This is a genomic window from Mesobacillus persicus, assembly GCF_900109925.1.
GTDB lineage: Bacteria > Bacillota > Bacilli > Bacillales > Cytobacillaceae > Mesobacillus_B > Mesobacillus_B persicus.
In genome coordinates, this window is sequence record NZ_FOBW01000008.1 from 115344 (window position 1) to 173014 (window position 57671).

General features: G+C 41.3%; 56 protein-coding genes (2 of these 56 cut by a window edge). 10 read left to right on the forward strand and 46 right to left on the reverse strand.

What is annotated here, in order from left to right; translation table 11 throughout:
- The 12 genes from BMX30_RS12540 to BMX30_RS12595 form a co-directional block, all read right to left on the reverse strand.
- Positions 1–673: the 5' portion of an ABC transporter ATP-binding protein gene (locus tag BMX30_RS12540; RefSeq protein WP_090745961.1), read on the reverse strand. Its footprint begins 359 nt before the window's first position; 673 of the gene's 1032 nt are visible here — the first part of the coding sequence; its start codon is at positions 671–673; the stop codon falls past the left edge of the window.
- Between the two features lie 18 nt (positions 674–691).
- Positions 692–1531 carry an ABC transporter permease gene (locus BMX30_RS12545; protein ID WP_090745965.1) on the reverse strand — a complete coding sequence of 280 codons (840 nt, stop codon included), beginning with the start codon at positions 1529–1531 and terminating at the stop codon, positions 692–694.
- A 14-nt stretch (positions 1532–1545) separates the two neighbouring features.
- A complete protein-coding gene (locus BMX30_RS12550) occupies positions 1546–2490 on the reverse strand; it encodes an ABC transporter permease (protein WP_090745970.1) in 945 nt (314 codons plus the stop codon).
- A 119-nt stretch (positions 2491–2609) separates the two neighbouring features.
- On the reverse strand, positions 2610–4187 hold the full coding sequence (locus tag BMX30_RS12555) for an ABC transporter substrate-binding protein (protein ID WP_090746272.1): 1578 nt from the start codon (positions 4185–4187) through the stop codon (positions 2610–2612).
- Positions 4188–4268: 81 nt separating this feature from the next.
- Entirely contained in the window at positions 4269–5702 is a 1434-nt protein-coding gene (locus BMX30_RS12560) for an NAD-dependent succinate-semialdehyde dehydrogenase (RefSeq protein WP_090745973.1), read from the reverse strand.
- 28 nt (positions 5703–5730) lie between these two features.
- Positions 5731–6501: an SDR family NAD(P)-dependent oxidoreductase gene (locus BMX30_RS12565; protein ID WP_170843872.1), complete on the reverse strand. Its 771-nt coding sequence runs from the start codon at positions 6499–6501 to the stop codon at positions 5731–5733.
- A 77-nt stretch (positions 6502–6578) separates the two neighbouring features.
- Positions 6579–7514, reverse strand: coding sequence for an alpha/beta hydrolase (locus tag BMX30_RS12570; RefSeq protein WP_244532593.1), 936 nt, complete (start codon positions 7512–7514; stop codon positions 6579–6581).
- A gap of 59 nt (positions 7515–7573) precedes the next feature.
- The gene (locus BMX30_RS12575; RefSeq protein ID WP_090745977.1) at positions 7574–9229 is read right to left on the reverse strand and encodes a flavin-containing monooxygenase; all 1656 of its coding nucleotides are present in this window, start codon (positions 9227–9229) and stop codon (positions 7574–7576) included.
- A 737-nt stretch (positions 9230–9966) separates the two neighbouring features.
- Positions 9967–10674, reverse strand: a complete 708-nt coding sequence (locus BMX30_RS12580; RefSeq protein ID WP_090745980.1) for a FadR/GntR family transcriptional regulator — start codon at positions 10672–10674, stop codon at positions 9967–9969.
- A gap of 678 nt (positions 10675–11352) precedes the next feature.
- On the reverse strand, positions 11353–12654 hold the full coding sequence (locus tag BMX30_RS12585) for a (Fe-S)-binding protein (protein WP_090745983.1): 1302 nt from the start codon (positions 12652–12654) through the stop codon (positions 11353–11355).
- Positions 12651–14063: an FAD-binding oxidoreductase gene (locus tag BMX30_RS12590; protein WP_090745985.1), complete on the reverse strand. Its 1413-nt coding sequence runs from the start codon at positions 14061–14063 to the stop codon at positions 12651–12653. The genes BMX30_RS12585 and BMX30_RS12590 overlap by 4 nt, the downstream gene beginning before the upstream one ends.
- Positions 14064–14105: 42 nt before the next feature.
- On the reverse strand, positions 14106–14798 hold the full coding sequence (locus tag BMX30_RS12595) for a FadR/GntR family transcriptional regulator (protein WP_090745987.1): 693 nt from the start codon (positions 14796–14798) through the stop codon (positions 14106–14108).
- A 446-nt stretch (positions 14799–15244) separates the two neighbouring features.
- On the opposite strand from BMX30_RS12595, the gene BMX30_RS12600 reads away from it, so the two are divergent.
- The 3 genes from BMX30_RS12600 to BMX30_RS12610 are packed head-to-tail and all read left to right on the forward strand — an operon-like array spanning position 15245 to position 17209.
- A complete protein-coding gene (locus BMX30_RS12600) occupies positions 15245–16000 on the forward strand; it encodes an SDR family NAD(P)-dependent oxidoreductase (RefSeq protein ID WP_090745989.1) in 756 nt (251 codons plus the stop codon).
- A gap of 21 nt (positions 16001–16021) precedes the next feature.
- The gene (locus BMX30_RS12605; protein ID WP_090745992.1) at positions 16022–16453 is read left to right on the forward strand and encodes a MarR family winged helix-turn-helix transcriptional regulator; all 432 of its coding nucleotides are present in this window, start codon (positions 16022–16024) and stop codon (positions 16451–16453) included.
- A 21-nt stretch (positions 16454–16474) separates the two neighbouring features.
- Positions 16475–17209 (forward strand): glucose 1-dehydrogenase, encoded by a 735-nt coding sequence (locus BMX30_RS12610; RefSeq protein ID WP_090745994.1) that lies wholly within the window; start codon positions 16475–16477, stop codon positions 17207–17209.
- Positions 17210–17319: 110 nt separating this feature from the next.
- Here BMX30_RS12610 and BMX30_RS12615 read toward each other — a convergent pair whose 3' ends face one another.
- The 4 genes from BMX30_RS12615 to BMX30_RS12630 form a co-directional block, all read right to left on the reverse strand.
- Positions 17320–18075 carry an SDR family NAD(P)-dependent oxidoreductase gene (locus tag BMX30_RS12615; RefSeq protein WP_170843873.1) on the reverse strand — a complete coding sequence of 252 codons (756 nt, stop codon included), beginning with the start codon at positions 18073–18075 and terminating at the stop codon, positions 17320–17322.
- A 54-nt stretch (positions 18076–18129) separates the two neighbouring features.
- Complete coding sequence (locus tag BMX30_RS12620) at positions 18130–19605, reverse strand: aldehyde dehydrogenase family protein (RefSeq protein WP_211482072.1); 1476 nt, start codon at positions 19603–19605, stop codon at positions 18130–18132.
- Between the two features lie 115 nt (positions 19606–19720).
- Entirely contained in the window at positions 19721–20686 is a 966-nt protein-coding gene (locus BMX30_RS12625; protein WP_090746004.1) for an MBL fold metallo-hydrolase, read from the reverse strand.
- 39 nt (positions 20687–20725) lie between these two features.
- Positions 20726–21478: an SDR family NAD(P)-dependent oxidoreductase gene (locus tag BMX30_RS12630; RefSeq protein WP_090746006.1), complete on the reverse strand. Its 753-nt coding sequence runs from the start codon at positions 21476–21478 to the stop codon at positions 20726–20728.
- Positions 21479–21569: 91 nt separating this feature from the next.
- Here BMX30_RS12630 and BMX30_RS12635 point away from each other — a divergent pair, with 91 nt between their 5' ends.
- Positions 21570–23126 (forward strand): amidohydrolase, encoded by a 1557-nt coding sequence (locus BMX30_RS12635; protein WP_090746008.1) that lies wholly within the window; start codon positions 21570–21572, stop codon positions 23124–23126.
- Between the two features lie 130 nt (positions 23127–23256).
- A complete protein-coding gene (locus tag BMX30_RS12640) occupies positions 23257–24030 on the forward strand; it encodes an IclR family transcriptional regulator (RefSeq protein WP_090746012.1) in 774 nt (257 codons plus the stop codon).
- Here the strand turns inward: BMX30_RS12640 and BMX30_RS12645 are convergent, their stop codons facing one another.
- The 13 genes from BMX30_RS12645 to BMX30_RS12700 all read right to left on the reverse strand — a co-directional run bounded on the left by BMX30_RS12645 (position 24031) and on the right by BMX30_RS12700 (position 36985).
- A complete protein-coding gene (locus BMX30_RS12645; RefSeq protein ID WP_090746015.1) occupies positions 24031–24756 on the reverse strand; it encodes an enoyl-CoA hydratase/isomerase family protein in 726 nt (241 codons plus the stop codon).
- Positions 24757–24768: 12 nt separating this feature from the next.
- Complete coding sequence (locus tag BMX30_RS12650) at positions 24769–25545, reverse strand: enoyl-CoA hydratase/isomerase family protein (protein ID WP_170843874.1); 777 nt, start codon at positions 25543–25545, stop codon at positions 24769–24771.
- Positions 25514–27376, reverse strand: coding sequence for a CaiB/BaiF CoA-transferase family protein (locus BMX30_RS12655; protein ID WP_090746021.1), 1863 nt, complete (start codon positions 27374–27376; stop codon positions 25514–25516). The genes BMX30_RS12650 and BMX30_RS12655 overlap by 32 nt, the downstream gene beginning before the upstream one ends.
- Before the next feature lie 113 nt (positions 27377–27489).
- Positions 27490–27633, reverse strand: a complete 144-nt coding sequence (locus tag BMX30_RS23220; protein ID WP_139195396.1) for a hypothetical protein — start codon at positions 27631–27633, stop codon at positions 27490–27492.
- Positions 27634–27833: 200 nt separating this feature from the next.
- Positions 27834–29069, reverse strand: coding sequence for a CaiB/BaiF CoA transferase family protein (locus BMX30_RS12660; RefSeq protein ID WP_090746024.1), 1236 nt, complete (start codon positions 29067–29069; stop codon positions 27834–27836).
- Between the two features lie 29 nt (positions 29070–29098).
- Positions 29099–30301 carry a CaiB/BaiF CoA transferase family protein gene (locus tag BMX30_RS12665; protein ID WP_090746027.1) on the reverse strand — a complete coding sequence of 401 codons (1203 nt, stop codon included), beginning with the start codon at positions 30299–30301 and terminating at the stop codon, positions 29099–29101.
- 136 nt (positions 30302–30437) lie between these two features.
- Positions 30438–31577, reverse strand: a complete 1140-nt coding sequence (locus BMX30_RS12670) for an acyl-CoA dehydrogenase family protein (protein ID WP_090746029.1) — start codon at positions 31575–31577, stop codon at positions 30438–30440.
- 18 nt (positions 31578–31595) lie between these two features.
- On the reverse strand, positions 31596–32018 hold the full coding sequence (locus BMX30_RS12675) for a Zn-ribbon domain-containing OB-fold protein (protein WP_090746032.1): 423 nt from the start codon (positions 32016–32018) through the stop codon (positions 31596–31598).
- Between the two features lie 6 nt (positions 32019–32024).
- Positions 32025–33197 (reverse strand): thiolase C-terminal domain-containing protein, encoded by a 1173-nt coding sequence (locus tag BMX30_RS12680; RefSeq protein WP_090746035.1) that lies wholly within the window; start codon positions 33195–33197, stop codon positions 32025–32027.
- Positions 33197–33646: a MaoC/PaaZ C-terminal domain-containing protein gene (locus BMX30_RS12685; protein ID WP_090746038.1), complete on the reverse strand. Its 450-nt coding sequence runs from the start codon at positions 33644–33646 to the stop codon at positions 33197–33199. Before BMX30_RS12685 ends, BMX30_RS12680 begins: the two co-directional genes overlap by 1 nt.
- Positions 33647–33657: 11 nt before the next feature.
- Entirely contained in the window at positions 33658–34173 is a 516-nt protein-coding gene (locus BMX30_RS12690; RefSeq protein ID WP_090746041.1) for an FAS1-like dehydratase domain-containing protein, read from the reverse strand.
- 57 nt (positions 34174–34230) lie between these two features.
- The gene (locus tag BMX30_RS12695; protein ID WP_170843875.1) at positions 34231–35394 is read right to left on the reverse strand and encodes an acyl-CoA dehydrogenase family protein; all 1164 of its coding nucleotides are present in this window, start codon (positions 35392–35394) and stop codon (positions 34231–34233) included.
- A 16-nt stretch (positions 35395–35410) separates the two neighbouring features.
- Positions 35411–36985 (reverse strand): class I adenylate-forming enzyme family protein, encoded by a 1575-nt coding sequence (locus BMX30_RS12700; RefSeq protein ID WP_170843876.1) that lies wholly within the window; start codon positions 36983–36985, stop codon positions 35411–35413.
- 274 nt (positions 36986–37259) lie between these two features.
- Here BMX30_RS12700 and BMX30_RS12705 point away from each other — a divergent pair, with 274 nt between their 5' ends.
- The gene (locus BMX30_RS12705) at positions 37260–38870 is read left to right on the forward strand and encodes an MFS transporter (protein ID WP_090746050.1); all 1611 of its coding nucleotides are present in this window, start codon (positions 37260–37262) and stop codon (positions 38868–38870) included.
- Positions 38871–39276: 406 nt separating this feature from the next.
- Here the strand turns inward: BMX30_RS12705 and BMX30_RS12710 are convergent, their stop codons facing one another.
- The 7 genes from BMX30_RS12710 to BMX30_RS12740 are packed head-to-tail and all read right to left on the reverse strand — an operon-like array spanning position 39277 to position 45763.
- A complete protein-coding gene (locus tag BMX30_RS12710; RefSeq protein ID WP_090746053.1) occupies positions 39277–40842 on the reverse strand; it encodes a class I adenylate-forming enzyme family protein in 1566 nt (521 codons plus the stop codon).
- Between the two features lie 49 nt (positions 40843–40891).
- Positions 40892–42028 (reverse strand): acyl-CoA dehydrogenase family protein, encoded by a 1137-nt coding sequence (locus BMX30_RS12715; protein WP_090746056.1) that lies wholly within the window; start codon positions 42026–42028, stop codon positions 40892–40894.
- A gap of 20 nt (positions 42029–42048) precedes the next feature.
- Complete coding sequence (locus BMX30_RS12720) at positions 42049–43245, reverse strand: acyl-CoA dehydrogenase family protein (RefSeq protein WP_090746059.1); 1197 nt, start codon at positions 43243–43245, stop codon at positions 42049–42051.
- Positions 43246–43271: 26 nt separating this feature from the next.
- Positions 43272–43688 carry a Zn-ribbon domain-containing OB-fold protein gene (locus tag BMX30_RS12725; protein ID WP_090746062.1) on the reverse strand — a complete coding sequence of 139 codons (417 nt, stop codon included), beginning with the start codon at positions 43686–43688 and terminating at the stop codon, positions 43272–43274.
- A 12-nt stretch (positions 43689–43700) separates the two neighbouring features.
- On the reverse strand, positions 43701–44864 hold the full coding sequence (locus BMX30_RS12730; protein WP_090746065.1) for a thiolase C-terminal domain-containing protein: 1164 nt from the start codon (positions 44862–44864) through the stop codon (positions 43701–43703).
- 25 nt (positions 44865–44889) lie between these two features.
- Entirely contained in the window at positions 44890–45306 is a 417-nt protein-coding gene (locus BMX30_RS12735) for a MaoC/PaaZ C-terminal domain-containing protein (RefSeq protein WP_090746068.1), read from the reverse strand.
- A gap of 13 nt (positions 45307–45319) precedes the next feature.
- Positions 45320–45763, reverse strand: a complete 444-nt coding sequence (locus BMX30_RS12740; RefSeq protein ID WP_090746070.1) for a MaoC family dehydratase N-terminal domain-containing protein — start codon at positions 45761–45763, stop codon at positions 45320–45322.
- 215 nt (positions 45764–45978) lie between these two features.
- On the opposite strand from BMX30_RS12740, the gene BMX30_RS12745 reads away from it, so the two are divergent.
- Complete coding sequence (locus BMX30_RS12745; protein ID WP_090746071.1) at positions 45979–46776, forward strand: SDR family NAD(P)-dependent oxidoreductase; 798 nt, start codon at positions 45979–45981, stop codon at positions 46774–46776.
- A 38-nt stretch (positions 46777–46814) separates the two neighbouring features.
- Here BMX30_RS12745 and BMX30_RS12750 read toward each other — a convergent pair whose 3' ends face one another.
- From BMX30_RS12750 to BMX30_RS24285, 5 genes are all read right to left on the reverse strand, one after another.
- A complete protein-coding gene (locus tag BMX30_RS12750; protein WP_090746074.1) occupies positions 46815–48899 on the reverse strand; it encodes a helix-turn-helix domain-containing protein in 2085 nt (694 codons plus the stop codon).
- A gap of 260 nt (positions 48900–49159) precedes the next feature.
- Positions 49160–49600, reverse strand: coding sequence for a DUF3231 family protein (locus tag BMX30_RS12755; protein ID WP_090746077.1), 441 nt, complete (start codon positions 49598–49600; stop codon positions 49160–49162).
- Complete coding sequence (locus BMX30_RS23560; RefSeq protein WP_170843866.1) at positions 49512–49802, reverse strand: hypothetical protein; 291 nt, start codon at positions 49800–49802, stop codon at positions 49512–49514. Before BMX30_RS23560 ends, BMX30_RS12755 begins: the two co-directional genes overlap by 89 nt.
- Positions 49803–49850: 48 nt before the next feature.
- Entirely contained in the window at positions 49851–50039 is a 189-nt protein-coding gene (locus BMX30_RS24280) for a DUF3231 family protein (protein WP_090746080.1), read from the reverse strand.
- Positions 50036–50290 (reverse strand): DUF3231 family protein, encoded by a 255-nt coding sequence (locus tag BMX30_RS24285; RefSeq protein WP_090746083.1) that lies wholly within the window; start codon positions 50288–50290, stop codon positions 50036–50038. Before BMX30_RS24285 ends, BMX30_RS24280 begins: the two co-directional genes overlap by 4 nt.
- A 137-nt stretch (positions 50291–50427) precedes the next feature.
- On the opposite strand from BMX30_RS24285, the gene BMX30_RS12770 reads away from it, so the two are divergent.
- Positions 50428–51324 (forward strand): 3-hydroxyacyl-CoA dehydrogenase, encoded by an 897-nt coding sequence (locus BMX30_RS12770; RefSeq protein ID WP_090746086.1) that lies wholly within the window; start codon positions 50428–50430, stop codon positions 51322–51324.
- Positions 51325–51585: 261 nt separating this feature from the next.
- The gene (locus tag BMX30_RS12780) at positions 51586–51825 is read left to right on the forward strand and encodes a DUF2536 family protein (protein ID WP_090746093.1); all 240 of its coding nucleotides are present in this window, start codon (positions 51586–51588) and stop codon (positions 51823–51825) included.
- 328 nt (positions 51826–52153) lie between these two features.
- On the opposite strand, the gene BMX30_RS12785 is transcribed toward BMX30_RS12780, so the two are convergent.
- Positions 52154–52375, reverse strand: coding sequence for a helix-turn-helix domain-containing protein (locus tag BMX30_RS12785; protein ID WP_090746095.1), 222 nt, complete (start codon positions 52373–52375; stop codon positions 52154–52156).
- Positions 52376–52385: 10 nt separating this feature from the next.
- A complete protein-coding gene (locus BMX30_RS12790) occupies positions 52386–52877 on the reverse strand; it encodes a DUF2975 domain-containing protein (protein ID WP_090746098.1) in 492 nt (163 codons plus the stop codon).
- Between the two features lie 276 nt (positions 52878–53153).
- Between BMX30_RS12790 and BMX30_RS12795 the strand changes: the two genes are divergently transcribed.
- Positions 53154–53693, forward strand: coding sequence for a hemerythrin domain-containing protein (locus BMX30_RS12795; protein ID WP_090746101.1), 540 nt, complete (start codon positions 53154–53156; stop codon positions 53691–53693).
- A gap of 153 nt (positions 53694–53846) precedes the next feature.
- Here the strand turns inward: BMX30_RS12795 and BMX30_RS12800 are convergent, their stop codons facing one another.
- The 3 genes from BMX30_RS12800 to BMX30_RS12810 form a co-directional block, all read right to left on the reverse strand.
- Positions 53847–56129, reverse strand: coding sequence for a helicase C-terminal domain-containing protein (locus tag BMX30_RS12800; RefSeq protein WP_090746104.1), 2283 nt, complete (start codon positions 56127–56129; stop codon positions 53847–53849).
- Between the two features lie 586 nt (positions 56130–56715).
- Entirely contained in the window at positions 56716–57222 is a 507-nt protein-coding gene (locus BMX30_RS12805) for a GNAT family N-acetyltransferase (protein WP_342028072.1), read from the reverse strand.
- 18 nt (positions 57223–57240) lie between these two features.
- Positions 57241–57671, reverse strand: partial view of a glutathione S-transferase family protein gene (locus tag BMX30_RS12810; protein ID WP_090746107.1) — the end only. The gene runs 586 nt beyond the window's last position; the window shows 431 of its 1017 coding nt (coding positions 587–1017); the start codon falls outside the window, past its right edge; the stop codon is at positions 57241–57243.

Genomic DNA, 57671 nt, shown 5'->3' on the forward strand with positions numbered 1-57671 from the left:
CTGCTACAACACCGAGGTCATGGGTAATGAGGAGAATGGCAATGCCGCTTTCCTGTTGTAGTTTGCGCAACAGATTCAAAATTTGCGCTTGAATCGTCACATCAAGTGCCGTTGTCGGTTCATCGGCAATAATGAGCTGTGGATCACAAGCAAGTGCCATCGCAATCATCACTCTTTGCCTCATTCCACCAGACAATTGATGAGGATAGTCATTAAGGCGTCGCTTCGCATCGGGTATACCGACTTTATTTAATAAATCAAGTGCCGTTACTAAGGCTTCTTTGTATTTTACTTTTTTATGCAAAACGATTGATTCAGCAATTTGCCTGCCAATGGGATGGACAGGGTTGAGTGAAAACATCGGATCTTGGAAAATCATGGCGACCTCGTTGCCGCGAATTTTCCTCATTTCTTTTTCTTTTAATTTCAATAAATCTTTCCCTTTAAATGCAATGCTACTATCTTTACTATATTGAATCGCACTTGCGTTAAGTCCCATAATTGAGAGGGAGGAAACGCTTTTCCCACTTCCTGACTCGCCCACTAATGCGACTATTTCACCTTTATTAATAGAGAATGAAACACCGTTAACAGGTTTAATTTCTCCTTTCGATGTCGGAATGAATGTTTCAAGATCCTTCACCTCAAGCAATGGTTCTTCTTTCTCACTCATGCTGTTGACCTCCTTTATTTAGGTTTTTCTATACTTTGGATCAAGCGCTAGCCGTAAACCATCTCCAAGGAAGTTTCCAGCTAGTACGGTCAGGATAATGGCGAGACCAGGATAAACAATCATCCATGCATTCATATTAATCATGCTGTATGCTTGTTGAATCATATTTCCCCAACTAATTTGCGGAGACTGCGCTCCCATTCCAAGGAAACTAAGAGATGCTTCAACTAGAATCGCAAAGCTTAAATTAAATGAAGCTTGAACAACGATTGGTGGAGCTATGTTCGGGATAATATGCTTCAGCATGATCCAGCCCGCCCCCGCACCTGAGATTTTCGCAGCTTCAACATAAGGCTCTGAACGTATTTGCAAGGTTTGCCCCCTTGCGAGCCTTGCAAATTGAGGCGTGAAAACGATACCAATTGCAATCATCGCGTTCCATAAGCTGATGCCTAGTGCACCCGTAATTCCTAGCGCGAGCAAAATTGCAGGAATCGCAATAATCCCGTCAACAATACGCATAAAGATATCATCAACAACCCCGCCTAAGTAACCTGACAAAATCCCCATCGGAACACCGATACAAAGTGGAATTAAAATCGCAAACAAACCAGCTTGAATTGCCGACTTCGTTCCCATTAATAGCCGGCTGAAAATATCACGGCCAAGTTCATCCGTTCCTAACCAGTGTTGGGCACTCGGGCTAGCCATGACTTTCATTAAGTCCTGTTCGATCGGATCGTAAGGAACAATGAAAGGGGCAATAATGGAAATAATGACGAGCACCATTAAAAAGATAAAGCTAAAAAATGCGAGCCGTTCTGCCATTAAACGCTTGAAAACTGTTCCAATACTCATATTCCTTCCCCTTTCTAATATTCAATCCGCGGATCTAAGATGGCATACATGATATCGGTAATAAAGTTAATGATGATAACCATGACAATCATAACGAGAACAACACCTTGAAGCATCGTGAAGTCACGTTGTAAAATCGAATTTACTGCAAGCTGTCCCATGCCTGGTATGGCAAAAACCGTTTCAATCACCACAGTAGCCCCTAATAAATTTCCGAACAAAATACCGATAGTCGTCACAACTGGCAGCATCGCATTTTGTAATCCGTGATTAAAAATAGCTCTCCACCGTTTTACACCTTTAGAGTAGGCAGTTCGTACATAGTCCGCACTCATCACTTCCATTAACGAAGAGCGTAAGTGTCTTGTAATCTGTGCTGTCCCAACTGCACCAAGCGAAATAGCCGGTAGCAAAATCCCTTTAAAAAAATCAATTGGGTTATCATTAATACTCGTAAATCCAGTCGCTGGTACCCAGCCAAGCTTCAAGCTAAAGAATAAAACGAGCAGCATCGCGAGCCAAAAGTTCGGAATCGCTGAGCCCATCGTTCCAAAAAAGCGGGCAACATAGTCCATCCAACTATTCGGAAAATAGATAGACGTTATGGCAAAAAACATGCCACCTACAACAGAAATGATCATTGCAACAAAAACAAGTTGAAATGTAACGGCTAAACGGCCGAACACCGCATCATGCACATATTGACCCGTAAAGATGGATCGACCTAAATCTCCTTGCAGGGCATTTTTCAGCCAATCGAAATACTGCGTAATAATCGGTTGATCAAGACCCAAATCCCGTCGCACTTGGGCTATTTTTTCAGGAGTCGCATTTTCACCAAGCAATGCTAAGACAGGGTCGCCTGGAATAAGTAAAATAAAAGAGAACACGATGAGGGTTGTAATGAATAGCATCGGGATCACATACAGTAAGCGACGTGCTAAATATTTTAAAAACATCCTTCCCATCTCCTTCCGTTTAAAAATTAAAAAGTACTAATATCCCATTAATAAATAGTGGAGTAGGCACAATGTGTTACTACTCCACTATTAACTAGTTATGGAACACGTACTTTACATCACTCTTCGACCCAAATCGATGAGAAAATCGCTTTACCCATTAAATTTGGCTCAAATCCTTTTACCTTTTGAGTCATCGCTGATGTCATCGGCTCATAAACTAGCGGAATTCCGATTGCTTCTTCTAAAAGTGCTTTTCTACTAATTTCTTTGTATAATTCAGCACGTTCCTCATTATCATAGATTGAAGCGGCTTTTGAAATAAGTGACTCAATTTCAGGTGTAGAGTGCTTACCTGGATTGAGGTAACTATTTGAAGAAAATAATAGTTGTACGGCTATTTGCGGGTCTTGACGCCCTGTCCAAGTCGTACTAAATGCAGGTGCTGTCTGTTCAGAAAAGAAACTAGTAGTCGCCTTAGTTACTTCCATTGGTTCGAGATTTACGTCAATCCCTATTTCTTTTAGTTGATCCTTTATTATTTCAGCTCCTCTTGTATAGTTGGCAATTGCTAAGTGAATCATTGAGAAGGAGATATTGTTAAGTCCTGAGTCTTTTACTAATTGTTTTGCTTTCTCAGGGTCATAGTCGATCTTCATGTCAGGATCAGCTGCCCAATAATCTGCCGGAAAGGCGGAATTAGCCGGTGCACCCAGTCCAAAATTAAGTCCCTGAACAATCGCTTCACGGTTAATCCCATGCAGTACCGCTAATCGTACATTTTTATTATCAAACGGCGGCATTGATTGATTTAAAAAGATCATGTTAAATCGAAGCGGCAAAATATCTTTTAAAACAATATTGGAGTCGTTTTTAAGACTCTGAACATTCGCTGGAGAAATGATGTCAGCAAAATCGATTTCACCCGATTTAAGTGCATTAATTCTTGTATTTTCATCCGCCATGACTTTAACCGTCATTTTATCAAGGTAAGGCTTTCCTTCCTGCCAGTAATCTTTATAGGCTTCAAAGACAACTTCTCCATTAGGAATATGCTTTACTCGTTTAAAAGGCCCTGCCCCGACTGGATTTTGAGAAAAATCATCACCATGTTCTTGAACAGCTGCAGGTGAAACCATCATCCCACCCTTATCAGATAACGCTAATAAAAGGGAAGAATCGGGTACTTTTAAATGGAGGTTAACAGTCTTCTTATCTATAACTTCTACACTCTCAATATTATTAAGATCGGGTACTTTCGAATCAGTTGAATTCGTTCGTTCGATATTAAATTTCACCGCTTCTCCATCAAATGGTGTTCCATCATGGAAAGTCACACCTTCCCTAAGATGAAGAGTCAATGTCTTAGCATCATCGCTAAATTCCCATGATTCAGCCAGTCCAGGCTGTGGCTCAAGATTAGGTGAAAAAGCGATAAGTGTATCATAGATGGGCCATAATAAGGAATGGTCACTCCCACTAGCTGATAAAATGGGATCATAATTCGTTGAATCCGTAGCATACGCAATGGTAACTTCCCCACCTTTTTTAGGTGTACCTTCTTCTGAATTTGGCGTTTCATTAGAATTAGATGAGTCCTTCCCAGAGCTCGAATCTGAAGAACAACCAGCTATGATAAAAGCAAGAAGGAGCAATGGGAATAATTTGGAAACAAAAGTGGACTTTACTCTATTCAAAACAATCATCTCCCCTTAATATCAATTGGTAAACCGTTTTCATTATTCTGAACAAGTATTTTAATGGCAACTTACTAGTTATCAATTTTGCTTAATTTTCATTGATACATATTTCTCAACTAAATATTCTTGTAAACCATACTTTCCACCTTCTCGACCTACACCACTTGCTTTTACCCCACCGAAAGGAGCTTGTGCAGTTGTTGGCATTTCATCATTTATTCCAACAATTCCATATTCAAGGTTTTCCATCATACGGATCGCACGGCTAAAATCATTTGTAAAACAATAGGCTGCTAGACCATATTGAAAGTGATTTGCTCTTTCAACTACTTCCTCTTCAGATTTAAAGATAAAAATCGGCGCAACTGGTCCAAAGGTTTCCTCCTTTGCAATATCCATTTCATCTGTAGCATAATTGATCACTGTAGGTTCAAAAAAGCAACCATCCATATGATCAAGCTTTGCTTCTTTTCCTCCTGCGATAATTTTGCCACCATGATTTATTGCATCATCAATTTGTGATAAAACCTTAGATAAAGACTCTCGATTGATAAGTGGACCTATGTCTGTGTTTTCATTCAGTCCATTTCCGATGACCATTTTACTTACTTTTTCAGCAAATAAATCACCAAACTGATCCGCTAAGCTTTCGTGAACATAAATTCTATTTGTACAAACACAGGTTTGACCAGCATTTCTGAATTTACTAGCTATGGCACCGTCTACAGCCGTTTCTAGGTCTGCATCTTCAAAAACAATATATGGTGCATGGCCACCTAGTTCCATTGAAACTTTTTTTACTGTATCTGCTGCACCGCGCATCAATTCAATTCCTACTTCTGTTGAACCAGTAAAAGTTAATTTACGGACCGCAAAACTCTCATTAAAAGTGGCCGCTATCTCCTGAGAGGGCCCTGTTACTAGATTTGCTACTCCGTTTGGTAGACTTGCAGCATCAAGGGCCTCAAAAATTAATTTTGCTGTAAGAGGTGTTGCTGATGCGGGTTTAACAATCACCGTACAACCTGCTGCAAGTGCTGGAGCGATTTTTCTAGTGATCATGGCTGCTGGGAAATTCCAAGGTGTAATTGCCGCAACGACCCCAACAGGTTCCTGTAATACAACGATTCTTTTATCAACACTTGAAGCTGGAATCGTATCGCCATAAATACGTTTTGCTTCCTCTGCATACCAATCAACATAAGATATTGCTAGATTTACCTCTCCAATAGACTCCCTTAATGGTTTGCCCATTTCAAGTGTGATTGTTTTTGCAATATCTTCTGCTCGATCCCTTAATTGGCTAGCAAATTTTTTTAAAAATTCACTCTTTTCTCCAGCTGTTTTCCTTTTCCATATCTTAAAGGCTTGTTCGGCAGCTGAAATAGCCCTTTCTGTATCTTCTCTATTTCCATAAGCCATCTCCCCAACCTTTTCTTTGGTTGCTGGATTATTAATCGTGAAACTTTTATTTGAAACAGATGGGGTCCATTCGCCGTTAATATAAAGCATTAAGCTGCCTCCTCGTTTACTATGATATTTAAATCCCCCTTGCCTGCGCTCCACCATCTATTGAAATTGTTTCCCCTGTCATATAGGAAGAAGCATCAGAAGCTAAAAATAAGACCCCTGCTGCAATTTCTTCTGGTTTTCCCATTCGTCTCATTGGAGACTTACTTATTACTTTTTCCATAAACTCTTTATCAATTTCTTTTATAGCTGCTAGAATAGGAGTATCCGTATAGTAAGGGGCTATACCATTTACCCTTACGCCCCTCTCGGCCCATTCAGAAGCAAATGCCTTTGTAACCATGTTTACTCCACTTTTACTAACACTATAAGCAAGGGAGCCAGTTACGGCTTGTTGGGAAGCAGCTGAAGAGAGATTAATGATTGAACCTTTGCCTTGCTCTAGCATGACTTTGCCCACTTCTTGGGTAAACATGAAGACACCCGTTAAGTTTACTTCCAAAATCTTTTGCCAAATCTCTAATGGAAACTCCTCTGCCGGTGTTCTTTTGGAAGTGATTCCTGCATTATTAACTAATATGTCAATTGTGGAAAACTTTTCAAGGGTCATGTTTACAACATTTTTAATATCATTAAGGTTTGTCACATCACATGGAATGACGAGAACTTTCGCTCCCTTGTCTCTCAGTTCTTCTGCAAATTCTTCAAGACCTGTTAATGTGAGGTCGCATAGAACTAAATTACTTTCGTAATTGGCGAATCCCCTTGCAATACTTTTTCCAATCCCTCCATTAGCCCCCGTAATTATGGCTGTTTTTCTGTCCAAATTAAAAATATCCAACTTAATCCCCCCAGGTACTAATTGGTAGTAATCAAAAATAAGATTAACCGGTTTTACTATTCAAAACCTTCAGTCTTTTAATCTTGGTTTATTTCACAAAGAAAGCTGTCGATGGTAGAAATAGTTTTTTTAATTTGTTCAGGGAAAATTTCCATATAAGTAAAATACCCGTGAACTAATCCTTTTTGGCAAAAGGATTGAACTGTTACCTCCGCTTCTTTTAAGCGTTTTACATAAGCTAATCCATCGTCGCGGAGGACATCATTTTCCGCAACGATTACAAGTGCCGGCGGTAAATTTCTTAAATCTGCGGCCATTAGGGGGGCCGCATATTTATCAATTTTATCCTTTTCATCTCTAATGTAATGGTTAGAAAACCATATCGATAGTTCCTTATTTAGACCGAAACCGTTTTCAAATTCTTTATAAGAGTCTGTGTCTACATTAAAACTCGTACTAGGATAGATCAGTACTTGTGCAGAGATATGGGGTCCCTTGTTATCCCTGGCCATCATGGAGACAACCGCAGCCATGTTTCCTCCAGCACTATCACCACCAACTATAATAGTAGAAGCATCTCCATTGATTAACGCTCCATTTTTGCTTACCCATTGCAGTGCCGCATAGCAGTCATTCACTGGAATTGGAAACTTAAACTCTGGAGAAAGCCTATAATCTACTGAAACTACGATCCTTTCAGTTTGTTCGGCAATCATTCTGCACGTTGCATCGCAAGACTCTAAATCACCTAGAACCCATCCTCCACCGTGGAAATACATAAAAATAGGGCAAGGGCCGTCTACTTTGGGCGTATAAACTCTAATTTTCACCTTTGCATCCTGATTGACAGGAATAAAAAGGTCTTCAACTTTCGCAAGCAGTCCAAGACCTGCTTTTTCACCTGAAGGCTTCTTAAATAACTCTCTGATTGTTTCATGACCTAACGAAAGGTTTTCCAATACTAGGTCAAATCCTTTAATATATACTTTTGCCTCTGGTAAAAGTTCAGCCAATTAATTTCTTCCTTTCTTTGTACATTTAACATATTGATAAGGAATAAGTAGGTTTACACTCAATTTGAGGAATTTACTTTATTGCGTTTATCAGCAAATAGAGAAAAACCTTCATACCCCTTATCTACAACTTCTTTACAAATCTCAAGATATTTCTTAAAACCTCCTAAATATAGAGGTAGTCCTCTTGGTTTCCCTGGTATATTTGCCCCTGTCCACCAAGACTCCGTTTTAACAAAAAGTGTATTATTAGCTAACTCTACAACCGATTTACTCCATCCAGCTTCGGCTTCCTTTTCCGCCTCTATTATATTTAGGTCATGTTCACGGAGATACTTCAGACACTTAATAATCCATTCAACATTTGACTCAATCACTGCGACGTTGTTGGTAAATCCCGCAGGACTTTCAGGTCCAGTGATTAGGAATAGGTTAGGAAAACCAGTTGTTGCAAGTCCGAGATATGTGCTTATCTGTCCTCCATTTTTCCATTTTTCCTTTAATGAGATTCCATCTTTACCCCTAATATCTATTTTGAACAAGGGGCCGGTAATAGCATCATAACCTGTCGCAAATACAAGAATATCTAAGTCATATTCCTTTTCAATTGTTCGTAGTCCCTCCGGAGTAATTTCCTCAATAGGCGCCTTTTTTACATCAATCAAGCTGACATTATCACGATTATATGTTTCTAAATAATCGGTATTTAAAACTTGGCGTTTCGTTCCATAATAATAAGTTGGCATTAATTTTTCTGCTGTCTTGGGATCCCGAACAATTTCAGGGATCTTAGAGCGGAGGAATTCTGCAACTGTTTCATTCGCTTTTTCATTGGTAAATATATCTGTATAACCTGGCATAAACCCGCCTTTTTCCCAAGCTTCTTCCAGTGCTTGCAACCTTTCTTCTTTGGTTACGTCAAAAATCGAACAATTCATTGGCTTCCTTAAATCACCAGTAGCGCTATTTCGAACTTGTTGCTTAATTTCTTCATAGTTTGCTTTTGTTTTTCGGATATACTCAGGATCAAGCTGATGATTCCTTGCTGGAATCATATATTGGGGAGTACGCTGAAACACTGTTAGGTGGTCAGCCTCTTTTGCTATTATAGGGATTATTTGTACACCACTTGATCCAGTCCCGATGACACCAACACGTTTACCTTTAAAATCTACTTTCTCTTTCGGCCATTTTCCGGTATGATACCATTCACCTTTGAAGTTATTTAATCCTTTAAAGTTAGGAACGTTGGCAGCTGAGAGGCCACCTACGGCAGGGATGAAGTACTTAGCTGTTACACTAGTACCGTCATTTATGTAAATCCGCCAGTTCTCGTTGTCCTCGTCATAATGAGCGGCCGTGATGCGCGTATTGAGTTGAATATCTTTCCGTAAATTAAAATTATCTGCAACGTAGTTGAGATAACTTAGAATCTCCGGCTGATCAGGATACCTAGAACTCCATGTCCATTCATTGTAGAGCTTTTCTGAGAACAAATAGGTATAGACTATGCTTTCCGTATCACAACGTGCTCCAGGATAGCGATTATGATACCATACTCCTCCTACATCCTCGGCTGCCTCAAATACTTTGGCGGAAAAACCAGCTTCACGTAAACTATGAAGCATGTACATTCCTGCAAAACCTGCACCAATGATGACTGCATCGAAATCATTAACTTGACTTGGTTTAGAACCTTGTTGAGCAACATTCATATTATTTTCTCCCTCCTGATAAAGTGTTTTAAAATCTCTCAGAATAATTTTAATGAATATTCAGACTAATAAACTGACAAATCTCCCTATTAGTTATTAAATCTTTATGTTGTGAAAAAATTGAGCTATGGTTTGCAATTAATAACATATAAATCTTCTAATTAATTTAGTGAAGTCTCTTCATCAATAAATAATAAAATATTCGCACCATTTGTAAACGCTTAATCAACTTGTAATACAATCATACAAGAATGTAAAATTATTTTCAATCTATTTTTTGAGTTTTCACAATATTCTTGTTGTTTTGAGTCACTCTAAACTTTTTTGTTTCTTGAAGAAGAATTTTATTGTTTATTCTAATTAGTTATCCTTTTCCAACACAAGCTTAACGTGCTATTTGTTAGTACCCATTTCAGACAATCAATTTTTGTAATTTGAGCTTTTAATCGATTTAGTTTTTATAGTGTTGAATTTTTCCGTTACGTCCTCTCTACCGCAGAAATGCATATTGGGGTGTAAAAAATTTTAGGAAGTATAAAAAAAATCCCCATTTCATTGAATAGTTGGGGATTTTTTACCTATACGTACTAAAAGCAATACGACTGGTAAAGTGCTAGTCATTTGTTTAGTTTTTTTAACTGAAAAATCAATATTGGGTATCTTTTAGAAAATAGGAGGATAATGCTACTATGGTTGTAATCATATGCTTTGGCTGTCAAAAAAAACAAAGGGTCTATTTAATTCACGCGTGGATCCCCAAGTTTTCTCCTTGCATTTGTTAAATGTTCTTTCATATAAAATGCAGCTGCTGTTTTATCTCTTCTTTTAATTGCTTCAAAAATATTTTGATGTTCCTGGTACACTTGTTCCCGCTTTTCTTTTCTACCCACGTTTTTCTGTAACGAATATGTAAGTGCTTTTTGGTAAAGGTCTCTTACATTTTCTACTGATTGTGTTAGAAAAGAATTTTTGGCAGCTTTTACGATAAGCATATGGAAAGCATAATCTGCTCTATCTCCAACAATGGACTCATCATTAATTGTATCTGACACTTGCTGAAGTGCCACATATATCTCCTTAATATCTTCTTCTGTATGCCTTTCTGCTGCAAATGCTGCCGCTTCTGACTCAATTACTGTTCGCAATTCAAGCAAGTTATAAATTTCTTCATCTGTAATCATTTCAAATGCAACCGTATCTAGTAGATCTTCTTTGCGCATTTTTTTTACAAAGTTTCCGCCACCTTGAATCGATTCTATTAGCCCACTTGCAACGAGCACACTAATTGTTTCACGAATAGGTGCCCTACTAACACCAAACATTTCAGCAAGCTTATTTTCGGATGGAAGTTTTGAACCTTCTGGAAAATCCCCATTTCGTATTTTCTGTTTTAATTGTTCAAGTATTTGGTCTGCTATTTTCATTCGCTTTACTGTATTAACCATAAAATCCTCTCCTTAAAAAGGTGTAAATGAATGGCTAAACCTCGAAGAATGTAGAGGTCTTCACAATCTATTAGTTTTACAATATTCTCTTAATCCCCTCTTGGTTACAATTTTTCCACCTGATGATGAATACGTTAATTTTATGAATATTTAGATAATTCTAAATAAAACTTTCCTTCTTACTATAAATTTATTCTTGGTCATTTAAATAACTTAATTATGTTAAAGTTTCAATGTTGTATTACAAGCATACAATTATCAATTCTCATAGTCAATATTATAATCTTCAATTCAGCTATGAATAGTAAATTTATATTTCTGTTCTAATAAAAAAGTTCTGGGTCGTGGGATTGTAGCACTCTGAACCATCTTTTCCAATGTGCTTGGCATCGGGCTTGAACATACAAGGATGTAGACACGTGGATGTGGATACTGAGGATAAATAAGCCAACAATAGCAAAAATAAGCGTAAATAATCGCCAACTGTAATTAGATGGGGATTATTTTACGCTTATGCGAAACAGAAATAGACAAACGGTTTGAAAGTAAGGAGTGCCTATTAGCTGGTATTTGTTGGTCTAAGGGTACCGCCACGTCCCGTTATGTTAGGAACATCATTCTGCTAAATTTCAGAAAATAGATTATCCAACCTATAAATCTATTTATAAGTTGTTTAGATTAGGAGATTCCAGTCACTTCTGCCAAGTATTCCACTAAGTGAATAGCGCGCATGCTTTCTTTCAAATTTTCACGATCAATTCCCAACTTCATTTGAATCAGGCATCCTGGATTAGTTGTAATGATGGTCGTTGAGTTTGTATCTCTTACATTCTCCATTTTTTGATCCAAGATCTCCATTGAGGCATCATAATTCACAATGTTATAAATCCCTGCCGAACCACAGCACATATTCGCATCGTTCATTTCTATGAATTCTACGTTAGGTACGCTTTGGATTAATTGAAGTGGATCTTCTGTTACTTTTAGAACATTTGTCATGTGACAAGATCTTTGATACGTTATCCTTTGCTGTGAACAGCCCTTCGCTTTAATGCCTCCGCATAAAACAAGGATTTGGGAGATATCTTTCGTTTTATCCGAAAAAAGTTTCGCGCGTTCGACCCACATTGGTTCATCCGCTAATAAGTGATCATATTCGAACAGCATTGCCCCGCAACCGCCGGCATTATTGACAATAAAATCTACTTCTTCCTTCTCGAAAGCTTCAATATTCCTTTTTGCTAAACTTTTACTTTCTTCTAATTCTCCCGAGTGAGCATGCAAAGCTCCACAGCAAGTCTGATTCTCTATGACAATTACGTCACAACCTGCCTCGGAAAGAAGCTTGACGGAAAGATGGTTAATCTTTCTGAACATGGCATCCATTACACACCCCACAAAGAACGCGACCGTATACTTTTTGTCCCCTTTAGCTGGTGTAACACGGAGAAGACTTGTACGTTCCCTAGGGGATACCGCAGACGGGGTGATTGCTTCAAATTCACCTAAATGAGAAGGCAATTTTTTCATCAAGCCGCTCTTTCTTGCTAGTTTTTGAATCCCGCTTTTTTCATATAACCACATGGAATTTCCGATGAAATTCATCGCTTTACGGCTAGGGAAAACCTCTTTAAATACGGTGTTTCGCAAAATTCGAACTGGAGTAGGCGACTTTTTACGTCGTGTGATTGCCGCTCGAGCTGCCTCTAGAATGCCCCCGTATTCAACCCCAGTAGGACAGGCGGTCTCACACGCACGGCAGCCAAGGCACAATTCCATTGGTTCTTCCAGAACGGATAAATCTGTAATTCTTCCTTCCCCTACCATCTTGACCAAATTAATTCTCCCTCTTGGCGAATGAGTTTCCTTCCCCATCGTCGCGTAGGTAGGGCATACTGGCAAACAATAGCCGCATTGAACACAGCTGTTTGTTTTTTCATATTTAAGTTCTTCTTTCAACTGTTCTAGGTCTTGCTTCATTCGCTTAACACCAGCCTTTGCCCCGGCTCTGGGAATATCTTTCCGGGATTCATAATATTATTCGGATCCCAAGCTTGCTTAATTTTTCTCATCATATCTAATCCCTCGGCTCCCAATTCCATTTCCATAAATGGAGCTTTCATGGTACCTATTCCATGTTCCCCAGACAAAGTTCCTCCCAATTGCACGGCTGCTTCAAAAATCTCCGAAACGGCTTGTTCTACACGCTTCATTTCTTCTTTATCCGATTTGTCTGCAATAATATTGGGATGAAGGTTACCATCCCCGGCATGACCAAAAACCACTAGGTGCACATTATACTTCTTCTTGATTTCCTGAAGTCGACGACACATTTCTGGGATTTTGCTCCGGGGAACGGTTGCATCCTCCGAGATTTTGGTTGGCTTAATCCTGGCAATGGCGGGAGAAACAAGCTTTCGTGCCTTCCAGACCTCTTCTGTTTCTGCCTTCGTTTTGGGCACTCGTACTTTTCTTGCCCCAACTTCTTTACATACCTCTGATACCTGTTCAGCTTCATCAATAACCGCAGACGGGTGCCCATCAAGCTCGATGAGAATCAACGCTTCAGCATCCCTAGGAAGCCCAGATGGTTGATAATTTTCTACAGCTACTATCGAAGCTTGATCCATCAATTCCATTTTCGATGGCAGAATTCCGGAACAAAAAATCTTCGATATCGCTCTTCCTGCATCCTCTAGGCTATTAAAAATAGCCATCACTGTTTTCGAAGCGGGCGGTTTTGGAATCAAGCGCAAGATGGCTTTAGTAATGATTCCTAGAGTACCTTCGGACCCTACAATGAGTTTGGTCAGATCATAGCCAGTTACGTTTTTCACCGTCCTGCCACCTGTCCGGATGAGTTCTCCCTGTGGCGTTATTATTTCCAAGCCAATGACATAATCCTTGGTTACTCCGTACTTCAATCCTCGTGGCCCACCAGAATTCTCCGCTAGATTTCCACCTATAGTGGAGACATGAGAACTACTAGGATCAGGCGGGTACATCAGACCTTTCTTTTCGGCTGCATTATGAATATTCGCTGTTAATATACCTGGAGACACAACGGCAACTAGGTCTTCTTCATGAATTTCTAGTAAATCATCCATAACGGACAAATCGAGTACCATTCCACCTAGGACGGGAAGTGGACCTCCACTTAAACTAGTCGCTTGACCGCGAGGATAGACCGGGATTTTCTCTCGATTGGCTAATTTCACAAGTGCAGCCAATTCCTCTACACTTTTGGTCTGAATAACCACATCTGGTAAATATGTACCAAACGATCCATCAAAGGAATAGCTGAAACGATCGGATTCATCTGTCAACACCCTTCCTGTTTTTACGGTGGATATAATTTCTGTCAAATGTGCAGAGGTAATTGTTTTCATTGAATGTTTGTTCCCTCCCTTGTTTTCCTAAATAAGACCAGTTTAAAAAAGCAAGCTTATTTTTTTCTCTGCATTTTTCAAGTGAATAATAGACTGGATTTTTGCCAACTCTGGTTCTTCCGTCTCAATCGCTAATAGGATATCCTGGTGTTCTTTAAGAACGGCCTTCCGTCTTTGTTTTAACCCCAAATTAGGCTCGAGTGTAATCTTTAACGCTCTTTCATAAAGAGCAGATAAACTCTCCATCGTGTGAATCATGATTGGATTCTGCGTTGCTAAAATAATAGATTGATGGAATTCGATGTCGGCCTCTCTCCCAGTTTTCTCCTCATCGGCATATTCTATTTCCAGCCATTTCATGGCCTTTTGCATTTGTTCCAATTGTTCTGGTGTACGTCTGATAGCAGCTAAATAGGCAGCCTCAGGCTCTAAAATTTTTCTCATCTCAAATAGATGTTTGATGACTTCTTTATCATCGTTCTCGATACGAATTTGATGCAGCAAGAAAGTTGCGGCTCTTTCTTCAACGTAACTACCCCCACCTTGCCGTGAACTAATCACACCTGCTGCCCTTAGAACACTAAGTGCCTCTCGGATTGGAATTCTACTTACACCAAAATGTGCAGCTAGTTCCATTTCTGTAGGCAATTTTGAACCTGGAGGATACTTTCCGGTTTCAATCATATTTAGCAATTCACGAGAAATCGTTTGCGATACTTTTACTTTTTCAGCCATAACCCATCTCCTATTCGGAATTACCACAACCTGTAATACAAATTTTATGATGAAGAGGAAATCAAGTCAATATTTATTAAAGAATATTCGGATAATTAAGTTAATTATCCGTGTTTAACAAATTTTGGGGAGAATAAACTTTAAAGGTAATAAAATTTGTAATACAAAAATGTTTTTATATAAAATAAAGGACCTTTGACTCACCTGTCAATTAATCTAAAAAAATCCAACCTAGAGATGATCCCCATTTATTTCTACTCACAAATAGCCGATTTCTTGGAATCGTCTTGCTGGGGGATGGCTAAATAAAGCTATGCCACAATTGATGTCCCATCCCCCTGTTTTCTATGGGAAAAATAAACCTATCTCTAGTCAAAAAATTAGTTTAATGCTAAACTATTTATAAATAGTTTAATACTAAACTACTTTTAGAAGGGATGATTCAGATGGGGAAACTGCAAGATAAAGTCGTTATCATTACCGGCGGTGCTGCTGGCATTGGGAGCGGAATGGCGAAGTCGATGGTAAAAGAAGGGGCCATTGTCACGATTGTTGATCTAAACGAAGAAACCGGTAAAAGCATGGAGAAGGAACTTCAAACCATTTCGCCACAATCGATGTTTCTAAAAGCGAATTTGATGGACCAAGAAAACCTTGGTAACATCGTAACCACAGTCGTTGAAAAATACGGAAGACTCGATGTTCTCGTAAATAACGCCCATGCATCTAAGCAAAAAACCATTGAAGAAACCACAAAGGAAGATTTAGATTTGTCCTTTGGAACTGGATTTTATCCAACCTTTTACTTGATGCAGGCGGCACTTCCTTATTTGAAAGAGTCAAAAGGAAACGTGATTAATTTCGCCTCTGGTGCAGGATTAAATGGTCATGAAACTCAAGCTGCATATGCCGCAGCAAAAGAAGCAATTCGAGGGGTTACAAGGGTAGCCGCTAATGAATGGGGCCGGTTTGGAATCAATGTGAACATCATTAGCCCAATTGCCAATTCCCCAGGTGTCGAGGCATGGGCAAAAGCTCAACCGGAATATTATGAAGAAGTGAAAAGTAGAATACCATTAGGATACTTCGGCGATATTGAAAAAGATATTGGCCGTGTTGCCGTATTCCTTGCTTCCGAAGATTCTCAGTATATTACCGGACAGACCATCATGGTAGATGGCGGAACAACGATGCTTCGCTAAGCTAGATATGGAGAGGATAATTTGCAAGAAAAAGATCTTTTTAAACTCATTCACATGATTGATAAAATTAATAACGAAAACATTGTCAGATTTACGAAGGCTTTCCCCTACCCTCTTGGAATTTCTCCGATTCTTGTATTGTCGGATTTGAAAACAAATGGGGTCCAAAAGCAAGTGGATTTAGCCGATAAACTCGGCTATACAAAAGGGGCAATGACGAATATTGCTACGAAACTTTTAGATTTAGGTCTTGCTGAAAAGGTGTTTGATGAAACCGACCGCCGGGTCATTCAACTGCGGATTACCCCTGCTGGTAAAAAGGCATTATTAGAAGCACAGGCGATTGGTCAAAGCTTATTTATGCAACATTTTGAAGCCTTAAATGAAGAGGAAATCAAACAGTATTTTAAAATTCAAGAAAAGCTCTTAAAACATATGAAAGACCAGAAATAGAGCATATTGGGAGGTATTTTAATGAGCCGATTAGCTGATAAAGTTGCGATTATTACAGGTGGTGCACGAGGAATGGGAGCCAGTCACGCCCGCTTGTTTGTCAAAGAAGGAGCAAAAGTCTTGATTGCCGATATTCTTGAGCAAGAAGGACAAGCTCTTGCCGATGAACTAGGAGAGAATGCAAGGTTCATGAAACTAGATGTCACCAACAAAGAAAACTGGGAGCAAGCGATTGCTTTTACAGAGGAAGCATTCGGCCCGGTGAATGTGTTAGTGAATAACGCCGGAATCACGATGAATAAATCGATCGAAGAAATGACTCTAGAAGAGTACAAACGTATCGTAGAGATCAACCAAGTGTCGGTATTTCTAGGAATGAAAGCAGTTATCCCTTCGATGAAAGAAGCAAAAGCCGGTTCGATTGTGAACATCTCATCAATGAACGGCCTAGTCGGTGGTGCGATTGGCTATACTGATACGAAATTTGCTGTTAGGGGAATGACCAAAGCAGCCGCGCTAAGCTTGGCTCACTATGATATTCGCGTGAATTCCGTACACCCAGGTGTCATTGAAACACCAATGATTGTCCAAGAAGAAACAAAAGACGCCGTCAAAGAATTTGCGAAATACATTCCGAACGGCCGAGTTGCAAAACCAGAAGAAGTATCGAACTTAGTTCTGTTCCTTGCTTCGGACGATTCCAGTTATAGCACAGGGTCAGAATTCGTCGTTGATGGTGGAATGACTGCAAGATAGAAAAAAATCCCCCATTTCTGAGGGATGGTAAAGGTTGAGCTTGAAACTGGCATCCAGTTTCAAGCTCAACTTTTTTATATTGGCTCGTTTTCAAAGATTCTTGTGGTGACTTATCGCCCAAACGTATGCCCTCCATCAAGGTAAATCGTTTGTCCTGTCATAAATCGACTGTCATCACTTGCGAGAAAGACAATGCCTGGAGCGATATCCCCATCAGGGTCCCCTAAACGCTGAAGAGGCACTGGCGCCATCGTCGCTTTATAGCCTTCGGGATCACGCTCTCTCCAACTTTTCGCAGCGGGTGTTAATGCCCCTGGTGAAACGACATTCACGGTAATATTGTATTCTCCAAACTCCCGCGCTGCCGTTTTCGTCAAACCACGAATTGCTTCTTTTGCCGAACCATATGCAGCGAATGTTTTCATCCCTTCTATTCCGGTAGCAGAACAGGTATTGATAATGCGCCCTCCTTTTATCTTTAAATAAGGAAAGCACGCCTTCATGAAAAATAACGTTCCTAATGTTCCTGTTCGCCAAGCCAATTCCATGTGTTCTTCTGTCGTATCAACAATTAACTGTGTCGATGAAGCTTGCGCATTGTTGATAAGAATGTCGACCGTTCCAAATTCCTCGACCGTTCGTTTCACGACCTGCTGAACTTCACTTTCTTTGGCTACATCACACTGAACAAATAATGCGTTTCCACCGCCAGCGTTGATTTCACGAGCAGCCGCTGATCCTGTTTCTTCATTAAACTCTGCGATTGTAATCGCTGCACCTTCTTTAGCTAATGCCATCGCGTATGCTAACCCCAAACCTTGACCAGAGCCCGTAATAATCGCGACTTTTCCATCTAATTTCCCCAAATTCCCGCTCCTTTCCTCCATGGAATTGGTGCTGTGGGTTTTCGTATTTAAGTCTTACCCTATCTCAATCATCACGGTTTTTTCCCTTGTACTTTCTAAAATCGAATCTTTTCCAAATCCACTATCCTTAAATCCTCCAAATGGCAACTCAACGCCGACCCTGCGATACGTATTCACCCAAACGTTCCCTGCTTCGATTCGCTGAACCATTCGCTGCGCTCGTGCAAGATTGGTTGTCCAGACCCCAGCGGCTAGTCCGTAAGAGGTATCATTGGCAATTTCAAGTGCTTCTTCCTCGGTGTCAAATGGAATGACGACAGCCACTGGCCCGAAGATTTCCTCCTGACATATACGAGCAGTATTTTTCTCCATTTGAATTAACGTTGGTTCGACCCAATATCCTTGGGCAAATTCAGGCTGATCCGGTAATAAATTTTCTCCTCCACGTCTTCCACCGTAGACAAGTTTGCCACCTTCTTCGAGACCTAAATCAATATAAGCGCAGACCCTTTCGTACTGCTGTACGTTGGCAATTGGACCCATCGAAGTCATAAAGTCCATTGTAGGACCAAGTTGAACCTCACTAGCAATCTTTTCTTTCATACGTACCAACATTTCATCAAGAATTGATCGTTGAATCAAAATTCTCGACCCACCGACACAAATTTGTCCGGCATTTCCAGTAAATATACCGTTTGTCGTGACTCCTTCAGCGGCTTTGTCCAAATCTGCATCTTCAAAGACAATATTTGGTGACTTGCCCCCCAATTCAAGGGTTAATGGCTTTGGATCACGAACCGTGGACTGAACAATGCTTCTTGCCGTCCGACCAGATCCTGTCAAACTTACACGATTCACACCTTTATGGCCGACAAGCGCGTCGCCGATTTCACTTCCTAGCCCCGAAATCACGTTTAACACACCCGGTGGTAAAATTTCAGCAAGCATTTCACCAAATCGTAAGGAGCCGATCGCGGCCAATTCTGAAGGCTTAATAATCACAGTATTTCCAGCTGCAAGAGCGTAAGCGGCTTTCAAACTAAAAGTAAACAACGGGGCGTTCCATGGAATGATCCCTAATACCACACCTAATGGTTCACGAATTGTATACCCGAAAGAAGTTGGCCCCAGTGGAGTCGTTTCCCCGCGACTTGCAATCGACGCCTGACCCGCAGCATCGTACCAAATTTGTTTTAACACCGGAATCAATCCATAACTAGATTCTCTGATGACCCAACCATTATCTTGTGTTTCCAATGCTGAAAGTTCTTGACCATGTTCGGTCAAACTATCGCCAATCCGTCTTAAATAATCCGCGCGTTCTGTTGCAGGCAACGCCGCCCAACTAGGAAATGCTTTACGCGCCGACTCAACCACTGTTTCCACATCTTCTGTCGTACATAGTGGGATTTGTGCCCATACCTGTCCTGTCGCAGGATCGATGCTCTCCATTGTTTTTCCTGATGAAGATGGTGCTAGCTTTCCGGCAATAAGATTTTGATAGTGTTTCACTTCATTGATAATGGTCAATATAATCACCCTTTCAATCCTTATCATGGTTCTTTATTCTTTGATTCTATGAAAATCGACTTAGTCATTCAATGGAGCTTTCCACAGTAAATGACAAGAATTTTTGGATAATATTCTAGTAAGAATTTACAGCCTTTTTAAAAAAATAATAAAGTCCATCATGATGATCTTTCTCCATTTTTACATGCCCGAGGGATTCCAAATAAACTAGATTTGTAATGGTTTGAATCAAAGCAGAACTTGCTCGTTCATGTGACAGATTGCTTCCATAAACAAACTGGGACACTTCAAACGCCGTACTTCCCTTCTCCTGAATTCCCTGAAGCGTTTGTGCCCACCTTTTTTCATAGTGACCAAGCAACTTTTCTATTCTTGCGTCGAGATCAACTATCTGCTGGCCATGTCCAGGAAGAGTGTATTTAACCTTAATTTCTCTTAGTCTTTTTAAGGCAGAAAGATACCCTTGTAACGGGTTATCTCCCTCCTTTTCAGAGATAACAATCGGATTGATTCCCTGTAAAATATGATCCCCCACTAAGAGAAGTTGATCTTGCGCTTGATAGAAAGCAACATGGTCTGGTGAATGACCAGGCGTTGGTATCGTTTGATAGATACTGTCACCTAATAAAAGTTCTTGATTTTCTTGAAACAAGACATCCGGTTTAAATTGATAAGCTTCAAATCGGTGGAACCGATCTTCTTGCCCTGTTTGTACAACCATCCCATGCTGTTCAATGAATGACCCGAGTGAACTCCTATACTTCTGGTCAACAAATAAGGAGCGAGCCCGCTGCAATTCCTCATACCCCTTGACTGACATCCAAACACTTGCTTGATAGTTTTGTTGAAACCATCCTGCTAAACCAAAATGGTCTGCATGGGCATGAGTGATTACAACCTTTTCAATCGGGATACTCGTTCCTAATGTTTTTACCCAAACCGCCATCGCTTCTTCCGTACAATCTCCTGTGTCCACAACCGTAAAGCCATTTTTCCCTTCTATTAAATAGCAATTCACTTCTCTGAAATCATAAGGAATCGGAATTCGGACCAGATAGACGTGGTCTGTAATCTTTTCCATTTTAAAAAACCTCCTCGCCTCTCCATTTCCTCAACAAGCCTAACGAACCATCACCGTTCCCCCATCCACCATCAGAGTCTGTCCGGTAATGTATTCCGAATCCGAACTAGCGAGGAAAACGGCAGCCCGGCCAATATCATGCTCACAATCTCCTATTCTCTTAAGTGGAACAAGTGAAACCATTTTATTGTAAGCATTCGGGTGTTCCTCCTGTAGGCGCTCCACACCTGGGGAGTTTGCGATTGGAGACAGAAGATTTACATTGATTCCATATCGACCCCATTCTGTGGCCGCTACTCGCGATAATCCACGAATCGCCTCTTTTGTAGCAGCATAAGATGCTTGTTTGCTGAGTCCAATCATCCCCGCGGCTGAGACAAAATTGATCACTTTCCCTTTTGTTGCCTTTAAATGCGGCAAAGCGCTTCTCATGAGAATGAAAGTCGACCATAAGCCCGTGTTCAATGCCAAGTCCATCACATCATCTGTTGTCTCTTCTAATGGAACGTTTTTCGAACTTTGTGCATTGTTCACTAAAATATCAATCTTCCCAAATCTTTCAACCGTTTTATCGATTAAACTAGGTAATAGCTCTCGATTATTCACATCTGCCTGTAAAAATAAAGCATCACAGCCGATAGCAAGTAATTCGTTTTCCGTTCTCTTCCCCTTTTCCTCATTCAACCCGACGAAAACAATAGAGGCACCTTCTTTCGCAAAAGCAAGGCAAATGCCTCTACCAATCCCGGAAGATCCTCCCGTCACAAAAGCCACTTTATCTTTTAATTTCATTTATTGCTCCTCCCTCACTGAGTTATTTGAATAGTTTGTTATTATTGTCTAAAATAAAAGGAACTATATTCTTTGTTTAGGAGAATCTTTCATGCAGCCAACTCTTCCTGCACATCTACTCATTCAAAACGTCAACGTCCTCACAATGGATCCTAACCGTCCCTTTGCCTCAGGCGTTGCAATCGCTGATGGAAAAATAATCGGCATTTTAGATAAGGAAACCAACTGGCCTCTTAGTCCACAAGGTAAAATCGTTGACGGAAATGGTCTTACCTTGATGCCCGGACTGATTGATGCCCATTGTCACCTGCGCGCACAAATAAGCCAAATGTCCGCACTCTCTTTTAGTAGGGCAGATATCACTGGGATTGACGAAATGATTCTCGCAATCAGGGAAAAAACCAGGACTCTCCCCAATGGCACATGGATTCGCGGCACTGGCTATGATCCTTTTTATCTAAAAGAAAAACGTCATCCAACACGCTGGGACTTGGACCAAGCCACCACCCATCATCCAATTCGCCTTCGCCATATAACGAGACATGCTAGCGTGTTAAATAGCTTAGCTTTAAACATGGCAGGACTGAATGAATTCAGCCAAGATCCACCCGGTGTTAAGGTCGAGCGACAACCTGATACCAATATCCCTACAGGCGTCATTTATGGAGGAGATTCTTGGCTTTCACAGCATGTGATTCCCCCTATCACAACTTCAGAACTCGAAAACGGTTCTGGACAATTGCAAAGGAATTTGCTTCAAAGAGGCATTACCGCTGTTCAAGACGCAACCCCAACGAGTTCGATTCAAGATGTAAAGTTTTGGACCGCTCGAATCCAAGAAAATAAATGGCCAATCACGATTCAACTAATGGCATCAGCTATTCAACATCAGCAAATGGAAAAACACCTCATAAACGAAACCAATCACCAAGTCAGAAAAGGGCTTGAAATAGGGCCAATCAAAGTTGTTTTAGAAGCAAATCCTGATCTTTTCCCAGCTCCAACGGAACTGACACAGATTGTCGTGAATGCAACAGCGAAAAACATCCCCGTCGCGATCCATGTTGTCGATCCCGAAATGGTTTGGGCAGCAGTCGACGCGATTGAAACTGCACGATCAAAGTTCCCAAATAACCTAGTACGACATCGACTTGAACATCTTAGCCTTTGCCCTGATGCGTTTTTACCTGCGATTTCCAAGGCAAGGATCATGGTTGTTACAAATCCAAGTTTCATTTACCAACATGGCGATCGTTATTTATCTGATGTCGATCCAACCGAACGAAATTGGTTGTATCCAATGAATTCAGTCCTACAATCAAAAATTCCACTGGCGGCTGGTTCGGATGCACCTGTTGCTGTTTCCGACCCCTGGATGGGAATTCAGACAGCATGTACCCGCGAGACCCTTTCCGGAATGCTTGTGAATCAACATGAAAAACTAGACCGCTATCAAGCTTTATCCCTTTATACGGTCGGCGCGGCGTTGGCAGCAGGCTGGCAACACAAACGAGGAATGATTCATCCACAATTTGAAGCCGATTTAATTTTGATTGATCAGAATCCATTAAACTGCCCGGAAAGAGAAATAAACAAAATCCAGGTGAAAAAGGTCTGGATTGGTGGAAATCTCGTTTTTCAAAGCTAGCAAACCCGTAATTTCCTAGTTTGTTAAATTTTTTGAATTCCCTTATAATTGACTTAACCATTCATTTTTCTTAAATAACAAAAAGCCAGCTCATTATCGCGGCTTATTGCAAAGTAATTGGGGGACCATCATGGAAGCTAAAAAACAGATTCATAAACTAAGTACAGTAGACAATGCCATCTCGCTTTTATCCCTTTTTCTAAAATACGATTCCATCGGATTAATGGATATTGAACGTGAATTAGGCATTTCAAAAACAGCAGCTTTCCGTTTAGCGGTTACTTTAACGGATCGTGGGTTTTTAGTTAAAAACTCCAAAACAAAACAGTATCACCCTGGCCCCATTCTTTTTCAACTCAGCCGTAAATTCCAAGTGAATGATATTATTTCGGTCTCGCAACCATATATTCAGGAGCTAGCCAGTTTGACCAATGAATCTGTTTATCTCTCGATTCGTTCTGGGAACAAGTTTCTATTTTTAACCGGAATAGATAGTGTGTACCCTGCCAAAGTCACGAGCCCATTCGGTGATGAAATTGACTTGTATTTTGGTGCTGCTGGGAAGCTCCATATGGCATATATGTCGTCTGCTGATATTGATACCTACTTCAAACGTGTCGTACTTGAACAATTCACACCCGCTACCCACACAGAACCAATTCAGCTTAGAGCGGAACTGAAGAAAATTCGTGAAAATGGTTATTCTACGAGTCTTGGAGAAAGGGATCCCGATTCTGCCGGTATCGCTGCACCGATTTGGGGGCTGGGCGAAGAACCAACAGGTGCTCTAGGAATCTATCTTCCTATGTCCCGACTAAATGATCAAAAGCTTCCTGAACTAATCGCGCTGGCGAAAGGGTATGCTGAGAAAATTTCGGCTGAAATTATCTTAGAAAAAGAATAGCTACCGAGTTGCCCATGAACGGGCGACCACCACTTTTTCTCTTAAAAGACCTTGCGACAAACTTCCATCCAAACCGTGGCAAACTAACGATTTAATCCATTTAGCACGCTGCGGATTGCCTTGGACGATGTTTTTCATATAGTCAACCGTAGTTGGAATCATCACATCTTTAGGAATGATTTTACTTATGAAACCAAGTCGATAGCCTTCTTCAGCGGTTATTTGTTCTCCTAACAAGGACATCTCCAGCGCTTTTCCCTGATGCACAAGTCTTGGCAAGCTTTGAGTTCCCCCCGCTGCGGGGACCATGCCAATTCTTCCTTCTGGAAGTGCCAGTTTGGTTCCTGGCGAAGCAAACCGAAAGTCAAATAACATCGACATCTCAAGTCCCGAGCCAACGGCAAACCCATGAATAGCACTAGCAATTGGCTTTGGGAAACGCCTAATTTCATCCCATAGGTCATGTTGCAGTCGAATTCTTCGTTTGCGAATCACCGTCGATTCTGTACCAAACTCTGTCAGATCTGCCCCTGCACAAAATCCACGACCTTCTGCTTTGACAACAACACCATCAACAGTTGAGTCATCACGCAGAGCCAAGAACGTTTCATATAATCCATCACGAATTTCCACATTAAAAGCATTTAATATTTCAGGCCGATTTAAGGTCACAATGGCAATGTTTTCATCCTTTTCTAATAAAACCGCTGGCTCCAGATTACTCACGTTCCCCCTCCTCTACTGACTTTTGAACTGAGGTGTTCGCTTTTCAAGAAATGCCTGGACGCCTTCCATCCGGTCCCCATTCGTTTGTAATAGCATATATAGGTCCAATTCTAATCTTAGAGCCTGTTCGAACGGCATCTCACTCCCCTTTACGACACACTCTTTCGTATATTGAGTGGAAATGGACGACATCCTCGCCAAGTTTTTACCTAGCTCACAGGCCGTAGCCCACACTTCCTCCAACCTAGCTACTTTCGTAACGAATCCTCGTTGAAATGCCTCGGACGCTTGCATCCTTTCTCCTCCAAGCAGCATCGAAAGTGCCGGACCTTTGCCAATCAAGCGCGGCAATCGCTGAGTGATTCCACCTGCTGGAACCACCCCCCAAGATGATTCAGGTACTCTAAAGCTCACATCTTCAGATGCAATACGGAGATCCGCCACACAAGCTAAGCTCATCCCCAATGACTCACACCTGCCATGGATCGCCGCAACAATCGGAAAAGGCAGTTTCCCCCATTCCTCTATTGCATCAGCGGCAATTTTTGCCGCATGGTACGTTTCGTCTTCTAGCTCTTGTTGAAAAACTGGGTTGAGTCCGATGGAAAAATCCGCTCCCCGTCCACCTAACACAATTGCCTTTATATCGTCTAGTTCTTGTAAATCTCGCGCTAAACAAGATAAATCTTTAGCCATTTCAGCATTTAATGTGTTTTGATTCGCTGGCTGATTTAGCATGACATGAACAATCGATTCCTCAGCCCAAACTTCGAGAAAACGGTACTTCACAGCCATCCCCCTTTCCATCTTTTATTAAATTAAAAATGAATTCATTATGCTGACCAAGTTCTGGCGGTGGTTGTGTAGGGACATCCCACCCATCACTATGCCAAGGTACTCCAAGGGTCGGTTCGCCTCCAGGTATGGAAAGAGTGGAAATGCGTTTTTCTTTATACAATTCTGCAATCTCACGAACAGGAGCCGAAGTTTTGTTCTTTTTTTGAAACAGTATTCCTTGTTCAATAAACTGTAGTGCCGTTTCATATTGAGATACATCGATATGCAAGCCCCTACCATTTTTAGATTGAAAAAACAATCCAGCAGCAAGGACAAACGCCCCATGGATTCCTGCGTTAATATCACTAATTGAAAAACCTGGGAGGCATGGGGCATCCACTCCTGTCAAAGCAGCAATCCCTGACATCGCTTCTAACGTTGGACCATACCCAACGAAATCACGATAGGGCCCTGTTTGCCCAAAAGCCGAAAGAGAAACAATGGTTAGCCCAGAGTGGAGTTTCCATAGTTCTTCACTTGTAAAACCAAAATTCTGCATCACACGAGGACTAAAATTCTCCACTAAGATGTCACTAGTAGCAACCAATTCCAAAAATCGTTTTCGATCATGTTCCAATCGAAAGTCGAGAGTAACCCCCAGTTTGTTGCGATTCAGTTCTCTAAAAAAAGGAGCAGCTGACCCCTGATTCATTCGAATCCCATCAGGTCGATGGGGCGCTTCAATTTTAATTACTTCTACACCTAGATCAGCAAAGATCCTTGTGCAATAAGGTCCTGACCACATCCCCGTCAAGTCGAGAATTCTTAAGTCTGACCACTTTGAAACTGAGTTCCTTCTTTTATACTGTTCATTTTCTTGTTTCACTTTCCAAGGCAATGCAAGGCAGGGGGTTCCCTCAAGAGAATTTGTCCAGGCTTCTCGAAAAGCTAACTGCGGACACTGGAGTAGTTCCCCAGGTGTCTGCACTTTCGCAAACGGAAGTCGGAATTGTTGACCTGCCTGAAATAACTCTTCTTTTGGCAGCGTAGTGGTCCATGCAGAAAGGTTCTCCTCTAAATCGAAACAACTCTCCAAACGACCCTGATTCGTCTTCCAGGCCGGTCGGTCAGACAACTCTGCCCATCTTCTTACTAGCTCCCATTTTTCATCAACAGGGGCCGCAACCAATGCATAGCCATCTTTTGCAGGAAGGAGCGCCATTGGGGCCAAACGATAATGGCGGTTCCCTACACGCCCCCTTGTTTCCCCTGTAGATAGGAAGGTGGAAAAGGCACCTTCAAGCGCACTCACCATAACGGTTAGGGCATCGACCTCTACGAATTTCCCCTTTCCATTCCAAGAACTTTCGATGCTCACAAGTAAACCCGCGGTTGCAGCATGAACACCGACCAAGCAGGTTGCTGGATGTCCACCGATAAGTAGCGGTTTTCCAAGCGGGTCCCCCGTTAACTCCATCCAGCCCCCAAGCGCCTGAAGTGAAGCTTCTTCTTCTTGAAGGTCAACTCCTTTCGGAACCTGAATTTTCACACCACTTAATCCAAGCTTCTGACACCTATTCTTTACCCATTCATCCAAATCAAAGTGACTAGTCCAAAGCACTATATCCCACACTTGCTTAAAAAGTGTTTCAATTGCCCTCTTTGCTTCCAACTCTGTAGAAACCTCGATGATTTTGAGGCTCTCTTCCTGGATAAATGGTTTTATAGACTGAACCTTTGTGACACTCGCACCACTTTTAGCTAGTAGCTTTATTGCATATTCACCGGACGGTCCCTCTGTTAGATCTAATACTCGAAGCCCAGTTAACAGTTTCTTTTCCATAGACCTTTTCCACCTCCCCAAGCTCAGATCTATTCTTTAAAAACAAACAAAGTGAACCTTTTCAAAGCCATTCTTTTTTTAGGGACAATCACTCTCTTAGTCTAGCTACTTCGTTAATCAGCAGTTGGAAGGGCAACAGGTGTTTTGAGTTGCATCTCTTCCCCGCAACATTGAATCGTCCCTGCCCCTGGTTTCGTACAGAGTACTTCACCACCGCATTCTTTACATTCCAATCGTTTGCCGAGCTGGTTCGCCATTCGGTCCACTCCTTTCCGATTTCAAACATTCCGATAACAACGAAGCCATTACTTCTTTTCCACCGGCTTCCCGCAACATGTTAAATCCTCATTGCCTATTTTCGTGACAATAAATTCGCTTTTGCAGTTCGTACAAGCAAACTTCGTTCCAATTTTGATTGACACCAATCTCCACCCCCCATTTAAGAAAACGGTTATATTTATTTGCTGATCTTTGCACCTAACGGCTGATTTCCAATGATTTCATTTTGCTCTAAAAACTGTATTCGTTCATCAGATAAACCTAAAATCGCTTTTAGGACATAATCATTGTGCTGGCCTAATGTTGGCGCAGGACTGTGGTGTTCTAGACGAGCCTCCGAAAATTTTACCGGCCAAGAAGGAAATAGGTGGGTCCCGGTACACTCACGGCTTACTTCTTGATACATTCCTGATAAAAACGGATCGTTTTCCATTTCATCCACTTCTAATACCGGCCCAGCACTGATCCCAGCATCTTGAAGAATAGTAGCACTTTCATGATGATCAAGTTGTATCGTCCAACTTGAAATCAGCTGATCGAGTTCATTATGATGCTGATTGCGTCCCTCATTTGTATGAAAACGAGAATCATTTGCCAGTTCAGGGCGTCCGATTACCTTACAGAAAGTCTTCCATTCATCATCGTTTTGAACAGAAATCGCCACCCATCTGTCGGTTCCTTTCGAAGGATATACACCCTGTGGAGCGATAGTAGGATGTCGGTTTCCAACTCGTTCCCAATTGCGGTTGTTCATGGACGCATCGATAATCGGCTGACCAACTAAGTTTGCACAAGCCTCGGACTGAGCAATTTCCATATGCTGTCCTTTGCCAGACTCTGCTCGATATTCTAATGCAGCCAAAAGTCCATAGGCACAGTGGAAACTAGCAATAACGTCGCCAACCCCAGATATAATCATCGGGTTTTCTCCCTCATACCCGTTGGTTTGCGCAATTCCAGATAAAATTTCAAATGTATACGCAAAGCCAGGCATATCACGATAAGGCCCGCTACTCCCGTAAGCTGGCATCGAAACCATGATGATCCGAGGGTTCACCTCTTGTAGTTTTTCATAGGTTAATCCAAAGTTCCCCATGACACGCGGAGAAAAGTTCTCGACGACGACATCACTTTTAGCCACCAAGTCTTTAAATAGTTCGCGTCCTTCTGGATCATTTAAATTCAGCGTTAAGCCTAGCTTATTCATATTCGCTGCATTAAACTGCGGCCCTAACTCCCACCAATCCTTCTCTCCTGGCGGTGCCATCGTATAGCGAAAGCCATCCGGAAACTGAATGGATTCCACTTTAATCACTTCTGCCCCAAGTGCCCCAAGATAGGAATTACACATTGGACCTGACCACCACATACTTAAGTCAAGAATACGAATTCCTTCTAACGGTAAAGATGACATGGATTTTCCCTCCTTAATGGTACAAATTTTTATACAACACCTTCGGCTTGAAGTTGTTCAAGTTCCTCACCATCTAGTCCGAGAACTTCCTTGTACACATAGGAGTTATGTTCGCCTAACAAGGGTGCTGGTCGTTGGATTTTCCATGGCGTTTCCGACATCGTGTAAGGAGCTCCAGGCTGAGTCACCTTTCCCATTACAGGGTGCTCAATCTCGACAAAGAACTTTCTTGCTTCATATTGAGGAAAGTTCAGCATTTCGGTAAATGTTGGCACAGGGTTGACAGGAACTCGCCACTGCTGTCCGAGTTCAATAATTTCCTCTCGTGTATGTGCCATTAGCCATGGATCAAACCGTTCCCTGAAAAGGTCCTTGTGAATTAGCCTCTGTCCGAGAGTGGTAAACCTTTCATCTTCAATCCATTCATACATTTCAGTCATCAAGCAGAAGTCCTGCCAATGCTTTCCTGTGAGAAGGTTGATACCGATATATCCATCTTTACATTTTTCAATGCTTGGCATCATCACGTATCTTCGGACATGTTTGGCTGGACTCGTCGGGAAGGAGTTTTGAACAGTTTGATAAGAGCGCTGCAACAAACCACATTCCGTTATTGAGACATCCACATGTTGCCCTTGATTGGTTTTCCGTCTTTGGGCAACAGCGGCCAGTGTTGACATCCCTGCGAAGGATCCGGAGATGTATTCTAATAACCGTAAATTCCCTCCGGCTCGTAACGGCTCGCGATTGGGTTCACCAACGGAACTCATAAACCCACCCATTGCTTGAGCAACGATTTCCGTTCCCTTGCGATCCCTGAAGGCTCCTGTCTGTCCGAAATTCGTAATAGAGGTCATGATCAAACGAGGATTGATTTCAATAAGGGTTTCGTAGCTTAACCCTAGACCTTCCATTACTCTAGGACTAAAGTTTTCTACTACTATATCCGCTTCCTTCACTAGTTTTTTAACAAATTCACTACCTTGTTTTGATTTTAAGTTTAAAGTGATACCTTTTTTATTATTGTTCAGGTAAGCATATAGACCGCTGGCGTTCAAGTCTTGTTGATCATTTGGAAACGGACCTTCTCGTCTAGAAGGATCGCCTATTCCAGGTTGCTCAATTTTAATTACATCTGCACCGAGATCGGCCAGTAGTTTTGTACAGTATGGCCCAGCAATATGCCAAGATAAATCGATGACTTTCAGACCACTAAGGGCTTGCTTAGACATTGGTTTCACCCCTTCTCCCTTTTCATTATTCTCTATTCGTAAAAGCGCTCACCATAATCTTCCTGTTTGTATTTCGGCATTTCAGATATAAATGAGCGCTTTTATTTCGGATACTCAACAGGAAGCACCAAAGCTATTAAACCTTTGTCGCAACCGCCTTTCTCTCTAACGAACTTGCAATTTTCTTCAGATGAATGGGAGCTGTTCCCATGCTCAACTGAAAACGTTTAAAGCGGCGGAAGCAGAATTGGAGAGGGTAATCGATGTCAATCCCCATGCCTCCATGCAATTGATGTGCACCTGTTAACACATTTTGACCTTCCTTGCTAAGCCATGCTTTAGCAATTGCAAGTTCTCTGTCTGCAGGTAATCCTTCTGCTAACCGCCACATCGCTTGATAAGCTGCGAGACGTCCGCCTTCGACCACCGTTAGCATATCAGACAAACGATGTTGAACCGATTGATAGCTTCCGATTGGTCGATTAAACTGCCTGCGTTCCTTCACATACTCATTCGTCACCTCAACTGCCCTGCGTAGGACCCCAACCATTTCAATACACTCTAGTGCCGTTGCCATCTGGATGACTCTATTGGTTTGCGACCACCCATCTCCCCCGTTTCCGAGTACATCCTCGCTTGTTAACGGAACGTCACGATAATTCACTTCGTATACTCGCTCAGGACCTATCGCTGGAATCGATGTTATTAGAATGTCAGGCTGCCCACCTTTTACCAATAAAAGACGAACATCACCATTCGAGCTCTTCGCCAAAGTTAGCAGATAATCTGCAGACTCCGCAAACGGAACAAACAGCTTCTTTCCATTCAGTGAATAGGTTGAACCTTTGTCAGACAGAGTTGACTTTATTAGACGATAATCATAATGGGACTGCGGTTCCGAAAACGCTCCGGTAAAAATGAACTCACCCTCTGCAATTCGCGGCAGAAGCTTTTGTTTTTGCTCCTCCGTTCCACTTTGCAGAAGAGGAATCGCACCGTACGCAATCGTAGACAGAAAGGGCGTAGGTAAGTTTGCATAACCTGCCTCCTCCACCACAATCGCCAAATCCATGAAAGTACCACCTGCTCCCCCGTATTCTTCTGGAATAATCAATCCAACAAACCCTAAATCAGCAATTTCCTTATATAGAGCTGGAGAGTAGTTTTTCGCACTCTTTTCCGCTTCTTTTAATGCAGTGATCGTACACTTCTCTTTGAAAAATTTATTGGCTGTGCTTTTAAACACTTCTTGCGTTTCACTCAATGTGAAATCCATAATTCCCCTCCTCCTAGCTTATTGCTCACGTCGTTTAAACTTCGGCAGTGCAATATCTTCGAACACCTGATCAACGACCACTTCAACAGGCATCCCAATATATACTTCATCCGGTTCACAATCGACCATGTTCGAAATAATACGGACACCCTCCTCTAACTCAACGAGAACGACTTCATACGGTACTTCAAAGCCAGGATGAACAGAACGGTGGTAAATGACGTAACTATAAACCGTTCCTTTCCCACTCATCGGCACCCATTCCAATTGATATTGACGGCAATGATGACAGATCGGACGTGGTGGATGTGAATAGGTCCCACAATTTTTACATTTTTGCACATGCAACTGCTTTGTTTCTTGTAGAAGTTGCCAATACTCTATCGTATCTTCATTCACATCAGGTCTTGGAATGGGAAATTTGCCAGTATATTGAACCATCTTCTATTACCTCCTTTTTAATATTAGGCCTGCGGTAGGAACACCTGGACCACCAGTAACTAACGAATGCTCAACATGATCGATTTGGGTCGTAGAAGTACCACGAACTTGGCGAACTCCCTCTGCAATCAGATTCATCCCGTGGACATAACCTTCTGACATTAACCCTCCGGAAGTATTAATTGGCAGCTCACCATCCGGACGGATGCGGTGCCCCCCTTCACAAAAATCAACCCCTTCTCCCTTCCCGACAAAACCCAGGGCTTCTAACTGCATCGGAACCTCTGAACTAAATGCATCATAGAACTGTGCAACATCAATCTCGTGAGGGGTAATACCAGCCATCTTAAACAGCTTTTTCCCGTATTCCTCAATCTCTGGATAGCCTGTTATATCTGGTCGATAAAAACTTGTCATCTGTTCTCCATTCGTAGACATTCCCTGTACTACTCCAGAAATATAAGCCGGACGTTGTTTTAAATGTTTCGCCCGTTCAGCCGAGGTCACGATAATAGCCACTGCGCCATCAATATTTACACAACAATCATGTCTTCTTAATGGCGTTACATTTATTGGAGAATCCATATATTGTTCATATGTTAATTTTTGATTATAAAATAGAGCATTTGGGTTACGATTCGCATTCTCCCGGTTAACTTGGGCAATTGGATAGAATGCGCCATCTTTAATGCCATATTGATGCATATAGCGCTGCGTATACATCCCAATCCAGGAAACAGGGGTGATTAACCCATAAGGGAGATACATCCCCCAATATACATTGTTGTCATAAGATGACTTTGATGAATCAAAATCGCCAATCTTTACTGGGGAGGAAGCATCACGAATGGACCGAACACATACGACGTAGTTTGCAAGGCCAGCCGTAACTGCTGCTACTGCATGGGCGATTGTTCCACAACTCCCCCCACCACCATAGGGCGTTTTACTAAAAAAGCTGAGGTTGGGGATGCCTAAAGATCGAACAATTTCAATTTGTTCTGCGGTGTCCATTGTGTAGTTAACCATCCCATCAATATCTTCTATGTTTAGTCCGGCATCCTCTACTGCAGCTAGGATCGCTTCCGTTGCCATCTTTAGTTCTGTTCGTCCGCAGTTCCGACTTATTTCTGTCTGGCCAATCCCAACAATGGCCGTTTGATCAGGTACCCATTCCATCACGATTTCCTCCTTTCTAGTGCTACAACTGCCTTCCCGCTTGCATGATAGCCCAGTGAATTCTTTCCGCCAAATTCCACTTCCACTAAATGCTCTCCGTCCTTTTCATATTTTTCACTAACCTTTCCGCTCATTGTCATGACATCTCCAGGATAATTCGGCACCGCAAGTCTCAAGGTAATGCTTTTAAGTTTCGCGGTTGGTCCAGCCCAGTCCGTTAAGTACTTCCCAATCAATCCATTGGTAGTTAGGATATTCATAAACACATTGTCAGCACCTGCTTTGCGGGCGGCATGATAATCATGATGAACTTCTGCATAATCATGTGTAGCTGAAATGGCACCACCAACTATTAGGGCAGCCGTTATCTCCCGTTCATGTACAGGCAATTGATAACCAACATCAACCTCATCCCATGTAACCGTCGAACTTACATTTGTCGTATTCATCCTTTTTCCTCCTATTCATTTGAAATTGCGTTATAAGCCAAGATCGTAAACGTCTGTTTACAGACCACTTCATTGCGTTGATTTGTAAACTCGTAAAGGAACGTAACAAAATACCCTGGACCGCGGGCTGTTTGCTTTTCAGGTGATACTTTATCGACCGAAATTTGATAACTGATTTGATCGCCAACTTTCATTGGTTCAAAATATTCTTGTCCCTGCTCAGTCGCGACAATCGAGGTATACCCATGCTCCGCTAATTCCGCCACAAATTTTTCCATCATATTTGGTTCACGCTGTGCCTTCGGCCATATTGGGCTCATCGTATAAACTTGCACCTGCATGGGCGGTGCAATCACTTCCCCATATTCAGAATTTCGGGCATACTCCTCCTCTTGATACAACGGATTATTGTCTTCCATCACCTCACACCAATGCCGAATCATTTGCGGGCATACTTTATCTGGACCTTCAGTCCGTTCCGATTGAATGCCAATAAACTCATTTATTCTTTCTCGTGTTAACGTCACTCTTGTTTCCCCCTCTTTTCATATGTTCACAGATTGCTAGCGCTTTCAATTTATAAACTAGCTTTTTGGTAACCCTAATCCAAAACGAGCGACGAGGTCGCGCTGAATGTCATTTGCTCCGCCACCGAACAAGTGAACAAGCCGCTTTTGTGCGTAAGTTTGCGCGCTTCCGTTTGCAATCGTCCATTCAGAACCTGCTGCAACCTGACCAAACATCCCCATGATTTGCATACAAGTATCAAACACCTTTTGATTCAATTCCGCAGCAAACACTTTGTTCATTGAAGGCCGAAACGGGGCGGTTTTTTCGTTGTTGTGTGCCCAAGCGGCACGATAGTTTAAGAGTTTAAGCACTTCCATTTCCATCGTTAACTCTGCTAAACTGTCACGTACCCAATGTTGATCGAGAACACGAACACCATCTACTTCATTTTCACTCGCCCACTCAATCGTTTCCTCGATCATTCGCTCCATTCGTGCATAAGTAGACAACATCAATCTTTCCAGGGAAAGCTGGGTGGTAATGTATTGCCAACCTTTATTTTCCTCCCCAACTAAGGCACTTAATGGTATACGGACGTCTTCATAATAGGACACATTTGAACGCTCCCCGATTAAATCCATCGGTGTCACTGAAAATCCTGGCGTTTTCGTCGGAACTAAAAAGATGGAAATCCCTTTATGCTTCGGCGCATCTGCATCTGTCCTGGCCGCCAACCAAATATAATCCGCCATATGGGCATTGGTGGTAAACACTTTCTGGCCATTAATGACATAAGAATCTCCCTCTCTTACCGCCCGTGTCTCTAAAGCAGCAAGATCTGTCCCAGCTTGCGGTTCAGAGTAGCCAATCGCAATCTCGACTTCTCCTTTTAAAATTTTCGGGAGAAAATAGTTCTTTTGCTCTTCTGTTCCTAGTTTCATTAACGTAGGACCAACCGTTTCAAGTGTTATAAACGGGATGTTGACACCAGTTCGTTCGATTTCTTCTAGGAAAATATATTGCTCGAGCGGGGTTTTTCCCTGACCTCCATATTCGACGGGCCAACCAATCCCCAGCCAACCGTCTTTCCCTAAATTTTGAATATATTGCCGCCACAGCGGACCGCCATCCGGATTTTCTATTAATTCCTCTAATAGTTCTGCCGTGATGTGTTCGTCTAAATAGGAACGGATTTCTTCTTTCAACTGACGCTGCTCATCTGTTAAATCAAAACGCACCTCTACCACCTCTTACCTAGTTTTTTGTTTGTGATACATTTAAGAATTGCTCTCGAAGATCTTTTTTAAGAATCTTTCCTGATGAAGTTTGTGGAAGTTCTGTAACAAACTCAATCCTCACTGGACACTTAAAGCTAGCTAGATATTTGCGACAATGGGCGATCAGTTCCTCCGGTTGTGGCGAGGCTTCTGGATTGGTCGCGACAATTACAGCCATAACCTCTTCTCCCCAGTCCAGGCTTGGCGTACCGATGACTGCCACATCCGATACTTCCTCATGCTCTAAAAGGACATCCTCGATTTCTTGCGGGGAGATATTTTCCCCCCCACGGATAATCATGTCTGAGCTGCGTCCACTTAAAAATAAATAGCCATCCTCATCAAGCCAGCCCATGTCTTTCGTGTTAATCCAACCGTTGATGATTGTTTCAGACGATGCATCGGGTCGTTTCCAATAGCCTTTCATCGACCGTTCTGTCCGAACATACACATTGCCAATTGTGTTCGCTTCAACAGGTTTGTGATTGTCATCCATGATCAGAATATCTACGCCTGGAAGAGGCTTGCCGACAGAAGACAATCGCTGAATTTTCTTTTCAATTTCTTTCTTCGAGCCTGTCAGTTTATGATCTTCTGGTCCTAGTACGGAGACCGTTGAGGTGGTTTCAGTCATTCCAAAACCGTTGGCAAATTCCGTCGTTTTCGGAAACAATTCAATTGCGCGGCGAATGACAGGAAATGGCATTGGTGCTGCTCCATAAGAAAGACTTTGCAAAGAGCTCAAATTGGTCTTCGAAAAATTCGGATGATCAATCACTCGTTTCAGCATCGTTGGGACTAAAAAGGCATGCGTCGCCTTTTCTTTTTCGACTGTCTGTAGCCAATCCTCTGCTTCAAACTGCCGCAGTAATATCAAGCGACGACCCGAATAGATTCCATTGCAAATGCTTGTTGCCCCCGCTACATGATAGTTTGGGACGACAATCATAGAAGCCCCCTTGGGCAGTCCATCGGCAGCTTCTGAATGACCCATGACATAGTTGCTAAGCTGACCGTAGGTGATCATAACCCCTTTCGGCCGACTCGTTGTTCCGCTTGTGTACAACAGAATCGCCAAGTCACTATCATCCACATCGGCAAAATCGATCAATGGGTGTGAACTTGACTGAATCACTTCTTCGTACTCTTGGCCAACTCGATGATAACCGTCGACAATAATCGTTCTTGCAATCCCTTTATCTGCGGCCAATGGTTCCAACAAGTCTGCATAGCGTTTTTCAATCAGGAGTACCTTCAATCCCGCATCTTCTAACATAAAGGCAAGTTCTTCCGCCTTTGCGCGGTAATTAATCGGCACCACTGTCGCCCCCAACTGAAATGTTGCAAAGAATGCTTCCACCACCTCAGGACTATTCGTGGAAATGATCCCAACTCGATCTCCTTGCCTCACTCCATAGGAAGCCAGTGCCGATGCTAATAAACCGGTACGCTCAATCACTTGAGCATACGTTTGGCGTCTTGTTCCGAACGTGAGGATCTCTTGGTCCGGAACTATACTCCCAGCAATATTTAATAACAAATAGGCATTCAACGTATCCCCTCCTCGCAAAGTTCATTTGAATTAATAATTAAAATTTTCAGAATTCTTATTGTTGTTTCGTTTATGATAATATATAATTACGAATATAGCAATATTGAAAACGCAAAAAGATTAACACGATTAAATGACAAAGATTGACAAGGGGGTGATGTTTTACTACTTATTGGTTCATACTTAACAAACTCTTTAGTTAATGGTAAGTAAAATTGAAAGCGCTTAATCATTGGCGTAGCATGAAAAAATTATCCAATTAGGGGGGATTTGTTTGGAAACTAAGGTTTCAAGGAAAACGTGGACCCAATTTTTTGCACTTGTATTCGGAGGATTTGTATGTATTGAAGCTATGGTATTTCAAGCACCGGCTGTTCCACTCATTGCAGCGCATTTTGAAGTTCCTGCGTTCTTATCTGGTTTAATTATTCTATCGTTTTATATTACATCGACGGCCTTTTATCCATTAGCTGGCCGGGTGGCAGACCAAATTGGCCGGAAACGTGTCATTCTTTTCGGAATGATCCTTTTCACGCTTTCGGAAGTGGCTGCTGCTTTAAGCCCAACCTTCTCATTCTTACTGTTTGCTCGTGTCCTTCAAGGTTTCTCCGTGGCATGTATATTACCTGTTGCCCTCGCATACATTGGGGTTTTGTTTCCACAAGAGAAACGTGGGATGGCAGCCGGAATCTTTTCAGCTGTGCAAGCATTAGCTTCTGCAACTGGAGCTGTGATTGCCGGTTACTTAATTGGCATTTACGGCTGGCCCATTGTGTATTGGATAAGCGGTGTGCTAACCGCGATTGGTTTCTTTGTCATTCTTGCATTGGTTCCTGAATCAAAAGGTGAAGGTAGCAAGAAACTTGACCTAACTGGTACGCTCTTAATCATCCTTACGGCTGGAAGTATTTTATCGGTCTCAACACTGGTCAGAAGTTTTGGCATTGATTCTCCAATTACGCTCGGTACATTAGGACTAGGGGTACTGTCTGCAATAATCTTATGGTTTAACCAAAACCGGAAAGCAAATCCACTTATTGAGTTATCACTCATTAAAAATCGGCTCTTCACGATGGTCGTTATCATAAACTTAGTGATTGTAGCGGCCTACCAGCTCTTTATTTACGGAATGAACTTCTTTTTAACAACAAGACCTGGTGGAGATGTTTCTGAAACAGGATGGTTTTATACGGCCATATACCTTTCCGGTTTTTTCGGAAATTTAATATTTGGTAAACTAACGGATAAATTTAATAATGGTAAGAAACTCATTATTGGCGCTCTCTTAATCCCAATCATCACCTTGGTCATCTATATCTTTACGGTTAATGCAGGTACTGCGTTTAACATCATTTTCATTTTAACTTTCTTCTTTGGCTTTACGATGGGAGCCGTTACTCCTGTGATTATCAAATTTGCTTTAGGTGAAATGCCAGCTGAAAAATATGGAGCCGGTGCCTCGCTGTTTCAATTCATTCGTGACATTGGCGCACCTTTAGGGCAAGTAACTGGGATCGTCATTTTCACCACATTGACCGCGACATTCACCCAAAGTGCTCTCGTGAATGAAGCGGAGCAAGCAGGTGTGAACGCTTCCCTGATGGGTGCTGTGGAACAAGCAGCTCTCACCAATGGTTCCCAAGTCGATGAAAGTCTTGCTGCTGAATTAGAGACACTTGGAGTTCCATTAGAAGACCTTTTGGCGACTGCAACAGCCAGTGCGTTTACAGATGCATTAAAAATTATCGCACTCATTACAATCGCATTCCTTGTTTTATCGATTATCCTAAGTGTTTTCATTCCGGTACAAAGAGATAGAAAGAAGACGAAGGATCCTAAGAATGAGTTCACTCCGCCCATCAAACCAGAAACTGAAGCGTTATAGAGCCTTCATAAAAGGAAGCTAACAATTCACAACCTCCCCCCAATGGTTAGATGGGTTTCTAACCATTAGGGGGATTTTTCATTTTAGCTCTCCCCTCAAGGCTTGTTCCTTTTAAAAAAGCTCTGTTATAGGACATTGTTGATTTTTTAAAAAGTTGATTGGAGCGGAAGGCACTTGACTCCTGCGGGAGTAGGGGCTGGGGAGACCCCACAGGCGCTTTCAGCGCCGAAGAGGCTCCCCGGCACGCCCGCGGAAAGCGAGTGCCTGGAGAGGACATCAACATTTTAGTTTAACAGAGCTTTTTAAAAAACACGCATCACTGTTATTAGGCAAACTTCCCTTTCTCACAAACAAAAATTGCCCCAAAATCATTCCTTGGGGCAATTCGTTCACTCCTATTTATCTATCAAGAAACGGTCAAATCCGTTCCTTGTAACTCATCTCGTAGCTTCCGTTTTAGAATCTTCCCTACACCGTTTCGCGGTAATGCCTCTACAAATAGAATTCGGCGAGGAGACTTATATTTTGCAAGATTTTCCTGTGTATACTGAATCAATCCTTGTTCTGTTACATCCGCACCAGCCTTTTTCACGACACAAGCGATGACTTCTTCTCCCATTCTTTCATCAGGCAGTCCAATGACCGCGACTTCTGAAACTGCTTCGTGTTTGCTCAAGACTTCTTCAAGATCACGAGGATAAATATTAAATCCACCGCGGATAATCAAATCTTTTTTGCGATCCACAATATAGATGTAATCTTCGTTATCCATGGTCGCTATATCGCCTGTATACAACCACCCGTTTTTAATGGTCTTGGCTGTCTCTTCATACAGGCCATAATATCCAGGTGTGATATTCTCCCCTTTGACAATGATTTCCCCTACTTCGCCTCTTGGTAGCTCATTCCCTTCTTCATCGACGATTTTCACTTCGACGTAAGGGTAAGGAATGCCAGCCGATCCTCGTCTGACAGGTACCCCTTTTCGGTGTCCAGAAACACCACCAGTGGAGGATTCTGACAAACCATACGCTTCCCAAATTTCCGCATTAAACTTCTTTTCAAATGACTCAATCACCGCAAGTGGCAGAGAGGCAGAGCCGCAATTGACAGATTCTAAGCTAGATAGATTGTATTTATTTGTAGTTGAACTAAAGGTCATATCATGAAGCATTGCGGGAACAACTGCAAAAGTTTTCACTGAAAATCGCTCAATTGCCTGACAGACTTTCTCTAAGTCATATTTTGAAAAAACAACAATTGAATCGCCTAATATAAAGCTCGTCACCATAATTCCAAAACCATAGATATGGGCCAATGGCAGGACACAGACCGTCGTATTCCGTTCCGCAATTCGTCCTTCAGTTTTCTTTGTATGATATGAATCTAGCGGACCAACAATCAGGTTCTTGTGAGTGAGCATGACCCCTTTTGGTCGTCCAGTTGTCCCAGACGTATAAAGAATGACAGCCACATTGTTCTCATCTGTGTCCGATACGACTTCTTGAGAACCTTCAATGGTTTCAATCGCTTGGTAAACATCTACTACATCATAGCCTTCTAGTAATTCTTTATCCTTCACCTCATCCATCACAAAAATGGTCACGTGGTGAGACAACCCTTTCACAGCCTGGATCATATTTGGCAAACAAGCACTTGATGTAAAGATGGCTTTGGCCTTAGAATCATTCAGGATATAGGCCATCTCGTTTGGACTTAAAATATGCATCACAGGGATGACAATATTTCGAGCACGTAGGATTCCTTGGTAAGCAAAGAAAACAGCTGAACTATTCTCCATACTGACAAGCACTCTTTCCCCATCCGAAACCCCATGATTTCTTAAAAGGACGGAGATTTTCTTTGCAACACGTTCCATATCAAGATTTGTATATTCCTTTTCTCCATCATATAAAAATGGATACTCACCATACTGTTCTTTTGTATGATTGATCAAGTCCGTTAACAGCATCTTATCCCTCCTAATCAATCCAAATTTTTTATCGTCCCTTCGGACTGCATTACCAATTTAAAGCCAAGGCTGTCTTTTCCCTATATTGCTGAACACTACCAAGATAATTTTCATAATATCGAGCGCGTTTTAAATAAAGCTGACAATCTAGTTCCTCCGTAACCCCAATTCCCCCATGAATCTGGATGCTTTGGGAAGCAATGCGAATATACGCCTCCGTTATAAATGCACGAGCACTGTAAATGGCTGCTTTCTTATCATCTACGTCCGTTTCTAGTGCCCAATTCGCATAATAACTGAGCGATCTTGCAGTTTCTAGGTCCGTTTTCATATCGACAATTCCATGCTTAATCGCCTGAAACCGTCCAATCGGTTGCCCAAACTGAACGCGAATAGTTGCATATTCAGCAGTCATTTCGACAATTCGGTCCATCCCACCTACCATCAGCGAACAAAGCGCTCCATTTAAATGAAGCAACCCTTCTTGTAAAACGTCCCAGCCTTGATTCATTGCACCAAGAACCTGACTTTTGGAAACCCTTACATTTTCAAATGTCACTTCTGCGAGGCGTTGTGTTTCATCAAAACATTTCTGATGACGTACGGTAATCCCCGTATCCTCACGATCAAGAAGGACAAGGGATAATCCGGCCCCATCTTTGCCATCCATGGTACGTACTAATAAGATATACGTATCGACAACGTCACCGTCAGGAATGAGTGACTTTACTCCATTTATGACAAGAGATTCTCCTTCGGCTGAAGCCGTCACCCCAACGCTGTCAGGGTTATACCCTTTCTTTGGCTCTAACCAAGCAAGCGTCATTTTTTTTGTTCCAGCTGCAATTTCTGGCAAATATTTTTGTTTCTGCTCATCCGTTCCATATTTCTCTAAAATCGGGATTGCAAAGCCAATGGTCTCGAGTAGAGTTCCTGGAAGAAGTGCTCTTCCTAATTCTTCAAAAACAGGCACGAGATCGAGCGAACCAAGGCCTGACCCTTCAAATTCTTCAGATACTGTCATGCCCGTACAACCAAGTTCTACTAACCCTCTCGTCACCTTATCTAACGACGTTGTGTTTCCTTTCACAACATCACGAGCTATCGATGTCTGCCCATGCTGATCAAAAAATTTACGGATAGAACGGCGAAACATTTCTTGTTCTTCACTTAATGAAAAGTCCATTATTATCCACCTCCTTTTAATTAACGACCCAAATCTTTCGGCAATCCAAGAATTCGTTCGGCAATCGTATTTTTCTGAACTTCACTTGTTCCGCCACCAATGGTCATTCCAAATGAATGAAGGAATTTATCTTGCCAGTACGTATCCACCAACGCATCTTCCTTCCATAAAACACCTTGATGATTTTGGAGAGAAACCGCATAGGAAAATACCTCTTTCGTCAGCTCACTGACAAGGAGTTTATCCATCGAGCCTTCAGCACCTGGGTACCCTCTTTTCAAGGTCGTTGTTAGATTGCGATAATAATTTAATAGAGACCCTCGAGACCTCGTATAAAGATCGACCATTTTTTGACGAACAAATGGATCCTTGATTAGTGGCTTTCCATCTTCTTCAACCTCATTTGTCATTTTGACTAGATCTTTAAATTGCTGTTCGAGCGTAAATAATTGTCCACCAATGCCTGTACGCTCATGCATCAGGAGCGCAATCATCACTTTCCACCCTTCATCGACTTCACCGATAATATCCGCATCACTGGCAATGGCATCATTCAAATACACTTCATTGAAATCATGCTCGCCATCCATTTGAATAATCGGTCTAGTCTCGACTCCTTCTTGGTGCATATCAACAAGGAAAACGGTGATGCCTTTATGTTTCTTTTCAGTAGAACTCGATGTCCTTGCCAATAAAAAGCATTTATCGGCAACATGACCGAAGCTCGTCCAAACCTTTTGACCATTGATTACCCAATGATCTCCGTTTTTCACCGCACTCGTTTGAATTGCAGTTAAATCAGAACCAGCGTTTGGTTCCGAATACCCTTGACACCAGACTTCTTCTCCTGTGAGAATTTTTTCGATGTATTTCTCTTTTTGCTCTTCCGTTCCTATTTGGATTAACGTTGGTCCCACCATGTGGATGCCAACATAGTTTATAAGTTGAGGTGCATTGGCTCGAACCATTTCTTGTTGGTAAATAATTTCCTCCATTAATGTAGCGTTTCGTCCGCCATACTTTTCAGGCCATGCAATGGCTGCATACCCGCCCTCATACAAGGTTTTTTGCCAACTTCGGAGAAAATCCCAATACTCAGCATTCTCCTTCGTAATCACATTTTTTCCTTCCAGCCAGCCCTCAGGAAGATTTTCTTCGAGCCAGCTCCTTAACGTGCTACGAAATTTCTCCTCTTTTTTTGAAAACGAAAAATCCATCTGTCACATCCTCCTTTCGCGAGGTTCTACAATAGTTTCCACTGTGGAAGCGCTCGATCTTCTGTAATATCGACCCACACCATTTGTACAGGCTTACCGATTTTGATTTCTTCGTGATTACTTTCAATCACATTGCCAAGAATTTTCACTCCACTTGGGTTCTCTAACTCTACCTGTGCAATCACAAGTGGAAGGTCATCTTGAAATCCTGGCAGGAATGGTCGGTACGAAATCACATAAGAGTAAATCGTTCCCTTAACATCACTTCCAAATGTTTCCCAGCTAAGTTCTGTTCCGCCACATTTTGCACAACTTGGACCCGGTGGGTGTGCATATTCTCCACAGCTCATACATTTTTGCAGTCTAAGTTCATGTTGATCGGCAGCATCCCAATAAGGGGAATTGTCTAGTGTTTTCAATGGAATTGGCTTTTGATAGCTCATTCATAATCCCTCCTAGTTTCTTAGAATCATAGCGCCGGCAATATCCGGTCCAGCCCACCCTGTACAGATCCCAATTTCACAGTTTTCTACTTGACGGTCTGTTCCTTTGTATTCATGACGAATCTGTCGAACAATCTCAAGAACATTATTCATCCCGTGGGTATAGCCTTCTGACAACATGCCGCCTGCGGTATTGGTTGGCAATTTTCCACCCATTTTTAAATTTCCTTCCGCAACGAAAGCACCAACCTCGCCGCGAGGAGCAAACCCATAGGCTTCCAATTGACGTAAAACCACCCAGCTGTAGCAGTCATAAATTGAAGCTACCTGAATATCTTCAGGCTTTACTCCTGCATTTTGGTAGAGATCGGGTGCAACGTAGTCAGCCGCTACTTGTGATAAATCTGACCAATAATGTGCATGTGGGTGACACTGTCTTGCTGACATGCCCATGATATACACAGGTCTTGACTTGCAATCCTTGGCCCGGTCCGCTGAAGTCACGATAATGGCATTGGCTTCATCCGACTCAAGACAATAATCATGCTTATTAAAAGGGAACGATAAGTCTGGTGTTTTTAAATACTCTTCCATGGTTAGTGGCTTGCCATAGAAAAACGCTTTTGGGTTTCGTTGTGCATGTTCATATGCGCTTACACAAACATGGCCAAAATGCTCTTTCGTGATTCCTGTTTCGTGCATATGACGGGTTGCAAACAGTCCAAACCATTGTGACGGGCTGCCTGCTCCGTAAGGAATAATAAAACTTCCTCCATCAAAAGCAGTTTGGAGCATATTCACATCCCAACCTCCACCGCCCATTCTTACTCCAGAGCGACCGTTCATCGAACGGTAAATCAAAACTGTATTAACCATTCCTGCTTCAATCAAACCAATAGCATCGGCGATCAGCATTTCAGTACTGCTTCCGCCACCCATAATGTCCTTTACATACTTCGGACGAACGCCTAAGTAGGTCGCGAGTTGATGTGATGTACATGAATCATGCTCTGAATAACTCATAAAGCCATCAATTTCCGTGGCATTTAGGCCTGCATCGGCAATTGCCGCTCTCGCTGCATCTAACGCTAAGTGCAATGGCGTTACTCCAGAATTTTTTGAGCGTTCACTTTCCCCAACCCCAACGATTGCATACTTCTCGGTTAATTTACTCACTTGGAATACCTCCTTTAGTTATTTTTCAATGAAATCTGAGTACAGCTTGACCAGACCCAACTATTTCTTCTCCTGATTTAGCGGCTTTAAGGGCTAAAACCACAAAAGATTGGCCCTTTTCTTCATAGACATCCTCTACCACTGCTGAACATTTAATTTCGTCTCCGGGTTTCGTCATGCCTCCGAATCTCATTCGAAACTGAGCTACTTCGGCTGTTGTTCCAGCTAGCTGCATGACATACTCTCCTAAAAATCCCATGATGAGCATCCCATGAGCGATCACCCCATCCATTCCTATCTTCCTCGCAAACTCATCATCTGTATGGAGAGGATTGTAATCCCCAGAAGCTCCTGCATACTTGACTAACTGTACTTTTGTTACTGGTGGCTTTGTAAGCGCTTCGAATTCTTGTCCTACTTTTAGTCCTGCAACTGCAAGCATTCCATTCTCCTCCTTATTTCGCTAATGGACGATAAACGATATTCATCCTGCTGATGACGACCATTTCTCCTTCTTTGTCCTTCATCTCTGTATCAAGGACTAAAAACTGCATCATCCCGCTTCTGCCTTCCCGCTCATATAAATCCGCTACTTTCATTTGGCAATACAACTGATCTCCGGGTCGAACGGGACGGTGATAGATAAATTCTTGTTCGCCGTGCAGCATACGGCGCTCATCTAATTGAAGTGGCAAACTTTTGCCTTCTGAAGCTAGCGCAATCGGATAGGTAAGTGGTGTGATTAATCCACCGTATGGTGAACTCGCTGAATAATCTTCATCCACATACAAGGGATTGGAATCCCCAATTGCTTCAGCAAATTGGCGTACATGCCTTTTTTCAACATCAACAACAAAGACCTCTCCCTTGAGACCAACGATACTTTTATCTAAATCCACCTATTTTCACTCCTTTTCATTCAGCTAAATCCACGTCGTTTAATTTGACTGAATTTTATTTATAATCAAAATTTTATCTCTAGAGCGATCGTGGTACAATGTGAGTTTTTCCATTAATCTTTGCTTTTTACTAGGCATTCCCCCATCGTTTAAGGAAGAGAACCTTGATAACATGAAAGGAATTTCAATAAGAAGAACGTTTTAGGAGGAGAAAAATGGGAAGAGTCCAAGATCAAGTAGCCATTGTAACGGGAGGAGCCTCTGGGATAGGTTACGCAACAGCTTTGAAACTTGCAAAAGAAGGAGCTAAAATCGTCATTGGGGACTTCAATCAACATGGAGCAGAGCAAACAGCAAAAGAAATCAAACTTAATGGTGGAGAAGCATTTGGTTTATTTATGGACGCAGCAAAAGAAGACTCGATTAAAAATTTGATTGATTTCACAGTGGAGTCCTTTGGAAAAATCGATATTCTATTTAATAATGTTGGTTCAACGGACTTGAATAAAGATCTCGATGTAGTAAATCTAGATTTAGATGAATGGGATCGCCTTATGGACGTGAATGTAAAAAGTATAGTGATTGGTTGCAAGTATGCGGTACCTCATTTAATAAAATCTGGAGGCGGTTCAATTATTAATACTGCCTCAATGGCTGGCTTTACTGGTGACAGTATTCGCACCGCTTATGGCTCTTCGAAAGCAGCTGTTGTCAATCTAACAAGATACATTGCCGCACAATATGGAAAATATTCTATTCGTTGCAACGCTGTTGCTCCAGGTTTGATCCTAACGCCTGCCTCAGAAAGGAATTTGCCACCTGATATTTTGGAACTCTTTTTAAAACATAATGCTCTTAGCTACCATGGGAAACCAGATGATATTGCAAATGCGGTTCTGTTCCTGGCCTCAAACGAATCAAAATTCATAACCGGACAAACGCTGCAAATTGAAGGTGGACATTATATATCCAATCCGACCATGCCTGATTTCAATGCTTTCACGAGTGAATAACATGAAAAAGGAGAAGGAAGCTCCTTCTCCTTTTTTCACTATTTATTTTCTACTTTTTCATATGATTGAATTAAATAACAAGCTAACTGTATTCGCAGGACATGCTCGGGATTTTCCAATGAAATTTGTAACGACTCTTCTATCTTTTTCAACCTTAGATAGAGTGTATTGATGTGAATGTGTAACTTCTTAGCCGTTTGTGTTGCTGAACGATTGCAGTCGAAATAGGCTAACAATGTCTGTTCTAGTGAATTATTGTTCCCCTGCGTTGTCCTTAACGGTTCAAAGACCTGCATTACAAATTCCAAAATCTCTTCCTCATTTTGATTAATGAACAACCGGTTTACACCAATTTCTGAGTATTGGATAAAACCAGATCGCTTCCTTGATCGTAAATAGGAGAGTGCCTTTTTAGCCTCAAGATAGGACTTTTCAATCAGATGTAGGCCGTCATAAATCGAGCCCATTCCTATGTTTAAGAGAATTTCCTCCATGCTTGTCCAATCCGCGATCATTTGGTTTATCTTTTTCTTAAAGGTAAGCAAATCAGAAGGTGTTTTTACACAAGCAAGTACGGTAACTTCATTGTTATGACCAAACACGGTTTGAATAGTCGGTGATAAGTCGATTTTCATCTGAGAAATCAAGCGATGAACATGCGTTTCAAGTTCTAGAGGATCTGTAAATCCAGAGAATTCAAATAGTACCGATACAAGATTTGTATGCTCTTTAATCCCAAGCTCCCTTGCTTTTTGTTGAAGCTCTTCCGTTTCCCTAACCTGAATGATTTCGTTAAATAACTCTCTTTTCTTTTTATAATAGAACTCAACAAGAGTTTGTTTTTTTACCAGCTGTAAAGCTAAGATTGAATGCCCTGTTTCAAGTGCGATTCGATCCATTTGTTCAAGTGGTCTTTGTGCCCGGATAATGATACAGCCAAGAATGACGTTTCCGCTACGAATAGGATAAAGATAGTGGCTTCCAGTTTTGGATTGAGTCAATATATACGATGAAGATTCTCGTTGATTGGTATGGTTGTTTAAGTAATTATAAAGTTCCTTGAAAGAGGGATTATCCGTCAGCCCTTTTGTTTCAGGAATACACTCGTTTTGAATTAAATCAACGAAGAATATCGTTAGACCGATCATCCGTGTTAATTCACGAATGACTTTATTTACTCCCATACTTTGTAAAGATAGATTCGTCAACGTTGTGTGGATGTCATCCCTTTTTAATAAGAGTTCGTTTTGTCTCTTTAGGTCGGAAAATAGTTTTGCATTTTTAAGGACTATGCCTACTTGCGAGGAAAAACCTTGAAGTAATTGAAGGTCTTGATCGGTCAATGTTGTTTTTGTTTTTATCTGGCATAGAATAATGACACATTCAACTCTATCATCAATCATGATTGGAGCGGTAAGCATCGATTTCACTGATTTTGATAAATCGATTCGCTTATCCCAATATTGATTATTATCTGGTGAGGCTGTCCAAACATCTTGACTCGTTAGTTCTACGATATTCGTAAATAATTCAGGAGTCTTTCTTTTAAATGAATAGCCAATAAACCCTTCATCATCTTTAAACTGCATTTGACGAATTCCGTGGAACAAGTTTCCATACGATGCTTTACAAACAAATCGATCGATTTCTGGTTTGTATAACCACAACGTCCCTAGATCAGCATTTGGAATCACTTCGATAGTGTTTGCTAGAATACTTGAAAACAAGTCCTCGACGTCTAACACTGAAGTGGTATGACGGATATTTTCAATTATTTTATCAATCTTAAACTGACTTGCCCTCAATGAATAGTCTGCATAACAAGGATAGAGGAAATGATAAAGAACCTCAAAATCATCATCTGAAATACGCAATTCCTGATTCAGACAAATCACTACTTGATAATCGCCGGGATAATTAAAATAGAAGTACGTATTCCCATCTTGCACGTCTAGGATATATATTTGGTCTAGTGATTGTTGACTAGGCGGATTCGCTATACACTCACCGGTTTGATCAATTAAGACGAAATCTTCCATCTCTGGAGAGGTTAACCAAATATGATAATCTGCCCTTACGCCAAGTTTTAGAAGATAAGATTGTAATAGTTTTTGGTTATACATTTTTACACGCTTACCTCCTTCCCACTTATTGAAATCGCTTTCATTATTATCATACCCAACAAACTACTAAGTTGCAATAATATTTTCAACATTCAGATAAGCGTCTTGAGCTTCTCTCTTGATATTGGTAACCTATAGGACGAAATTGGTTTCAATTCGCTCGTCCCTCTTTTCTTTTTCCTAAAATCTCCAACGGGCTGGTTGGGGACGGTTCTTATGCTTCCTTTTTTAAGTAGGTCCCATTGATAAACTTAAAGATATCAAAAGAAGCAACGGATACGGCCCTTTGCTTTCACTGATTCCTCACGTTGTACAGCATGAGGGGGTCTTTCCAACCATCCATACTTTATTTGGAGATTTATCCCATCCTCTGCAAATTGTCCAATCTCTCCGAGCAGACGAGTATAATCCGCCGCGATATCACGTCTTGGGCTGGCGGAATGAGCTGTTCCGTAATTCCCCATTCCAGATGCAGTCATCAAGCTTGCTTGGTACATCATCAATTTGTCTGAAAAGGGAGACTCTGTGATTGGCTGGACAAAATGATCCCATGAAGTGGGAGCTGGGAGATCATTTTCACTTAAATACTTGCTAAATATATTTGTCTGTTTTTTAGCTATCTCCTTCCCACGTTTCATGTAATCTCTTATATCTTCTATCTGTGATACTTGTCCAAAGCCAGTTATTACGGTTGTGCCCATTGATATTAGAGTATAGGTGGGCGATTTCTGCAGCGGTCAAGGGTCTTTGCTTGCCCCACCATCCTGCAAGAAACTGTTGTTTTTCCACCATATCTATCTTTTCGAGATATGGAATATAGGGCGAACGTACCTCTAACCCTTTTGATAAAAGTAAGTTTGTTGCCTCATTGAAGAGCTCCATTGTTGAAGATAAACATGACATAAAATGCTCACGAATGTCATTTCAGAAGGTATGAGGCAAAATCGCACCTTAAGTGACCAAAGACCCTTTTGTCATATGCTTTGAATAAAAAAGAAAATATTCATCGGAAAACAGCCGAGGAGCATTTATATTCATATCCTCTTCCGTAAACCCTTGAGGGATAGCATGTCCTTCCTCGTTAAAGATTTTTGTAACCACCTGAACATGCTGTTTGGATAATTCTAAAGCATGCTCTATACGGTTTGAATCTCTGAATCCTCCACTTTAGCTAAATAATATTTATAGACACAACAAAACATAGAATCAGCTATATAATTTGCCCATAAGCCACCGATTTCAGATGAAGTTAAACGGATATGATGTGTCTCTAAATTGGATCCCTCCCTTTTGCATGATGTTAGAATATCCCATAAATAACAAAAATGTTTATTTTCCCAAAAACATAAAGAGTAGGTCTCTATTCGCCACCAGCACACAATTTCTATCATTTCTAAGGTGAAAGAAAAGTAAAGTACACCTAACTTTCAAAATATTTTAATAGATATTTCCTAAACCTCTTCATTTTTTACCAAATTAATGCAATAATATTTTACGAAAGTAATCGTTTACAAAGGGGAGAATGGGAATGGATTACAAAAATATTACCGTGGCTGGAAGTGGCGTTTTAGGAAGTCAAATTGCATTCCAGACTGCTTTTAAAGGATTTAATGTTACAGTTTACGATATTAACGACGAAGCCGTGGAGCGTGCAAAAGAAAGAATCGCGAAACTCATGCCTCGTTATCAAAAAGACTTAAAGGCTTCAGAGGAAGAAGTAACTGGTGCATTTAATCGTCTCTCTTTCTACAGCGACTTATCAAAAGCGGTTGCAGAAGCGGATCTAGTCATCGAAGCTGTCCCTGAAGTGGTTCAAATCAAATCCGATTTTTACAAGAGATTAGGAGCCGTTGCGCCTAAAAAAACAATTTTTGCGACCAACTCTTCTACATTACTACCAAGCCAATTTGCCCAAGATACAGGACGACCAGAAAAGTTTCTAGCTTTACACTTTGCCAATCAAATTTGGTTGAGCAACACGGCTGAAGTGATGAAACATCCAGGAACGGATTCACAAGTGTTTGAGGATATGCTGGAATTTGCCAAGGCAATTGGTATGGTTGCATTACCGTTACATAAAGAACAACCCGGATATATTTTAAATTCCTTATTGGTTCCATTTTTAGAAGCCGCTCAGCTGCTTCTCGTAAATGAGATTTCCGATGTAGAATCAATCGATAAAACATGGCAGATTGCTACAGGCTCACCAAAAGGTCCATTTGCTATTTTAGATGTGATTGGAATTACTACTGCTTATAATATCGCAAACGCAAAAGGACAAGCAGGAAATCCAGAGTTTGTTAAGGTTGCAGAGTTTCTGAAAACCGAGTATATCGATAAAGGAAAACTTGGCATCGCAACAGGCGAAGGGTTCTATAACTACAAAAAGCAAAAGGATAAGCAGGCAGAGTTATTGAATGTTTAATAGATCGGGAGCACGAAACATTCGTGCTCCCCTTTCCTGAATTGATTTAAATCTAAAAAACTGCTAGAGGTAAGACCACACAGACACAGCTTATCCTCGTTTTCATCATCATCCGGCTTATGAAGATGATTTCTCGGTGGGTTTCCTCTCGTTTTCATCTTCATCATTGTTAAAGGAAGTAGAAGAACCGTCCCCGTGTTTTCTTGATGAACGATCGCTCCCGGTGTAAAATAAGGCTTATTATACATATTGGAGGACATGATGAGTTTACATTTAAATTTGGATTTTTATGAAGATAAGGTTGAGTTTTTTGAGGCTGAAAGTATTAAAGTGTTAGAAGATAAAATTCATGCTCAAATTGAAATCAATAAAGCGCTTATGCTTTCCGTTCATTCTGTGAACCATCAAATGTACGTTGGCGAGGACGGACGCCGCTTTTATAGTGCTGTTGTTCATTTTAAACTTAAGCAACTTGCCGGTTCTTCTCTATCGGGCAAATAAGCTCCCTTGCTGGAGGACAATAAAATTAGGCTTGAAACCGATAACCACGGGTTTAAGCCTTTTTATTTTTAGTAAAAAACCTCAACGGACACTCTATTTTTTCTATGTTATCAATTTGCCCTTCCTTTAAAGGTTAGCCACGAGCAGGAAAATAGAGTCATAGGAAATCGTTTGGGACGAGAGCATGGATTTCAATTGTGTATTTAGCACATTGTGTAAGAGGACTCATCAGGTAGTGGTTAAATGTCTGTTTTGTCAGGCAGCGAATACGAAAGTTTACTTAGGCAAGGAAAAGCAGGTGTTTCTAAAAAACACCTACTTTTCCTTGTTATTCTTTCGTATCTTCCTCACTTCTATATTCTAAAAGATCTCCAGGCTGACAGTCTAATGCCTTACAAATCGCTTCTAAAGTGGAGATTCGGATCGCTTTTGCTTTTCCATTTTTCAAGATAGAAAGGTTCGCCATGGTGATTCCGACCTTCTCCGAAAGTTCCGTGACGCTCATTTTTCGTTTCGCCAACATTACATCAATATTGATAATTATCGCCATCGTCGTCACCTCAGACCGTTAAATCATTTTCAGATTTGATATTGATTGCTTCTTGTAAAAGCCTTTGGAGAACAGCAGCAAAGACAGCAATCACCATTGGTGCACCAACCATGACCATTCCGAGTAAAATGAGACCCGGGGCATCATCCCATTCTGCAACGATATAGACAAATGGAAGAGCTACGACATACAAACCACTAATTGTGATGGCGGATTTTTTGATACTCTTTAGCGCTGTTACAGAAACTTGTGAGAACGCTTGATTATTGTCAATATAACGTAACAGTTTAAATGATTGATACAAAGCATAGTAAAACGGAATCGCTGATCCATACATAATCAATAAAATCGCAAATACCACATAAGCCAATATTGCGCCATTTGCCGCATGTTCCATTGCTTCCATTGCAATTTGAGGCAACAAAAAGATGCATGCAGCTAGAACAGGTATGCCAATAAAAATAACCGCTATCTTTAAAAACAGTGTTGATCCTTGTTTCATTATTATCGCACCTCGCTATTTAATTTCACCTTGATAATATCATTGAATTTATCGTTTTACAATAAATAATTATCATTTTTTATATAGTTTTTATTGAATCACACTTCCACAACGATAAAAAATAGCCTTTACTGATCGCCATGTTTCTCCCTCAGCAAGTCTATTCTGTGACGGCTATCACAAGTTGTTGGAGATTTTTAGGTTATGCTTCTAAAAGAACAACAAAAGACTACACAGAAATTTTTGATGATAATAATACGTTGGGAGGGTTGAAGGATGGAGGAGTTGAATCTAGTTTTATGTGCTCCCCTGCAACAATTAAAGGACGAGCATGTTTCACTACGGGCAGAAATGAATCTTTTCTATGAGATTGCTGAAGAAATTGAGTGCGAATCTGGCCCTGCAGTGGTTTTATTGTTTGCGGAATTATTTGCGCGGGTATCTGCTTTTACTGAAGAACTCAAAGCACACTCCAAACGAGAAGAAGATGGATTATTTCCGTTGATGGTCCGTCGTCTTGAAAAAAATGACCACACAATCGCTGAGATGGAAGAAGAACATGAGAAGGCCGAACAGCATCTACAGGATTTCCTAACCGAAGCTAATCAAGCTGGTACAAACATTGATGAACATGATGCCCAGTTCATCACAGTAAGCGCCGTGCAAGCTTATGCGACCTTAACGCAACACTTCGCCAAGGAAGAAAAAGTGCTATTTCCGTTGGCAGAGGCTATTCTATCATTGGATGACAAGACAGAACTAAAACAATTGCTTCAAACAAGTGATAGGCAGTCTAGAAAGAGTCAAATATCATAAATTTCCTATCAATTTACCAAACTGCGATCGCGAACAAGAATAGATGAGATGTGCCCTCTGGGGCAGGACCAGTCCCTCTGGCTAAAATGCTCCATTAAACCTAGCAGAAATAAGGAAGCATAAGAACCGTCCCTTTGCTTCCCTTTGCTTCCTTTATATAATCTGAAAGTCTCTCCATTCCTCGGGGAGTAGGTGTTGATATTTCTGGGTCAGGAAACGATCGTCTACTAATACGATGGTTCCGGAATCACTTTCTGATCTGATTAATCTCCCACCTGCTTGAATGACCTTGTTGATTCCTGGGAAAGTATAGGCGTAGTCATATCCATTTTTCCCTGTTGATTGGAAATATTCCTTCATTATGTTTCGTTCTAGACACACTTGCGGTAAGCCGACGCCAACAACAATGACCCCATTTAGCCTGTCGCCTTTTAGGTCAATCCCTTCAGAAAATACCCCACCTAAAACAGCAAAGCCTAGGAGTGATTGCCCACTATCTTCTTTAAACATGCCTAAGAATTGGTCCCGTTCCTCCTCGTCCATCTTATTCGTTTGGATGATGGTAGAAATATCAGGATAGCTGGATATAAAGTCCTCATATACAGTTTTCATATACTGATAGGAAGGAAAGAAAATTAAGTAGTTTCCCCTTCGCTCGCGGACTAGCTGCGAAATCATTTCAACCAAGTGTTTTTTCGTACTTTCACGATCATGATAACGGGTGGATAATTGTTGAATGTAAACGTCCGTTTGTTCCTCCCCAAATAGTGAAGGGATTTTAATCGTATAGTCGTCAGACGTACCACCAAGCATATCGGTAAAATACGGAAGTGGTAATAAGGTTGCTGAAAAATAGACCGTTGATCGAAACTTTTTTCGAATTTGCTGCAACAAATGCGAAGGATCTAAACAAAACATTCTTAGGTGAACTTCATTCTTCTCCGCTTCCACATAAGTCACATATCGTTCATCATAAAGCTTGGATATTCGAACAAACCCCGCTGCTGCATAATACGTATCTAATAGAAATTGCTGACTGTCTGATTTTGGTTGTTGTAAAAGCTCCATCTCCGCAACACGGACAAACTCCTCAAGCATTTCGATTAGATCAACTTGTAATTCCTTTAGTACAAGCTGCCCTTTCTCCGAACACTTTTTCTTGATTTCAATAAAATATTTATTTAGCTTCGTAACAGAGTCGTATAGAACGGAATCTTTATATTCCCTTTTCAAGGGAAGAAAATTTGACTTTGATAATTCTGCTGAAAACATCTCTCGAGACCGATCAACTAGATTATGGGCTTCATCTATCAATAACACAGATTGTTTTTTATGTTCGTCGAAAAACCGCTTTAACGAGACTTTCGGATCAAATATATAGTTGTAATCGCAGATTATAGCATCTGCAATAAAGGCTAAGTCTAAGGAAAACTCAAATGGACAAAGTGTATGCTTTCTCGCATATTCTTCAATGGTGGCTCGGTCAATAAACGTTTCATGAGAGAAAATATCTAAGGCCGCTTCATTGATTCGGTCATAATATCCATTCGCAAACTCGCAATATTCCTTCTGACAAATAGTTTCTTCTTTAAAACAAACCTTATCCTTTGCCGTAATCGTAACAGCGCTTAAACATAAACCTTTCTTTTTTAAATGAGAGAAAGCATCTTCAGCGTTTTGTCTTGTGATTGTTTTAGCTGTTAAATAAAACATTCGTTCAAGCTTACCTTCCCCCATCGCTTTCACTGTCGGGAAGATGGTAGAAATCGTTTTTCCAATCCCTGTTGGTGCGTTGGCAAAGATATTTTTCTCCACGGAGATGGTTTTATAAACTGCACCCGCCAGCTTGCGTTGACCTTCGCGATAGTTTTCAAAGGGAAAAGCTAGTTCTTGTATGCTAAGATCTCTACGTAATCGATGCTTTTTCATTAAGGATGCAAAGGGTGAATACTCTTTAACTAGCTCGATAACAAATTGTTCAAGTTCTTGAAAGGTAAACCGCTTCTTAAATTTTTTTTGCTCATCGGTAACGACTTGTACGTAAGTTAACTGAACACTTATTTCTTGCAGATTATGATCTTTTGCATAGATATAAGCATAAACCATCGCCTGAGCCCAGTGTACAGGGTTACTATCCTCTTCTATCAAACTAAAGTCCTTTGAAGTAGATTTAATTTCGTCAATTAAAATTTCATCTGGTTGAAATAATAACCCATCACAACGTCCCTCAATCAGGAAAACCATCGAATCATATTCGATTTCCGTTTTAAGAAAAACTTCCTTTTGATCGGTTTCTGCATATGTACTTTGTATCGCCTTATGAGCCTTTGTCCCTTCGGTCATAGGGGTTAAGGTTCGGAATCTATTATCAATACTTCCAGTTCTATATACATATTCAACTAATGAACGTACAGAAAGCTTTATTTCGGTTAGCATGTTATCTCCTATTGGGGACGGTTCTTTTGCTTCCTCCTACTAAATAGAGCAATAACTATCCGTTTGAATAGATAGGTCCCCTTCTGTTTGATTGAAAGAATACAAAATAGCTTATCCCTCCCTAGTTTACCACAAACCAAAACATATGTTCCTGTTTGTGCAAAAATATGCTAAACTAAAGAAGCAATAGAATAGGTTTTCTCAAGGGTGGTCGGCCTATCTCCCCAGTAGAAAGGGGGTGGTGCTGATTGACAGTGTTTGAGTCTCTGATGTTTGCGATTGCATTTACTACCTTAGTCGTAGCCATCCTGTCATTTAACCATAAAAAATAATCCACCCTTGAGTTGACGCCTCTGGTGGATTATTTCTTTCACTGACAGCTGACCCCTCTACGGGAACCGTCTATTGCTGGACTGGACATGTTGACGCATGTTCGGTCCTTTTTACTATATGATGTAATCACTTTTATTATAACGCATGTTTTAGGGAAGAACAATCGGAGGAGGTGCATGTTCCCGCTGAAGAATTTTGTTTCACAACTTGTTCCAATATGCATCAGATCAGTTATGTTCTTCCCTCGTTTTGCTCACACCAGAGAAAGACGAAAACCTAATACTTTTATTCCATCCTCTGCCGGGATAAAATCAGATTCTGGCACACGCTCAAATCCTAAGTTTTCATAGAGATTCCTGGCTTCATTCATAAATTCACCAGTATGTAAGCCGATGGATTGATAGCCTTTCGCTATGGCCCTTTCCATACATTCATTGATCAATCTTTTTGCAGCGCCTTTCCCACGGGCTTCAGGGGAAACTGCCAGCATTCGGATTTCTGGATACTCCAATTCCTCCACTTTTCCATCATACGCATCGATTTTTGCCGGAAACAATGCAACACTCGCAATGATTTCCCCAGCGAGTTCCGCAACGAGTAGATCCACACCCTCTTCCACATCTGCCTCAGATAAAATCGCTTTTTTCAATTCTTGCCAATGACCTTGAGGGATTTTAGCGATATGGTCTTCGTAGGCCTTTACTCTTTGTTCACGTATGAATGGAAGTTCCTCTTCTTTTGCATCTCGTATTCTAATCAAGAGTTTGTCTCCTTCCGATTATTTCACTAAAAATTTACCTTCGGACTGACTTAATACTTGTCGATTATGTTTTGAGAGCAAACCTGATAAATCTGGTCCTTTTGGTAAAATGCTGTTATGCCCTTTTTGATCATCACTCGATAGATGATTCGATAAGTAATAATGCACTTTGATTGCATGAAAATCAGTCGTATCACCAAACCCCGGCGTCTGGTACAAATCACATAAATAACCCCAAAGATTTGGAAAATCAATGATACGATTGCGGTTTGTCTTGAATGCAGAAAAGTAAGCCACATCAAAACGAATAAGTGTTGCATAAAATCGGACATCTGAATCCGTAATAAAATCTCCAAACAAATACCGCTGTTTTGAAAGACGGTCCTCTAACTCATCTAATCTAGCAAACAAGGCATCGTATGCTTGTTCATAGGCTTGTTGCGACTGAG

Excerpts from the sequence above, each read along its gene's own strand:
- BMX30_RS12545 (WP_090745965.1), bottom strand. The coding sequence starts at position 1,531 with ATGAGTATTGGAACAGTTTTCAAGCGTTTAATGGCAGAACGGCTCGCA.
- BMX30_RS12550 (WP_090745970.1), bottom strand. The coding sequence starts at position 2,490 with ATGTTTTTAAAATATTTAGCACGTCGCTTACTGTATGTGATCCCGATG.
- BMX30_RS12560 (WP_090745973.1), bottom strand. The coding sequence starts at position 5,702 with ATGCTTTATATTAACGGCGAATGGACCCCATCTGTTTCAAATAAAAGT.
- BMX30_RS12575 (WP_090745977.1), bottom strand. The coding sequence starts at position 9,229 with ATGAATGTTGCTCAACAAGGTTCTAAACCAAGTCAAGTTAATGATTTC.
- BMX30_RS12580 (WP_090745980.1), bottom strand. The coding sequence starts at position 10,674 with ATGGTTAATACAGTAAAGCGAATGAAAATAGCAGACCAAATACTTGAA.
- BMX30_RS12585 (WP_090745983.1), bottom strand. The coding sequence starts at position 12,654 with ATGAAGCAAGACCTAGAACAGTTGAAAGAAGAACTTAAATATGAAAAA.
- BMX30_RS12590 (WP_090745985.1), bottom strand. The coding sequence starts at position 14,063 with ATGAAAACAATTACCTCTGCACATTTGACAGAAATTATATCCACCGTA.
- BMX30_RS12595 (WP_090745987.1), bottom strand. The coding sequence starts at position 14,798 with ATGGCTGAAAAAGTAAAAGTATCGCAAACGATTTCTCGTGAATTGCTA.
- BMX30_RS12600 (WP_090745989.1), top strand. The coding sequence starts at position 15,245 with ATGGGGAAACTGCAAGATAAAGTCGTTATCATTACCGGCGGTGCTGCT.
- BMX30_RS12610 (WP_090745994.1), top strand. The coding sequence starts at position 16,475 with ATGAGCCGATTAGCTGATAAAGTTGCGATTATTACAGGTGGTGCACGA.
- BMX30_RS12625 (WP_090746004.1), bottom strand. The coding sequence starts at position 20,686 with ATGGAAAAGATTACAGACCACGTCTATCTGGTCCGAATTCCGATTCCT.
- BMX30_RS12630 (WP_090746006.1), bottom strand. The coding sequence starts at position 21,478 with ATGAAATTAAAAGATAAAGTGGCTTTTGTGACGGGAGGATCTTCCGGG.
- BMX30_RS12635 (WP_090746008.1), top strand. The coding sequence starts at position 21,570 with ATGCAGCCAACTCTTCCTGCACATCTACTCATTCAAAACGTCAACGTC.
- BMX30_RS12640 (WP_090746012.1), top strand. The coding sequence starts at position 23,257 with ATGGAAGCTAAAAAACAGATTCATAAACTAAGTACAGTAGACAATGCC.
- BMX30_RS12655 (WP_090746021.1), bottom strand. The coding sequence starts at position 27,376 with ATGGAAAAGAAACTGTTAACTGGGCTTCGAGTATTAGATCTAACAGAG.
- BMX30_RS23220 (WP_139195396.1), bottom strand. The coding sequence starts at position 27,633 with ATGGCGAACCAGCTCGGCAAACGATTGGAATGTAAAGAATGCGGTGGT.
- BMX30_RS12660 (WP_090746024.1), bottom strand. The coding sequence starts at position 29,069 with ATGTCATCTTTACCGTTAGAAGGAATTCGTATTCTTGACTTAAGTATG.
- BMX30_RS12665 (WP_090746027.1), bottom strand. The coding sequence starts at position 30,301 with ATGTCTAAGCAAGCCCTTAGTGGTCTGAAAGTCATCGATTTATCTTGG.
- BMX30_RS12670 (WP_090746029.1), bottom strand. The coding sequence starts at position 31,577 with ATGGATTTCACATTGAGTGAAACGCAAGAAGTGTTTAAAAGCACAGCC.
- BMX30_RS12675 (WP_090746032.1), bottom strand. The coding sequence starts at position 32,018 with ATGGTTCAATATACTGGCAAATTTCCCATTCCAAGACCTGATGTGAAT.
- BMX30_RS12680 (WP_090746035.1), bottom strand. The coding sequence starts at position 33,197 with ATGGAATGGGTACCTGATCAAACGGCCATTGTTGGGATTGGCCAGACA.
- BMX30_RS12685 (WP_090746038.1), bottom strand. The coding sequence starts at position 33,646 with ATGAATACGACAAATGTAAGTTCGACGGTTACATGGGATGAGGTTGAT.
- BMX30_RS12710 (WP_090746053.1), bottom strand. The coding sequence starts at position 40,842 with ATGCTGTTAACGGACTTGATCAATCATACAAAAGAACAGTATGGTGAG.
- BMX30_RS12715 (WP_090746056.1), bottom strand. The coding sequence starts at position 42,028 with ATGGACTTTTCATTAAGTGAAGAACAAGAAATGTTTCGCCGTTCTATC.
- BMX30_RS12720 (WP_090746059.1), bottom strand. The coding sequence starts at position 43,245 with ATGGATTTTTCGTTTTCAAAAAAAGAGGAGAAATTTCGTAGCACGTTA.
- BMX30_RS12725 (WP_090746062.1), bottom strand. The coding sequence starts at position 43,688 with ATGAGCTATCAAAAGCCAATTCCATTGAAAACACTAGACAATTCCCCT.
- BMX30_RS12735 (WP_090746068.1), bottom strand. The coding sequence starts at position 45,306 with ATGCTTGCAGTTGCAGGACTAAAAGTAGGACAAGAATTCGAAGCGCTT.
- BMX30_RS12745 (WP_090746071.1), top strand. The coding sequence starts at position 45,979 with ATGGGAAGAGTCCAAGATCAAGTAGCCATTGTAACGGGAGGAGCCTCT.
- BMX30_RS12750 (WP_090746074.1), bottom strand. The coding sequence starts at position 48,899 with ATGTATAACCAAAAACTATTACAATCTTATCTTCTAAAACTTGGCGTA.
- BMX30_RS12755 (WP_090746077.1), bottom strand. The coding sequence starts at position 49,600 with ATGGGCACAACCGTAATAACTGGCTTTGGACAAGTATCACAGATAGAA.
- BMX30_RS23560 (WP_170843866.1), bottom strand. The coding sequence starts at position 49,802 with ATGTCATGTTTATCTTCAACAATGGAGCTCTTCAATGAGGCAACAAAC.
- BMX30_RS24285 (WP_090746083.1), bottom strand. The coding sequence starts at position 50,290 with ATGATAGAAATTGTGTGCTGGTGGCGAATAGAGACCTACTCTTTATGT.
- BMX30_RS12770 (WP_090746086.1), top strand. The coding sequence starts at position 50,428 with ATGGATTACAAAAATATTACCGTGGCTGGAAGTGGCGTTTTAGGAAGT.
- BMX30_RS12780 (WP_090746093.1), top strand. The coding sequence starts at position 51,586 with ATGAGTTTACATTTAAATTTGGATTTTTATGAAGATAAGGTTGAGTTT.
- BMX30_RS12785 (WP_090746095.1), bottom strand. The coding sequence starts at position 52,375 with ATGGCGATAATTATCAATATTGATGTAATGTTGGCGAAACGAAAAATG.
- BMX30_RS12790 (WP_090746098.1), bottom strand. The coding sequence starts at position 52,877 with ATGAAACAAGGATCAACACTGTTTTTAAAGATAGCGGTTATTTTTATT.
- BMX30_RS12795 (WP_090746101.1), top strand. The coding sequence starts at position 53,154 with ATGGAGGAGTTGAATCTAGTTTTATGTGCTCCCCTGCAACAATTAAAG.
- BMX30_RS12800 (WP_090746104.1), bottom strand. The coding sequence starts at position 56,129 with ATGCTAACCGAAATAAAGCTTTCTGTACGTTCATTAGTTGAATATGTA.